Below are 57,671 nucleotides of genomic sequence, written 5' to 3'. Positions count from 1 at the left end.
AGACATTGACCAGCGTCACCTCGCCCTGCAGCAGGGAGGCATCCACCCGCCGATCGGCGTCCGCCAGGGTGGTGAGCTCGAAGTCGGGAAAAGGCTCGCCGAGCATCGCCGACTCACGCGTCGCCGGGTCCATTGCCAGGCCACGATACAGCAGCGCACTGAGCACGACGAATCCGAGCAACGGCAGCGAGAGCAGGAGGCGTCGTTTCATGCCGGGGTCTCCTCGGCACCATGATGTGCCGAGCGACGGCGACGGCGATAGCGGCGATCCACCACGGCCAGCAGGCCGCCCACTGCCATCAGCAGGGCCCCCAGCCACAGCCAGCGCACCAGCGGCTTGTACTGCAGCCGCAGGGCCCAGCTGCCATCTTCCAGTTCTTCGCCCATGGCCACGTACAGATCCCGCCAGAGCCCCGGGCGCAGGGCAACATCGGTCATCGGCATGCCGGTGGCCAGATACAGGCGTTTCTCCGGTGTCATCACGAACCCTTGCGACTGCCCCTGATGACGCACCTCGAGCCGCGCAGTGTCGGCGACGAAGTTGGCCCCGCGACGCTTGCCGAGCTCGGTCAGGGTGAAGGTGTAACCGGCCAGGGTCGCCGTGTCGCCCTCGGCCATGCGGACATTGCGTTCGATGGAGTAATTGGCCACCACACTGACACCGATGATGGTCACCGCCACGCCCAGATGGGCCACCAGCATGCCCCAGTAGGCCAGCGACAGGCGGCGCAGGCCGGCACGCCACGACGTCCCCTGCCGGATGCGCACGACGAGCCCTTTCAGCATCGGCAACAGGATCCACAGGGCAGCCGCCAGCCCCAGCGAGACACGCGGATTCCAGGCCCCGCGATAGATCAGCGGCACCAGGGCGGCGATGACCACGGCCAGGACGGCAGACGGCCAGCAGTGACGCCACAACGCCCGCGCCGGCGTGCGCTTCCACTGTGACACCGGGCCGAGCCCCATGAAGAGGCAAAGCAGCACCGTCAGCGGCACGAAGAGGCTGTTGAAATAGGGTGCGCCGACACTGATCTTGCCGAGCCCCAGGGCATCGAGCAGCAGCGGATAGATGGTGCCCAGCAGCACGCTGACCGTCATGATCACCAGCAGCAGGTTGTTGACCAGCAGCAGGGTATCCCGGGACAACCCGGTGAACCCCACTCGCTGCCCGACCCGCGGCGCCCGCAGGGCAAACAGCAACAGCGAGGCGCCCACGGTCAGGCCCAGCAGCATCAGGATGAAGACCCCTCGCGACGGGTCATTGGCGAAGGCATGCACCGACGTCAGCACGCCGGAACGGACCAGGAAGGTGCCCAGCAGCGAGAGCGAGAAGGTCGAGATGGCCAGCAGCAGCGTCCAGCTCTTGAAGGCGCCGCGCTTCTCGGTCACCGCCAGCGAGTGAATCAGCGCCGTACCGGCCAGCCAGGGCAGCAGCGACGCATTCTCCACCGGGTCCCAGAACCACCAGCCACCCCAGCCCAGCTCGTAGTAGGCCCACCAGCTGCCCAGGGCGATCCCCAGGGTCAGAAAGGCCCAGGCAATATTGGTCCAGGGGCGCACCCAGCGTGTCCAGGCGGCGTCCAGTCGCCCGCTCAGCAGGGCGGCAATGGCAAAGGCGAAGACCACCGAGAATCCCACATAGCCCATGTAGAGCATCGGCGGATGAATGATCAGGCCGACGTCCTGCAGCAGCGGATTCAGGTCCGAGCCGTCAGCGGGCACGTCCGGCAGTAGCCGCGCGAAGGGGTTGGACGTCAACAGCACGAAGGCCAGGAAACCACTGCTGACCAGGCCCATCACCCCCAGCACCCGCGCCAGAATGTCATGGGGCAGTGCCCGGGAAGCATGGCCTACGGCGAAGGTCCAGCCGGCCAGAATCAGGCTCCACAGCAGCATGGAACCTTCGTGATTGCCCCATACCGCGCTGAACTTGTAGTACCAGGGCAGCATCGAGTTCGAGTTGTTGGCAACCGTGGCCACACTGAAGTCATCCAGCATATAGCTGGCGGTCAGGCAGGCGTAGGCCAGCAGCACGAAGGCGAATTGCCCGCTGGCCATGGGCCGCGCATAGGCCATCCACAGCGGGTGTCGCGTGGCGGCGCCGACCAGCGGTACCGTGCCCTGGATCACGGCCATCAGCAGGGCAATGATCAGGGCGAAAAGGCCGACTTCCGGGATCATCTCGATCAGCATGGCGACTCCGTTCTACTCCTGGTCGGCACGCTGCCGGCTGTCCAGTCGCTGGCCCACCTCGGCAGCCTTGTCGCGATAGTCTTCCGGCGCATGGCCGGCTTCCTTCAGCGCCTCGGCCACTTCCGGCGGCATGTAGTTTTCATCGTGGCGGGCCAGTACCTCCTCGGCACGTACCCAGCCTCCCGGTTGCAGCTCGCCGAGCACGACCACCCCCTGCCCCTCGCGGAACAGGTCGGGCAGGATGCCGCTGTAGCGAACCTCGATGGATTCCACATGGTCGGTGACCGAGAAGCGTATATCCAGACTTTGCGGGTCACGCTCGACCGACCCCTCGGCGACCAGGCCGCCGGCACGTATTGGCCGGCCCAGCGGTGCCTCACCGGCCACTACCTGTACCGGGCTGAAGAAAAGGTTGATGTTGCTGCGCAGCGCATACAACATCAGCCCGGCGGCAATCGCAGCCAGGGCCAGCATCGCCAGGATGATCAGCAAGCGTTGCCTGCGGCGCGCCCTCATGGCGACCTCCCTTCCTGCGCCCGGCGCACCGGACGCTGCTCGCGTCGCGCCTGGCGTTGCAGCCTGCGCCACAGCTGCCGGCGTTCCAGGCGCACATGCAGGCCGACGCCCGCCAGCAGCAGCAGCGTGACACCATAGGCAGACCAGACATAAGCGGCATGGCCGCCCATGGCCAGAAAGGCATGCCAGGAATCGAAAGCCATCAGGGCCCCTCCCCGGTCAGCGCCTGGACCCAGCGCCGGGACGCTTCGCGACGCAGGATCTCGTGGCGGGTTCGCGTCAGGGTCACGGCCAGGAACAGACAGTAGAACCCCAGCACCATGACCAGCAGCGGCAGCCACATCTCGGCGGGCATGGCGGGACGCGAGGTCACGGAGAAGGTCGCCGGTTGATGCAGGGTATACCACCACTCCACCGAGTACTTGATGATCGGAATGTTGATCACCCCCACCAGGGTAAGCACCGACGCTGCCCGTGCCGCGCTCTGGCGGGTACCGAGCGCCCCGCGCAGCGCCAGGACGCCGATATACAGGAATAGCAGGATGAGCATCGAGGTCAGGCGGGCATCCCACTGCCACCAGGTACCCCAGGTCGGCACGCCCCAGACGGCACCAGAGAACAGCGCCAGAAAGGTCATGCCGGCGCCCAGCGGAGCCATCGCCGTGGCGGCCATGTCGGCCAGCTTGACCCGCCACACAAGAAACACCAGCCCGGCCAAGGCCATGGCCACATAGATCGACTGCGCCAGCAGGGCCGCGGGCACATGCACATAGATGATGCGGAAGCTGTTGCCCTGTTGATAGTCGGCCGGGGCGAAGCCCAGCCCCCAGATCATGCCGCCCCCGATCAGGCACGCCGCCAGCCCCCAGCACCAGGGCGACAGCCTTGCACTCAAGGCATAGAAGCCCTGCGGGGAAGCCAGCTTGTGAAGAAAGGCCCACATCAATGCGACGTTACCTCAAGCGTTGAGACTGATACGCAGCGCCGCCGCCGTGGCCCAGGGTGCCAGCGCCAGCGCCAGCGCCAGCAAGGCACCCAGCAGCGCCAGGTGTGGTGCCACGGGCGTGCCACCGATGGCCGCCTGAACCGCCCCGCTGCCGAAGATCAGCACCGGCACGTAAAGAGGCAGTACCAGCAGCGAGAGCAGGATGCCGCCACGTGCCACCCCGATGGTCAGTGCCGCCCCGATGGCACCGATCAGACTGAGCGCAGCACTGCCCAGGGCAAGCGAGGCCATCAGCATCGGGTAGCTCCCGGATGGCAACGCCAGCATGATCCCCAGGACCGGCGCCATCAGCGCCAGGGGCAACCCCGTCGATACCCAGTGTACCGCGACCCTGGCGAGTACCAGCAACGGCAGTGGCTGAGGCGCCAGCAACAACTGTTCGAGGCTGCCATCCTCGGCATCATCCCGGAACATGCCCTCCAGCGACAGCAGCGTCGCGAGCAGCGCCGCCACCCACAGCAGACCGGGGGCCAGGGTCGACAACACCGACGCCGCCGGCGAGATGCCCACGGGGAAAAGGGTAATCACCAGGGCGAAAAAGGCCAACGGATTGAGCCAGGCGCCCGGAGATCGCATCATCAGCAGCAGATCGCGGCGCATCATGGCGATCAGGGGCCTGTTCGCCCCCGAGGGCTCGGCGTATCGCTCAGGTCGTGACATCCACGCCCTCCTCGCCGAGATGCAAGCGATTCACCGGCACCTCGACCCGCAGCGGCTGATGCGTGGTCAGCACCACACTCCCGCCCTGTCCGACATGGGATGACAGCAGCGCTTCCAGCGTCTGGATGCCGTCCCGGTCCAGGGCGGTGAAAGGCTCGTCGAGCATCCACAGACGGCGGCGCACGAGCACCAGCCTCGCCAGGGCGACGCGGCGCTGTTGACCGGCCGACAACTGACCGACCGGCAGGTCCTCGAAGCCCGACAGCCCCAGCGTCGCCAGGGCCGCAACCCGTTCCGCCTCGCTGGACGGCTGGCCGGCCAGGGCAGCATGCCAGGCCAGGTTCTCCAGTGCGCTGAGCGCCGGCTTGAGGGCCGAGGCATGACCGATGTACAGCAGATGCGACAGGAAGTCCCGGCGGACGCGGCGCAATGGCTCACCCCGCCACAGCAGGGTGCCCTGATAGTCGAGGGACTGGGCCGACAGGAGCTTCAACAGTGTCGTCTTGCCGCTGCCGTTGGCGCCCTCGACACGCAGGATGTCACCGCCCTGGATCTCCAGATCGAGCGCACCGAACAACCAGCGGCCGTCTCGCTCACAGGCCAGATTTCGGGCTTGCAGCTGCAGGCTCAAGATAGGCTCCGGACAACAGGCATCAGGCCCGGCACGTTACACGCAAATCGTTCGCATCGCCAGTCGGGCCGGGCTCACGGAGCCCCGACGCGGCCGGCAACGCTTCAACGGCATGACCCTTGCCAGATGCGAATTGCCTGCTATCCTGACCAAGTACTGTATGAATAGACAGTCATTGCCAACAGGGAGACGTCACGCCATGCCCAGTTCTTCACCACAGTACCTGTTTCGTCAGCCCAACCTGCCGATTGCCGAGGCCTGGGCACCGCTGGACGCCGCCGACCTTGAGGAGCAGGTCGAGATCCCCCTGCTGGGGCGCGTATCGGCGGGCATGCCCATCGAAGCCTGCCTGGATGCAGACAGCATCGAGGTCCCCACGCGCATGGTTCGCCGCAACACCTATGCACTGCGAGTGAACGGCAACTCCATGGTCGATTGCAACATCTTCGATGGCGATGTCATTATCATCGAGCGCCGCGAGAGTGCCGAGAACGGCGAAACCGCGGTGGTGATGATCAATGATCAGGAGGTCACGCTGAAGAAGTTCTATATCGAGAAATCCGGCGTTCGCCTGCAGCCGGCCAATGAATCCATGGCGCCCATCTTCCTGCACAACAGTGATATCCAGGTACTGGGCATGGTCATGGGCGTGGTGCGCCAGCCGGACCTGGCCGCCTGATGCGCTACGCGATTCCCGACCTGGCCGAGGGCGAGTGGCGCGAGACCGAGCTCGAGATAGAACGCAGCCGCTTCCTCACCTGGACCGCCTGCCTCGCGGATACGGCTACCTTCGAGGCGCTGCTCGACGCCGCCAGGCGGGCCCATCCGAACGCCAGCCACCATTGTTCGGCCTTCATCGCCGGCCCGCCCGGGGAGCAGAACGCCATCGGCTTCTCCGATGACGGCGAGCCCGGCGGCACCGCCGGCCGCCCCATGTTTCAGGTGCTGGAAGGCGCCGACCTGGGCCGGGTCGGCTGCGTCGTGATCCGCTACTTCGGCGGCATCAAGCTGGGAACGGGCGGCCTGGCGCGCGCCTATGCCCAGGCCGTGAGCGACGCTCTGGCAAGCCTGCCGCGCCGCGAGGTCGTCGAGCGTACCCCGCTCGACGTCAGGGTCGACTTCGCCGGGGAAGCCATTGCCCGTACCTGGTGCAGCGAGCACGACATTCCCGTCGAAGCGGTCGACTACCAGGCCGATGGCGTGACCCTGACCCTGGGCTGGCCACTCGACAGCGACCAGGACCTCGACCCGTTGAATGCTCGGCTGAAGGGCCGCATGACCCTGCTCACGCCGAGCTGATCGCCCCAGCCCGCGGCTCCGGCTGTCACTCGACGGCAAGCGGCGGATCACGGAGCTCCCGGGGCCGCCCGGCCGGCTCCTCGCCCCGTGTCGCATGGCCGATGTAGCGCGCCCGCTTTTCCGGCTTCAGCCGGGTGACATCCACTTCCACCAGGCCATCGGTGCAGTACCCAAAGCCGGCATCCACGCCGAATGCCAGAAAGCGAGCCCCGCCGGGTTCGGCGACCTCGATGTACTGCTTGTACAGCGCCGGCACACCGGCCCCCATCGCCTGCAGGGCATGACGCAGGCGACGGAAGTCCTGCTGGGCATCATCACCGCTCAGCAGGCGCTCGACCTCCTGCTCGCCCGCCAGCGACAGTCGATAGGGCGCCCGCGGCCGAATCCCGGTGCTGCCATCACCATGATAGTGCTGGTAGTAGCCCACCAGCAGCTCGCGCGCCAGGGGCGGCATCAGGTTGGGAATGGTGACCGGCCCGAACAGCCAGCGCACCTCGGGATGCTCGCGCAGATAGGCCCCCAGTCCGACCCACAGGTATTCCAGGCTGCGCCGTCCCCAGTAGCGCGGCTGGACAAAGCTGCGCCCCAGCTCGACGCCATGGCGCCACCGCTCCCAGGGGGCCTGATCGAGCTGGAAGATCGTGGAAGTGTAGAGGCCGGCCACGCCGTGGCGATCGAGAATCGCGCCGACCTCTCCCAGGCGATAGGCGCCGGCGATTTCCAGATCCTGGTCATCCCACAGGATCAGGTGGCGATAGTAATGGTCGAAATCATCCAGGTCACGCTTGCTGCCGGAGCCCTCCCCCACGCGCCGGAAGGTGATCTCCCGCAGCCGGCCGAGCTCGCGCATTACCGCCGAGTCGGGGTGGCTGTCGAATAACAGGATCCGCTTGCCGTCCTGAGTGACCCCCAGGCGCCTGGCTTCGCGCAGTTCCTCGCGCAGACGCTGACGACTTTCGGGGCGCGCGATGCCGGTCTCGCTGACGAAGACGCCCTTGCGCCCCCGCCCCAGGCGATACACATGCTTGCGCAGCAGCTTCATCTTGACGGCGGTGGTCAGATCCTCGCGGTCGAAGCGTGCCAGCGGGATCAGGCCACCGACGCGCAGTGCCAGCTGGCGATCCCGCTGCCGAAACATCTCGCTGGGCAGCATCAGGGTGCCCAGTTGACTGTGGAGATGCGCCAGGCCGTAGAACCACGAGGAATTGCGGCCGTTGATATGCACCGGCAGGATCGGCGCATTGGTACGCCGTGCGGCGTGCAGAAACCCGGACAGCCACTTGCCATCGCGCACGCCGGCAGGGCCAGCTCGGGATACCTCGCCGGCCGGGAAGACGATCACCGCACGGTCATCTTCCAGGGCCTCGACCATGCGCCCCAGGCTGCGCCGATAGCCCTTGCGCGACAGGTTGTCCACCGGCAGGATCACGTCGCTCAAGGGACCGATCTGGCACAGCAGATCATTGGCCAGAATGCAGACATCGGGACGCAGCTCGGCGACCATCCGGATCAGTGCCAGACCATCCAGGGCCCCGAGGGGATGATTGGCTACGATGACCACCCGGCCGGTCGCGGGAATATTGTCGCGCTGCCGGGACGACAGGGTGTAGCCGAAGCGGAAATGATCGAAGACCTGGTCGATGAACTCCAGCCAGCCCAGCTCGCCATGGCGCGACAGGAAGTCGTTGACCTCGCGCTCATGCACCAGCCGTCGCAACCCGGCCACCAGTGGCCGGCGCATCCAGGCGGGCCAGGCCGCCACTCGGGAGGACTTGCTCAGCAGGGATTGTTCGATATCGATCATTCGAGACTCGCTCCAGCCGGGCGCCCGCGCGCCGATGACCACAGACTAGGAGCGAAAGATGACAGAACGATGGCGCGGCGCCACTCGGGCGCCGCGGAAGGGGTTCAGCGTCGAGCAGGCAGTGCCGTTCAGCCGAGATACTTGATCATTACCCCGGCCGCCACCGCCGAGCCGATGACACCCGCCACATTGGGCCCCATGGCGTGCATCAGCAGGAAGTTGTGCGGATTGGACTCGAGCCCCATCTTGTTGGAGACCCGGGCGGCCATGGGCACGGCCGAAACACCGGCGGAACCGATCAGCGGATTGATCGCCTGCTTGCTGACACCGTTGAGCAGCTTGGCCATGAGGATGCCGCAGGCGGTACCGATGGCGAAGGCGACCATGCCGAGTCCCAGGATCCCCAGGGTTTCCACGGCCAGGAAGCGGTCTGCCATCAACTTGGATCCCACCGAGAGTCCCAGGAAGATGGTCACGGTATTGATCAGGGCATTCTGCGCCGTGTCCGAGAGGCGCTCGACCACCCCGCATTCGCGCATCAGGTTGCCGAAACAGAACATGCCCAGCAGCGGCGCGGCGTCCGGCAGGAAGAGCACCACCAGCACCAGCAGCGCCAGCGGAAAGACGATCTTTTCCAGCTTGGAGACCGGGCGCAACTGGGTCATGGTGATCTCGCGCTCGCGCTGCGAGGTCAGGGCGCGCATGATCGGCGGCTGGATCAGCGGCACCAGCGCCATGTAGGAGTAGGAAGCCACCGCGATGGCGCCCAGCAGTTCGGGGGCCAGCAGGCTGGAGACATAGATCGAGGTCGGGCCGTCGGCGCCACCGATGATACCGATGGCCGCCGCCTGCTTGAGCGAGAAGTCGAACACTCCCATGGCCGAGAGTCCCACCGCCCCGAGCAGGGTGGCGAAGATGCCGAACTGCGCCGCGGCGCCCAGGAAGAGGGTGCGCGGATTGGCCAGCAGCGGACCGAAGTCGGTCATCGCCCCCACCCCCATGAAGATCACCAGGGGCGCCACGCCGGACGCAATGGCCACGCTGTAGAACTGATAGAGCATGCCCGGGGCAAAGCCGGCGGAGGCCGCCACGTCATTGGCGGCACGTACCAGATCCGGCGGGGTATTGCCATGCAGGGTTTCACTCACCAGATGCCGGCTGGCCTCGATGCTCGCCGACGGGTCCAGCGACACGTCCAGCGCCACCGCCATGCGCTCGAGCAACTGGGGGCCGGCTTGATGCGCGGCCTGCTCGGCGGCCGACAGGGCCAGCCCGGCTTCGGGAATATTGGCCAGAATGCCGCCGAAGCCGATCGGCACCAGCAGCAGCGGCTCGAATTTCTTGTTGATGGCCAGGTAGAGCAATGCCAGCCCCACCAGAATCATGACCGCCTGGCCGAGGTCCAGATTGTAGAGTCCCGAGCCATGCCACAGGGTCAGTAGTTTATCTGTCATTACCATGTCCTTGATGAAGGCGCCGAAAGAATGCCTGGCGGGACCGAGGCCCGCCACGGCGCTTTCCGCAGAGCACGTGCGACCGCCTAGAGGGCGATCAGCGTATCGCCGACGGCCACGCTATCCCCTTCGCTGACCCTGACCTCCGAGACGATGCCCGCACTGGCGGCCCGTACCTCGGTCTCCATCTTCATGGCCTCGAGGATGATCACGACATCGCCCTCGGCCACAGTGTCACCGGGCTTGACGTTGACCTTGAAGATGTTGCCGGCCAGGGGCGCGGCGATGGCCTCGCCCGTGGAGGTGACAGCAGGCGCGGCGCCGGCCTGGGGCGCCGTGCCCTGCTCCTGGACCCGGTCGATCTCTCCGCCCTCGGCGACCTCGACCACATAGCTCTTGCCATTGACCTTGACGGTGTAGGTCTCGGGCGCACCGGGCTCACCGGCGGGCGCAGTGACGGGCGCGGCCGTCGCCGATGCTTCCTCCGGGGCCTGTGGCGCCGGCTCGAAGGCACCCGGATCATCCCGGTTGGCCAGGTACTTCAGGCCGATCTGCGGGAAGAGCGCATAGGTGAGGACATCGTCGACCCGACACTGGCCTTCGGCCAGGCGCATGCCATCGGCCTCAGCCTTGTCCTCGAGCTCGCTGGACAGGCGCTCCATCTCCGGCGACAGGCGATCCGCCGGACGTTCGGTGATCGGTTCGGCCCCCTCGAGGACGCGGGCCTGGAGCTGGCTGTTGTAGTCGGCCGGCGCGGCTCCGTATTCGCCCTTGAGCAGCGCCTGGACCTCCTTGGAGATGGACTTGTAACGCTCGCCCATCATCACGTTCATCACCGCCTGGGTCCCGACGATCTGCGATGTCGGGGTAACCAGCGGGATGTAACCGAGGTCCTCGCGCACCCGCGGAATCTCCGCCAGCACGTCGTCCAGCTTGTCGCCGGCCCCCTGCTCCTTGAGCTGGCCTTCCATGTTGGTCAGCATGCCGCCCGGCACCTGAGCCACCAGGATGCGCGAATCGATGCCCTTGAGGGCGCCCTCGAATGACGCATACTTCTTGCGGACGGCGCGGAAGTAGCCGGCGATGTCCTCGAGCGCCTCGAGATCCAGGCCGGTATCCCGCTGCGTGCCCTTGAGCATGGCCACCAGCGATTCGGTGGGGCTGTGACCATAGGTCATCGACATCGACGAGATGGCGGTATCGACATTGTCGACGCCGGCCTCTACCGCCTTGAGCGCCGTGGCCGTGGACATCCCGGTGGTGGCATGGCAGTGCAGATGCACGGGGATGTCCAGCGTCTGCTTGAGGCGCGAAACCAGCTCATGGGCATCATAGGGCGTCAACAGGCCCGCCATGTCCTTGATGGCCAGCGAGTCGGCGCCCATGTCGGCAATGGTGCCGGCCAGCTCGACCCAGCTCTCCATGGTGTGCACCGGGCTCACCGTGTAGGAAATGGTGCCCTGGGCATGGCCGTCATTGGCACGCACGGCACGCAGCGCCCGCTCCAGATTGCGCGGGTCATTCATGGCGTCGAAGACGCGAAACACATCGACCCCGTTGGTCCTGGCGCGCTCGACGAAGCGATCGACCACATCATCGGCATAGTGACGGTAGCCCAGCAGGTTCTGCCCGCGCAGCAGCATCTGCTGGCGTGTATTGGGCATGGCCTCCTTCAATGCCCGAATGCGCTCCCAGGGGTCTTCACCGAGATAGCGAATGCAGGCATCGAAGGTCGCGCCGCCCCAGGACTCCAGTGACCAGAAGCCGATCCGATCGAGCTTTTCGGCAATCGGCAGCATATCGTCCAGACGCAGGCGCGTGGCAAACAGCGACTGATGCGCATCACGCAGCACCACATCCGTGATCCCGAGAGGGTTGGCATTCTCCGTCATGAGAGGTTTCCTTATCGTTGTAACCTGAATATCTTGTTATATAACTAGACGAGAGCGGATCCCGCGGCCGCCCATTCAGCGCCGATGGCGCTGGCGGTGCCGATGCACGGCGACACTGATGGCAGCCATGACGTCCTCATCGCGTGTCGGTGTCGAACGCCCGGCTACCGATGGCGGCCCGGGCGGCGCCGGCTCGGGAAAGTAACGGCCGATCACCCGCGACATCAGGGTGGTCGTGATGACCAGAACCGTCAGGAAGACGAACACGAAACCCATGCCGAGCCCCATCAGGGCCAGGCCCTCGTTCAACAACTGTGTATCCTGCATGCGATCTTCTCCTGCCGCGCCCGACAGCCGCCGGGCCGACGGGCGCGTGTATCTCGGGGCCGGGTGACCTGCCCGCTTCGTTATGCATTACAATGACGTCATGCCACACATTGACGTAGTTAATTTACAACATCAGGGTCGTATCGGCCTAGCCCCCATGGAAGGGGTCATCGATGCCGCGACTCGCGACCTCCTCACCCGCTCGCCCGGCATTGACTGGACCGTGACCGAATTCGTGCGCGTGGTGGACACCCGCCTGCCGCCGCGCGTCTTCCTGCGCCACTGCCCTGAGCTGGCCGATGGCAGGCCGCTCACGCCCGGCGGCGCACCCGTGCATCTGCAGCTGCTGGGCTCGGACCCCGCCGCGCTGGCCGCCAATGCGCGCCAGGCGTTGGCCCTGGGCACGACCAGCCTCGACCTCAATTTCGGCTGCCCCGCCAAACTGGTCAACCGGCACGACGGGGGCGCCTCCATGCTGCGCGACCCGGAGCGTCTTCGCGCCGCCGTCACCGCCGTTCATGACGCCGTGGGCGACACCATCCCGGTAACCGCCAAGGTCCGGCTCGGCTTCGCCGACCGGCGCCGGGCACTGGAGTGCGCCCATGCCGCCGAGGATGGCGGGGCGCAACAGCTAGTGGTCCATGCCCGAACCCGCAACGAGGGTTATCGTCCCCCGGCACACTGGGAATGGATCGGCCGCATGCGCGAGCGCCTGAGCATTCCGGTCGTGGCCAACGGTGATATCTGGAGCCTCGAGGATTACTGGAAGGCCCGCACCCTCTCGGGGTGCCGCGATGTCATGCTGGGACGCAGCGCCCTCGCCGATCCCGACCTGGCAGCGCGGATCCGCCATTGGCAACGCACCGGCGAACGGCTGCCGGCCACCCCCTGGTCGCGCAAGGCTGATACCCTGCTCGCCTATGCTGCATTGCAGCGTAGCACACTTTCCGCGCGGGTGGTGGTCGCTCGACTAAAGCAGTGGATGAACCACATGCGCGCCCATGATGCCGAGGCCGCGACCTGTTTCCAGGCCTTGCGTCGGGTCACTGAGCTGGAGGACTTCCTGGCAGGACTGCGTGATTCGCGGGGCGCCACCCGGCTGGCATCCACGGCCTGACCGCCGGACCCCGGACGCCAAACGCCCACAAAAAAAGAAGCGCTCACCGCTCGACACCCCCGATGACAGGGACTGGCGAGGCAGTGGCGCTTCAACGATCGCGGAATCCGGGCAATGATCGCGCGGATTCCGCCAATGGCAAGCTTGCCAAAAAGGAAGACCCGCCCTCGCGAAGAGGACGGGTCAATATCTGGCGCGCCCGGGAGGATTCGAACCTCCGACCACCTGATTCGTAGTCAGGTACTCTATCCAGCTGAGCTACGGGCGCTGGGGCACGAGGCATCACACGGCTCGAGTGATGGTCGGCGTGCAAGAAGGGGATTCAACAGACGGGACAAGCAGGACTCATCTCGCAAGTGGCGCGCCCGGGAGGATTCGAACCTCCGACCGCCTGATTCGTAGTCAGGTACTCTATCCAGCTGAGCTACGGGCGCTTACCTTCAGTGTGCCAAGTGTGGCGGAGAGGGAGGGATTCGAACCCTCGAAGGGGCTATTAACCCCTTACTCCCTTAGCAGGGGAGCGCCTTCAGCCACTCGGCCACCTCTCCCTCATCGGCACGGTGCGCATACTACCGATCACATAGCGCCTTGTCCAGTGCTCGGTGGATTTTTCTCGTTGAAATCCGGCATCAAGCGCTATCGGAATACGGCTCAAGGGGTCTCGTCATCGGGCTCGTCGTCGGTCTTCTCGCGCTGAATGCGCTGATAGATCTCTTCACGATGCACGGCGACATCCTTGGGCGCATTCACGCCGATGCGGACCTGGTTTCCTTTGACCCCGAGAACGGTGACGGTAATCTCGTCACCCACCATCAGGGTTTCGCCCACACGGCGGGTCAGGATGAGCATGACTGATCTCCTTTTCAGACTTTTGGCTTGCAGCTATGGGATGCATTCATCGGCCGAGAACGACACGACTAGCACCATAGCATCTAGACCATGGCACGTCGTCGCCCTCGAGCCAAGCGTACTGCCGGGACATGAGGCAGTACGCACGTAGGTGCACAGATGGCCGTGCCCGGATGCCTGATTACCAGCGTAGAAGTTGTCGCCGGAATCTGGCGTATTATTCTTGCTCGATGTCGGCCTTGTCGAGCCCGAACGCCTCGTGCAGCGCACGCACCGCCAGCTCCATGTGCTTCTCGTCGATGACCACCGAGATCTTGATCTCGGACGTGGACACCATACGGATATTGATGTTCTCCGCCGACAGCACACGGAACATCTTGGACGCCACGCCGGCATGGGAGCGCATCCCGACCCCGACCAGCGAGACCTTGGCGATATTGTCGTCGGCCTTGATCTCCCCTTCACCCAGCGACGGCAGCACCTGGTCCTTGAGGATGCCGAGTGTCTGCTTGTAATCGCCCTTGGCGACCGTGAAAGTGAAGTCGGTATAGCCACCCGATGGGGCAACGTTCTGCACGATCATGTCGATTTCGATGTTGGCATCGGCAATCGGCCCCAGAATCTTCGACGCCACGCCCGGCACGTCCGGCGTATTGAGCAGGGTCAGCTTGGCTTCATTGGCGGTAAAGGCAATACCGGAGATCAGCGGTTCTTCCATGGAATCCTCGTCTTTATCGGAGTCAGCGACGATCAGCGTGCCCGGGCCCTCTTCGAAGCTGGACAGCACACGCAGCGGGACATTGTATTTGCCGGCAAATTCGACGGCGCGAATCTGCAGGACCTTGGAGCCCAGGCTGGCCAGCTCGAGCATTTCCTCCACGGTGATGGCGTCCAGGCGCCGGGCCCGGGAGCAGACCCGCGGGTCCGTGGTATAGACGCCATCGACATCGGTGTAGATCTGGCACTCATCGGCATTCAGGGCGGCGGCCAGGGCAACGCCCGTGGTGTCGGACCCGCCACGCCCCAGGGTCGTGATGTTGCCTTCCTCGTCGACGCCCTGGAAACCGGCCACCACGGCCACCTGACCATCATTCAGGTCGGCACGCATGTCCTCGGTCTCGATGCGCTGGATTCGCGCCTTGGTGTGCGAGCTGTCGGTCAGGATGCCGACCTGGGAGCCGGTGTAGGAGGTGGCCGGCACGCCGAGCCTGTGCAGCGCCATGGCCAGCAGCGAGATGGTGACCTGCTCGCCGGTGGAGACCAGCATGTCCATCTCGCGTGGCGTCGGTTCGTCATTGATGTCGTTGGCCAGGCCGATCAGGCGATTCGTCTCACCGCTCATCGCCGATACCACGACCACCACCTGGTGTCCTTCATCGCGGTATCGCTTGACCTTCTCGGCCACGGCCTTGATGCGCTCGACCGAGCCCACCGAGGTACCGCCAAACTTCTGTACGTATAGTGCCATTTATCGTTGCCCCTCATCTGCGGGTTAACGTTCGAATGAAAGCGGACGCTCCGGATAAAGCCGGGGCCGAAGGTATTGCGCCTTCGGCCCCGGGGAGCGTCACTGGAGCTTGGAGTCGACCCAGTCCGGGACGCTGTCCAGCGCGCCCGGCAGTGCCGGTACATCGCTGCCGCCCGCCTGTGCCATGTCGGGGCGCCCACCGCCCTTGCCGCCCACCTGGGAGGCCACATGGTTGACCAGTTCGCCGGCCTGCAGCTGGCCGGTCAGGTCCGCGGTGACACCGGCGATCAGGCTGACCTTGCCGGAGGCCTCGTCACCGACGCCGAGAACCACCACGGCCGATCCCAGCTTGTTCTTCACCTGATCGAGCAGGCCGCGCAATTCCTTGCCGGACACTCCCTCGAGGCGCTTGGCCAACACCTTCACGCCCTGGATATCGCGGGCTTCGGCGAGCATGTCACTGCCGGCCGCGCTGGCCACCTTGGCCTTGAGGCGCTCGAGCTCCTTTTCGAGCTGGCGGTTGCTGTCGACCAGCGAGGTCACGCGCTCCTCGACCTGTTCCGGCTTGGCCTTGAGGCGTTCGCCGATCCGGGCCAGGCGTGCCTCCTGCTCACGGAAGTAGGCCAGCGCCGCCTCCCCGGTGATGGCCTCGATGCGACGTACGCCACTGGCAATACCGACTTCGGCGACGATGTGGCAGCAGCCGATGTCGCCGCTGCGCGCCACGTGCGTGCCGCCACACAGCTCGATGGAGAAGTCGTCGGCGCCGATGGTCAGGACACGCACGCTGTCGGCGTACTTGGCCTCGAACAGCGCCGCCGCTCCCTTGTCCTTGGCCTCGTCGAGGGTCATCTGCTCGATACGGGTGGGCGCATTGGCCAGTACCTGGTCATTGATCAGGCGCTCGACCTCGGCCAGCTGCTCCGCCGTCAGCGGTTCGAAGTGACTGAAGTCGAAACGCAGGCGTTCCGGCGTCACCAGCGAGCCCTTCTGCTGGACGTGGTCGCCGAGCACCATGCGCAGGGCCTGGTGCAGCAGGTGAGTCGCCGAGTGATTGCGCACCGTGGCGGCGCGCAGCTGCGGGTCGACACGCGGCGTCACGCTTGTTCCGACCCGCAGTTCGCCCTCGAGCAGCCGCCCATGGTGGAGGTGGTGTCCGCCCTGCTTCTGGGTATCCTCGACCAGGAAACGCCCGCCCTCGAGTTCCAGGTAGCCGGTGTCACCCACCTGGCCGCCGGACTCACCGTAGAAGGGCGTGCGCTCGAGCACCACGACACCGGCCTGCTCGGCCTCGAGACGCTCCAGGGGATTGCCCTGTGCGTCGACCAGGGCGACCACGCCGGCCGTGTCATCGAGGCGCTCATAGCCGGTGAACTCGGTCTCGCCGTCGAGTTCCAGCGCCGCCCCATAGTCGACGCCGAACTGACTGGCCGCGCGGGCACGCTGGCGCTGGGCTTCCAGCGCGCGTTCGAAGCCCGCCTCGTCCAGCGACACTCCTCGCTCGCGGCAGACATCCGCGGTGAGGTCGTAGGGAAAGCCGTAGGTGTCATAGAGCTTGAACACCGTCTCGCCGGCCAGCGTATCGCCTTCCAGGGCGTCCAGCGCCTCTCCCAGCATCCCCATGCCGTGTTCCAGGGTGCGGGCAAACTGTTCTTCCTCCTTGAGCAGGACACGCTCGATCTGGTCGCGGGCCTCGCGCAGCTCGGGATAGGCCGCGCCCATCTCTGCATCCAGCGCCGTCACCAGCTTGTGGAAGAAGTTGCCCTGGGCGCCCAGCTTGTGGCCATGCCGCACGGCGCGGCGAATGATCCGCCGCAGCACATAGCCGCGCCCCTCGTTGGACGGCATGACGCCATCGGCAATCAGGAAGGAGCAGGAACGGATATGATCGGCGATCACGCAGAGTGACGGCGCCATGATGTCGTCATGCCCGGTGGCCCCGGCGGCGGCCTGCAGCAGATTCTGGAAGAGATCGATCTCGTAGTTGGAGTGCACGCCTTGCATGACCGCCGCGATGCGCTCCAGCCCCATGCCGGTATCGATGGACGGCTTGGGCAGCGGGTTCATGTTGCCGCCGGCGTCGCGATCGAACTGCATGAACACCAGGTTCCAGATCTCGATGTAGCGATCCCCGTCCTCTTCCGGACTGCCGGGCGGGCCACCCCAGACCTCGGAGCCGTGATCGAAGAAGACCTCGGAGCTCGGCCCGCAGGGGCCCGTATCGCCCATCTGCCAGAAGTTGTCGTCCTCGAGTCGCGAGAAGCGCTCGGGGTCGATGCCGACTTCATCCTTCCAGATGCGCTCGGCTTCTTCATCGCTGACGTGCACCGTGACCCACAGTTTCTCGCGCGGCAGCCCCAGCACTTCGGTCAGAAAGCTCCAGGCGAACTGGATGGCATCACGCTTGAAATAATCGCCGAAGCTGAAGTTGCCCAGCATCTCGAAAAAGGTGTGGTGGCGCGCGGTGTAGCCGACGTTGTCCAGGTCATTGTGCTTGCCGCCGGCACGCACGCAACGCTGCGCCGATGTCGCGCGCACATAGGGACGCGGGTCGCGGCCCAGGAAGACGTCCTTGAACGGCACCATGCCGGCATTGGTGAACAGCAGGGTCGGGTCGTTGTCCGGCACTAGGGAGCTCGTCGGGACGATGGTATGCCCACGCTCCGCGAAGTAGCTCAGAAAGGCCTGTCTGATGTCTGCACTTTTCATGGAATATCCGTGACAATAAGCATGGTGGCCCGCCGGGCATGCTGCCCGGGGCACTGGAAAGCCAGATGAACATGCCCGTTGTTGTGCTGCTTTATAACGATGCAGAGAGGTGTCGGTCCGGGCGGCATCCGGCCCGCGGGAAGGCTCCGGGATGCGCCGGCTCCTGGCCCGGCACCTTGCGGCATGACGACCTTGCTTTCGTGGCAAAGGCGGCCATTATAGCGCAGTCATCCGTCAACGACAGGGTGGGAATGGCCGGTCAGGGTCAGATGTCGTCCCAGGCGTGCGTCATGGCGTGCCTGAGCTGATCGAAATCAAAACCGCGACCGGCCAGGAAGCGCTCCCGCCGCGCTCTGTCACGCGGGGAGTCGCCGGGGCCCGCAAAGCGTCGCGCCAACACCTGCGCCGCGAGCTCGAACCAGTCGACCTCGTCGGCCACTGCCTCGAAGGCCTCGCGCATGATGGCGTCATCGATGCCGCGCTGCCCGAGCTCGGCGCGCAGCTTGACGGGGCCCTGCCCGCGAGCCACGCGTGAACGCAGGAAGCTCTCGGCAAAGCGCCGGTCCGATTGAAGCCCCTGCTGCTCCAGCTCGTGCAGGCAGGACTCCACTTCGTCCGGCGCATGCCCCTTGGCCGAGAGGCGTTGCCGCAGCTCGCCCCGGGCATATTCGCGCCGCGCCAGCAAGCGGATGGCATCATCGCGCGGCGTGCTGTCGCTCGTCGCCTGCATGGCCTAGAGCAGACCATCCTCGCGCTCGTCGGCTTCTCCGGCCGGCGCTTCGTCTTCACTCTCTTCGTCGCGCGGCTCCGGGGCCGCCAGTAACTGGCCGCGGATCTGGCTCTCGATTTCTTCCATCACCGCCGGATTGTCCTCGAGGTACTGCGCCGCATTGGCCTTGCCCTGACCGATCTTGTTGCCCTGGTAGCTGTACCAGGCGCCGGCCTTGCTCACCAGGCCGCACTGCACGCCCAGGTCGACCACCTCGCCGGCATGGTAGATCCCCTTGCCATACAGAATCTGGAACTCGGCCTGACGGAAGGGCGGCGCCACCTTGTTCTTGACCACCTTGACGCGGGTCTCGTTGCCGGTGACTTCATCGCCCTGCTTCACCGAGCCGGTACGCCGAATGTCCAGGCGCACGCTGGAGTAGAATTTCAGGGCATTGCCGCCCGTGGTGGTCTCGGGGCTGCCGAACATCACGCCGATCTTCATGCGGATCTGGTTGACGAAGATCACCGAGCAGTTGGCGTTCTTCATGTGGCCGGTGACCTTGCGCAATGCCTGGGACATCAGGCGAGCCTGCAGGCCGACATGCGAATCGCCCATCTCCCCCTCGATCTCGGCGCGCGGCGTCAGCGCGGCCACCGAGTCGATGATGATCAGGTCGACGCCACCGGAGCGCACCAGCATGTCGCAGATCTCCAGCGCCTGCTCGCCGGTATCCGGCTGCGAGACCAGCAGATCGTCCAGGTTGACGCCGAGGCGCTCCGCATAACTCGGGTCCAGCGCATGCTCGGCATCGATGAAGGCGCAGGTCTTGCCCTGCTTCTGGGCCTCGGCGATGACCGACAGGGTCAGGGTGGTCTTGCCCGAGGACTCGGGGCCGAAGATCTCGACGACACGGCCATACGGCAGGCCGCCGATGCCCAGTGCGATATCCAGGCCCAGCGAGCCGGTGGATACCGAGGGCATCACTACACGCGGCGTGTCGCCCAGCCGCATCACGGTTCCCTTGCCGAACTGGCGCTCGATCTGCGATAGCGCGGCATCCAGCGCCTTGGAACGGTTCTCGTCCTGAGCCATGAAAGGCCTCCTAAGCGATAGCAGAATATCGGTGACAGCGGAACGGGGCCGCCCCTGTCACTGTATGATTGAACAGTATTATGGCGAAAAAAGCGGCGCTCGGCCAGCCCCGCAGCGGGACTCACTCATCCCCGGACAACCAGCGCACCAGCCCCGCCAGGGCTTCCTGTACCGCGGCCTGGCGTACCGCATCACGGTCTCCGGTCAGGTGCAGGCATTCCGCCACGCTCTGCCCCTGATGCCCCCACGCCAGCCAGACGGTGCCCACCGGCTTCTCCGGGCTGCCGCCACCGGGCCCGGCTACCCCACTGATGGCCACCGCCAGGTCGGCACCGCTGTCGGCACAGGCACCGGCGACCATGGCCTCGACCACCGCTCGACTGACCGCGCCGTGGGTGATCAGCAGCGACTCGTCGACGCCGAGCAGACGCATCTTGGCGGCATTCGAATAGGTCACGTAACCCGTCTCGAAGTAGTCGGAACTGCCGGCAATGGCCGTGATGGCACTGGCGACACCCCCGCCGGTACACGACTCCGCCGTGCTCAGCACCACCCGGCGCTGACGACACAGGGCCCCCAGGCGCTCGGCCAGGCTCACGATATCGAGGGGTTCCGAGCTTTCGGCATGCACCGCCATGATGTCTCCTCCGGTCGCTGACAGGGTGATGGGCAACAACGAAGCGCGCGAGGCCCTGACGCCACACTTCCTTGAGCGTAGAATACTGGCTTTGTCCGCGACATGCATGACGTACGCCACTGTCATTCATCGCCACATGCCACTGGCTAGCCAAGGAAGCCCATGTCAAAGGCCAGCACCTCTCACACCCCGATGATGACCCAGTATCTGAAGATCAAGCGCGAACACCCGAACGTGCTGCTCTTCTATCGTATGGGCGATTTCTACGAACTCTTCTATGACGATGCCAAGCGTGCCGCCGCCCTGCTGGACATCACCCTGACCCAGCGTGGCCAGTCCGCCGGACAGCCGATTCCCATGGCGGGCGTGCCCTACCACAGCGCCGAAGGTTACCTGGCTCGACTGGTCGCCGCCGGCGAGTCGGTGGCCATCTGCGAGCAGCTGGGCGACCCGAATACCGCCAAGGGGCCGGTGGAACGCCAGGTCGTGCGCATCGTCACCCCGGGGACCCTGTATGACGAGGCCCTGCTGGATGCCCGTCGCGACAACCTGGTGGTCGCCCTGAACGCCGCGGGAGAGCGCTGGGGGCTGGCCTGGCTGGAGCTCTCCAGTGGCCGCTTCAGCGTGCTCGAGGTCGACAGCGAGAGCGAGGCCCTGGCCGAGATCACGCGTCTCGACCCGGCGGAGCTGCTGGTCGCCGAGAGCCTGGCCCTGCCGCCGGAACTGGAAACCCATCAGGGCCTGCGCCGCGAGAACGACTGGCTGTTCGACCTGGAAAGCGCCACCCGCACCCTCTGTGACCAGTTTGCCGTTCAGGACCTCAAGGGTTTCGGCTGCGCCCACCTGGAAGCCGCCATCACCGCCGCCGGCGTGCTGGTCGACTATGCGCGCGATACGCAGCGGTCGCAATTGCCCCACGTCACCGCCATCGGCGTGGAGAACCGCGACGACGCCGTGGTGATCGACGCGGCCAGTCGCCGCAACCTGGAAATCGGCGTCAATCTCGGCGGCGGCCACGACAACACCCTGGCCAGCGTGCTCGATACCACCACCACCGCCATGGGCTCGCGCCTGCTCAAGCGGTGGCTGAACCGCCCGCTGCGCGATCGTGCCCAGGTCGCCGGGCGCCAGGCGGCCGTTGCCGCACTGCTGGATGGCGATGCCCATGAGGCCCCGCGTGCCGCCCTCAAGGCCATCGGCGACGTGGAGCGCATCCTGGCCCGGGTGGCCCTCTACAGTGCGCGCCCACGCGACCTGGCCCGGCTGCGCGATGCCCTGAACGCCCTGCCCGAGCTCGAGGCCGGGCTCGCGCGCTTCGACGCGGGCACCGCGCTCGACGACCTCAAGCACCGTATTCACCCCTACCCGACGCTGGCCGATACCCTGAGTCGCGCCCTGGTCGACAACCCGCCGGTGGTCATCCGCGACGGCGGCGTCATCGCCGAAGGCTTCGACGCCGAGCTCGACGAGCATCGTGGACTGGCCGAACATGCCGGCGACTACCTGGTCGAGCTCGAAACCCGCGAGCGTGAGCGCACCGGCCTGCCCGGCCTCAAGGTCGGCTACAACCGGGTGCACGGCTACTTCATCGAGATCCCCCGCGCCCAGGCCCAGGACGCGCCGGTGGACTACATCCGCCGCCAGACACTCAAGAACGCCGAGCGCTTCATCATCCCCGAGCTCAAGGAGTTCGAGGACAAGGCCCTGTCCGCCAAGTCCCGCGCCCTGGCACGCGAGAAGCTGCTGTATGACAGCCTGCTGGACGACCTCAACGCCGAGCTGGCGACACTGCAGGCCACCGGCCAGGCGCTCGCCGCCCTCGACGTGCTGGCCACCCTGGCCGAGCGCGCCCGAGCCCTCGACTTCGTGCAGCCCGAGCTGGCCGAAGCCCCCGGGCTGGACATCCGGGGCGGCCGGCATCCGGTGGTCGAACAGGTCAGCGACGCGCCCTTCGTGCCCAACGACCTGCGCATGGACGACGAGCGGCGCATGCTGGTGATCACCGGCCCCAACATGGGCGGCAAGTCCACCTACATGCGTCAGGCGGCGCTGATCACCCTGCTCGCGCATACCGGCAGCTTCGTGCCCGCCGATGCCGCCTCGGTCGGGCCGGTGGACCGCATCTTCACTCGCATCGGCTCCTCGGATGACCTGGCCGGAGGGCGCTCGACCTTCATGGTCGAGATGACCGAGACCGCCAACATCCTGCACAATGCCACCGACCACAGCCTGGTGCTGATGGACGAGATTGGGCGTGGCACCAGCACCTTCGACGGCCTGTCGCTGGCCTGGGCCAGTGCCGAACAGCTGACCCGCAGCCGGGCCTTCACGCTCTTTGCCACCCACTACTTCGAGATGACGGCACTGGCCGAACAGGTCGAGGGCGTGGCCAACGTTCACCTGACCGCCACCGAGCACCAGGACGGCATCGTCTTCATGCATCGCGTGGAAGACGGGCCGGCCAGTCAGAGTTATGGCCTGCAGGTCGCCCAGCTGGCGGGCGTGCCCCAGGACGTCATCGCCCGCGCGCGCGACAAGCTGGCGCTGCTCGAGCAGCAGGAGATCGACCAGGGACAGCGCGGTCCGTCACTGCCGGAAGGCAGCGCGACGCGCCAGGCGCCTCAGCAGGCCGACCTCTTCGCCAGCGCTCCCCACCCGGTGGTCGAAAGCCTGAGCAACCTGGGCATCGACAACATGACACCGCGCGAGGCGCTGGAGTGGCTGTATCACTGGAAGGAAAGGCTCTAGTCGTCTTGCGATCGGCGCCGCGCCGCGACTAAAATGGGCCCAAAGCACCAACATATTATAAAATCGCTCTTTTTTATAACCAAACTTCATCACAAGTGACCGACTGGCCGCGACAATACCTCGGCCCGAGGAAGGGAGACAGACATGACATTCGTCGTCACCGAAAACTGCATCAAGTGCAAGTACACCGACTGTGTCGAGGTCTGCCCGGTGGACTGCTTCTACGAAGGACCCAACTTTCTGGTGATCCAACCCGACGAGTGCATCGACTGCGCCCTGTGCGAACCGGAGTGCCCCGCCGAGGCCATCTATTCGGAGGACGAGCTGCCCGAGGGTCAGGAGCAGTTCATCGAGATCAACGCCGAACTCTCCGAGACCTGGCCGAACATCACCGAGAAGCAGGATCCCCCGGAGGACGCCGAACAGTGGGACGGTCAGCCCGGCAAGCTGGAACACCTGGAACGTTGAACGCCTGGCCGACCAGGGCCCCGATACACAGGAGCGCCGGATGTCTCGCGACATTCGGCGCTCCTGTTTCCGGCCCTGCATGCCCGGTGGCCAGACATAAAAAAGGCGGCCCGCAGGCCGCCCGCTCCTAGCAAAGTCCTCGAGCGAATCCATTCGCCCACTTCCTGTGAGTGCTGTCCCTGCACGGAGGCGACCTCCTGTCACACCGTGCGCACTCGAGATGCATCCCGTAGCATCCTGCCGGAAGAGCTCCGCTCTCCCTTGTCCCGAGTACATTGTGGCATGTCTGGATGGCTTAACAAGCCGGCGGCTCGGCCGGAAACGGATACCATCAGGCTCGATCTCTCAGAAAAAATTCCCGAGAATCAAATGGATAAAAAAAGACCACTGCCCGAGGCAGCGGTCTTCCGAGGAGTTTTGTATCAGATCTCTTCGGCCATGCGTAGGATATCTCTTACATGGCAAAGCGCGGAAGGCGGCGAAACCGCCTCACTGCCCCTTGATCGCACGGCGCCCGGGATACTGGGCGCGCGACTCGAGATCGCGCTCGATGACCAGCAGGCGATTGTACTTGGCGACGCGGTCACTGCGACACAGCGAGCCTGTCTTGATCTGGCCGGCACTGGTGCCAACCGCCAGGTCGGCAATGGTGGTGTCCTCGGTCTCGCCGCTGCGATGCGAGATCACGGCAGTAAAGCCGGCATCCTGAGCCATGCGGATGGCGTCCAGGGTCTCGGACAGCGAGCCGATCTGGTTGAACTTGATCAGGATGGAATTGCCGATGTGCTCCTCGACACCGCGCTTGAGGATCCGCGTGTTGGTCACGAAGAGGTCGTCCCCGACCAGCTGCACCCTGTCACCCAGCTTGTCGGTGAGCGCCTTCCAGCCGTCCCAGTCGGACTCGTCCATGCCATCCTCGACGGACAGGATCGGGTACTGGTCGCAGAGCTCGGCCAGGTAGTCGACGAAGCCGGCGGCATCATAGGACTTGCCTTCACCGGACAGGGTGTACTGACCATCGCGATAGAATTCGCTCGAAGCGCAGTCCAGGGCCAGGGTGATATCGCGCCCCAGTTCGTAGCCGGCATCCGCCACGGCCTGCTTGATCACCGCCAGCGCCTCGGCATTGGAATCCAGGTTCGGGGCGAAGCCGCCCTCGTCGCCCACGGCGGTGGCCAGACCCCGCCCGGCCAGCACCTTCTTCAGGGCATGAAATACCTCGGCGCCCATGCGCAACGCTTCGCGGAAGCTCCCGGCGCCCACCGGCTGAATCATGAACTCCTGAATATCGACATTGTTGTCGGCATGCTCGCCGCCGTTGAGGATGTTCATCATCGGCACCGGCATCAGGTACTGCGCCGGCTGACCATAGAGCTCGGCGATATGCGCATAGAGCGGCATGTCGCGGGCACTGGCGGCGGCACGGGCAGCGGCCAGCGAGACCGCCAGGATGGCATTGGCGCCCAGGTTGCCCTTGTTGTCGGTGCCGTCGAGCTCGAGCATGGCGTTGTCAAGGGCACGCTGGTCCGTGGCGTCCATGCCGGTCAGGCGCTCGCGGATCGGGCCATTGACCGCGTCCACGGCCCTGGAGACGCCCTTGCCAAGATAGCGAGTCTTGTCACCATCACGCAGCTCAAGGGCTTCGCGCGAGCCGGTGGAGGCCCCGCTGGGCGCACAGGCATCGCCGCAGGCACCGGTGTCCAGACGCACCTCGGCATGCACGGTCGGGTTGCCACGTGAATCAAGCACCTCGAGGGCGCGAATATCGACGATCTTGGTCATGAGTCCTGTCATCCTTTTCGAGTCGGTCAGCGTTGAAGAAATCAGTCTATGCGCAGCGGGTCAAATCCCTTCACCAGGTCATCCAGCGCCTTGAGCTGCGTCAGGAAGGGCGCGAGCTGGTTCAACGGCAGGGCACAAGGCCCATCGCACTTGGCATTGGCGGGATCGGGGTGGGCCTCGAGGAAGAGCCCCGCCAGCCCCACTGCCACGCCGGCGCGTGCCAGCTCGGCGACCTGGGCACGGCGCCCGTCGGCGCTGTCGGCCCGCCCACCGGGACGCTGAAGGGCATGGGTGACATCGAACAGCAGCGGGTAGCCGGTCTGCTTCATGTCGCCGAAGCCAAGCATGTCGACCACCAGGTTGTTGTAGCCGAAGCTTGAACCCCGTTCGCATAGGATCAGGCGGTCGTTGCCGGCTTCCTCGCACTTGCGCAGGATGTGGCGCATTTCGTGCGGGGCGAGAAACTGCGGCTTCTTGATGTTGATCACCGCACCGGTCTCGGCCATGGCCACGACCAGGTCGGTCTGGCGGGCGAGAAAGGCCGGCAGCTGGATGACATCGGCGACCTCGGCCACCGGGGCCGCCTGCCAGGGCTCGTGCACATCGGTGATCACCGGAACCCCGAAACGCGACTTGACCTCGGCGAGCATCTCCATCCCCTTTTCCAGGCCCGGGCCGCGGTAGGAGTGGATGGAGCTGCGGTTGGCCTTGTCGTAGCTGGCCTTGAAGACATAGGGCATGCCGAGTTTCGCGGTGGCCTGGACATAGGCGTCGGCGACCTCGATGGCCATGTCGCGGGATTCCAGCACGTTCATGCCGCCGAACAGGGTCAGCGGCAGGGCGTTGCCGACCCGAAGGCCGGCAAATTCAATGAGGCGTTCGGGATCGGTCATCGGCCTTACTCCTGATGCGTGGAATGAGCGCGCATGCGCAGTGCCCTGTGCTCCAGTGCCGCCTTGACGAAGCCGGTGAACAGCGGATGGCCGTCGCGCGGTGTCGAGGTGAACTCCGGATGGAACTGGCAGGCCACATACCAGGGGTGGTCGGGGAGTTCGACCATCTCGACCAGGGAGCCATCGACACTCTTGCCCGAGACCACCAGGCCGGCCTCTTCCAGGCCCTCGACGAACTGGTTGTTGACCTCGAAACGATGACGGTGACGCTCGACGATCTCGTCATCCCCGTAGGCCTCGCGGGCGCGGGTATTCGGCGCCAGGCGACAGACCTGGCCGCCGAGGCGCATGGTCCCGCCGAGGTCGGAGGCTTCGTCGCGCAGCTCGATCTTGCCTTCCGGGCTGATCCATTCGGTGATCAGGCCGACCACCGGGTGCTGGGTGTCGCGCGTGAACTCGGTGGAGTTGGCATCGTCCCAGCCGGCCATGTGGCGGGCGAACTCGATGACGGCGACCTGCATGCCGAGACAGATGCCCAGGAAGGGAATATTGTTCTCGCGGGCGAAGCGGGCCGTGGCGACCTTGCCCTCGACGCCGCGTTCGCCGAACCCGCCGGGTACCAGGATGGCATCCTTGCCGGCCAGGCGCTCGGGGCCGTGACGCTCGATGTCCTCGGAGTCGATATGATCGATGTTGACCTTGATGCGCGACTGGATGCCGGCGTGGATCAGCGCCTCGTTCAGTGACTTGTAGGCATCCAGCAACTCCATGTACTTGCCGACCATGGCGATGTTGATCGACTTGAGCGGGTTGAGCTTGGCATCGAGCACGCGGATCCATTCGTCGAGCCTGGCCTCGCCGGGTTCGAGACGCAGCTTGTCGCAGACGATGTCGTCCAGGCCATGCTCGTGCAGCATCAGCGGGATGCGATAGATGGTATCGGCATCCTGCAGCGGCACCACGGCCCGTTCCTCGACGTTGGTGAACAGCGCGATCTTGCGGCGTTCGCTTTCCTCGAGCTCGACTTCGCTGCGACAGATCAGGATATCCGGCTGGATGCCGATGGAGCGCAGTTCCTTGACGCTGTGCTGGGTGGGCTTGGTCTTGGTCTCGCCCGCCGTCTGGATATAGGGCACCAGCGTCAGGTGCATGAAGATGGCCTTGCTGGCCCCCTGTTCGCTGCGAATCTGGCGAATCGATTCGAGGAACGGCAGCGATTCGATATCACCGACCGTGCCGCCGATCTCGACCAGCGCCACATCGAAGCCCTTGCCGCCTTCGTAGACACGGCGCTTGATCTCGTCGGTGATGTGCGGGATGACCTGAACGGTGCCCCCCAGGTAGTCGCCGCGGCGTTCCTTGCGCAGCACGTGTTCGTAGACACGCCCGGTGGTGAAGTTGTTTGCCTGGGTCATCTTGGTGCGGATGAAGCGCTCGTAATGCCCCAGGTCGAGGTCGGTCTCGGCGCCATCCTCGGTGACGAAGACCTCACCATGCTGGAAGGGGCTCATGGTGCCGGGATCCACATTGATGTAGGGATCGAGCTTGAGCATGGTGACCTTGAGGCCGCGGGCCTCGAGAATCGCCGCCAGCGAAGCCGACGCGATGCCCTTGCCGAGTGAGGACACAACGCCGCCGGTCACGAAGATATATCGTGTCATGGAGAACCTGTCGAAACGTGATCGGTAGGCCCGGCAGAAAGCCGCGCCAGGATGGGACGACAGATTAGCAGATCCGGACCGCCCGCTCAATTTTGTCCTGCCGCGGCTTCCCGGTGGCAGTCCTACGCGGAGGCGCTGTAAACCCTTCCCTGGGCGCTACCTTTTCCATCCATGGAAAAGGACCTCCGCTCCGCACTGCCACCGGCGCCGTCTCACTATCAGTGCTTACACCGCAAACGTCGAGTGACAGACTGCGGCCCGGTGTTGGGGTTTCTTCCTTCTTCCTTCTTCCTTCTTCCTTCTTCCTTCTTCCTTCTTCCTTCTTCCCTCGCAGCTCTTCACTCGCAGCTCTTAGCTCGTCGCTCGTCGCTCGTCGCTCGTAGCTCGTCGCCAACAGCGCGTCACACATCCAGATAATCGAGAATGCCTTCGCCGGCCTGGCGTCCCTCGAACACCGCCGTTACCACCAGATCGGAGCCGCGCACCATGTCACCACCGGCGAAGATCTGCTCGTTGGTGGTCTGGAAGGCGTAGGCGCCTTCTTCCGGCGCCTTGACCCGGCCCCTGTCGTCGAGCTCGATGCCCACACTCTCGAACCAGGGAGGCGGATTCGGCTGGAAGCCGAAGGCGATGACCACGGCATCGGCGGGCACCACTTCCTCGGACCCGGGTACCACCTCGGGGCGTTGGCGGCCGTTCTCGTCGGGCTCGCCCAGACGGGTACGCACCACCTTGATGCCTTCGACACGCTCCTCGCCGACCACTGCGACCGGCTGGCGGTTGAACAGGAATTCGACGCCTTCCTCGCGGGCGTTGGCCACCTCCTTGCGTGACCCCGGCATGTTCTCTTCGTCACGCCGATAGGCGCAGGTCACCGCGGCGGCACCCTGGCGAATCGCCGTGCGGTTGCAGTCCATGGCGGTATCGCCGCCGCCCAGCACCACCACCCGCTGGCCGGCGAGGGAGACATAGTCGGCCGGGTCGGTCTCGAAGCCCAGGCAGTGATTGACGTTGGCGACCAGGTAGTCGAGCGCCTTGTGCACGCCGGGCAGGTCTTCCCCGGGGAAGCCGCCTTCCATGTACTTGTAGGTGCCCATGCCCAGAAAGACCGAATCGAACTCGTCGAGCAGCTCGTCGAAGGCCAGGTCCTTGCCGACATCGACGCCGAGGCGGAACTCCACGCCCATTTCCTCGAAGACCGCACGGCGACGCTCCATGACCGTCTTCTCGAGCTTGAACTCGGGGATGCCGAAGGTCAGCAGGCCGCCGATCTCGGGGTATTTGTCGTAGACCACGGCCTTGACGCCGCTGCGCACCAGGATGTCGGCGCAGCCGAGTCCGGCCGGGCCGGCCCCGATGATCGCCACGCGCTTGTCGGTCCAGGACACCTTGGACATGTCCGGGCGCCAGCCCATGGCGAAGGCGGTGTCGGTGATGTATTTCTCCACCGAGCCGATGGTCACCGCGCCGAAGCCGTCATTCAGCGTGCAGTCGCCCTCGCACAGGCGATCCTGCGGGCAGACGCGGCCGCAGACCTCCGGCAGCGAGTTGGTGCGATGCGACATCTCGGCGGCTTCCAGGATATTGCCCTCGCTGACCAGCTGCAGCCAGTTGGGAATATAGTTGTGCACCGGGCACTTCCACTCGCAGTAGGGATTGCCGCAGTGCAGGCAGCGATGCGCCTGGGCCGCGGCATCCTGCGGCTGATAGGGCTCGTAGATCTCGGCGAACTGCTTCGCTCGGGTGCGCGCCGGCTTCTTCTCGGGATCCTCGCGACCGACGTCGATGAACTGAAAGTCGTTGTGCAAACGGTTAGCCATGTTGTGTGCTCCTGGAGAACGAACCTGATCGATGCGCCGTCGTCATTCCGGTTGGCGCCGGGACTGATCCAGCAGGCTGGCGAGGCTCGCCGCCTTGGGCTTCACCAGCCAGAAATGGCGGATGTAGTCGCTGAAGTCCTCGAGCATGTCGCGCCCGCGCTGCGAGCCGGTTTCGGCGACGAACTCCTCGATGACTTCCCTCAGGTGTCGGCGATGGGCCTCCATGGCCTCGGTGTTGACCCGGTGAATCTCTACCAGTTCGTGGTTGTACTTGTCGACGAAGGTGCGGTCCGCGTCGTAGACATAAGCAAAGCCGCCGGTCATGCCGGCACCGAAGTTGATGCCGGTCTCGCCGAGCACCGCCACCACGCCGCCGGTCATGTACTCGCAGCAGTGGTCGCCGGCGCCCTCGATGACCGCATGGGCGCCCGAGTTGCGCACCCCGAAGCGCTCGCCGGCCGTGCCGGAGGCAAACAGCTTGCCGTCGGTGGCGCCATACAGGCAGGTATTACCGATGATGGCGGTCCTGTGGCTCTCGAAATGGCTCTCGCGGGGCGGCACGACCACCACACGCCCCCCATTCATGCCCTTGCCGACATAGTCGTTGGCATCGCCTTCCAGATAGAGATGGAGGCCACGGGCGTTCCAGACCCCGAAGCTCTGGCCGGCCACGCCGCGGAAACGCACCGTCACCGGTGCATCCTCCAGGCCGGCCTCGCCATAGCGCTTGGCGATGGCGCCGGACGCCAGGGCACCCACGCTGCGGTCGCAATTGGTGATCGCGAAGTCGAACTCGCCGCCGGATTTGGTCTCGATGGCCGTCTTTAGCGCCGCCAGCACCTCCTGGTTCTTGGCCCCCGGATCGTGAGGCTCGTTGCGATTCACGCGACAGAACTGCGGCGCCTCGGCCGGCACGAAGTCATTGGTCATCAGCGGCGACAGGTCCAGCCCGCGCTGCGACGCCGTGGTGCCTTCCAGGATCTCGAGCAGATCGGTACGCCCGATCAGGTCGGTCAGCTGGCGAACCCCCAGCATGGCCATGAGCTCGCGCACTTCCTCGGCGATGAAACGGAAATAGTGCTTGACCATGTCCACCGTGCCGCGGAAGTGCTCGTCGCGCAGCGCCTGATGCTGGGTGGCAACACCGGTGGCGCAGTTGTTGAGGTGACAGATACGCAGGTACTTGCAGCCAAGCGCCACCATCGGGGCCGTGCCGAAGCCGAAGCTCTCGGCGCCCAGAATGGCCGCCTTGATCACGTCCAGACCGGTCTTCAGGCCGCCATCGGTCTGCAGACGAATCTTGTCGCGCAGGCCGTTGACGCGCAGTGCCTGGTGCACCTCGGGCAGGCCGAGCTCCCAGGGGCTGCCGGCATGCTTGATCGACGTCAGCGGACTGGCCGCCGTGCCGCCATCATAGCCGGACACCGTGATCAGGTCGGCATAGGCCTTGGCGACACCGGTGGCGATGGTGCCGATGCCGGGCTCCGAGACAAGCTTCACCGAGACCTGGGCCTCCGGGTTGACCTGTTTGAGGTCGAAGATCAGCTGGGACAGGTCCTCGATGGAATAGATGTCATGGTGCGGCGGCGGCGAAATCAGCGTCACGCCGGGCACCGCATAACGCAGGCGCGCAATCAGGCCGTTGACCTTGCCGCCGGGCAGCTGACCACCCTCGCCGGGCTTGGCGCCCTGGGCCACCTTGATCTGCAGGACCTCGGCATTGGCCAGATAGGCCGGCGTGACGCCGAAACGCCCGGAGGCGATCTGCTTGATCTTGGAACTGCGAATGGTGCCGTAGCGCACCGGGTCCTCGCCGCCTTCACCGGAGTTGGAGCGCCCGCCCGTCTCGTTCATGGCCTGGGCCAGGGCCTCGTGGGCCTCGGGCGACAGGGCACCGAGCGACATGCCGGCACTGTCGAAACGCGGCAGCAGATCCGCGACGGGTTCGACCTCCTCCAGCGGCAAGGCCGCCTCCGCGGGCTTGAGCTTGAGCAGGTCGCGGATGGTCGCCGGGTCGCGTTCGTTGACCAGCGAAGCAAACTTCTTCCACTTGGCGTAATCGCCTTCCTGCACGGCTTCCTGCAGGGCCTTGATCACGTCCGGGTTGTAGGCATGGTATTCGTGGCCATGCACATACTTCATCAGGCCACCCTGGGCGATATGCTTGCGCGGCTTCCAGGCATCCTTGGCCAGCAGCTCCTGCTGGAGCTGCAGCTCGGCGAAGCCGGTGCCCTCGATGCGTGACGCCATGCCGTCGAAGCACAGCTCCATGACCTCGGAGGCCAGACCCACCGCCTCGAACAGCTGGGAGCCGCGATACGAGGCCAGGGTCGAGATGCCCATCTTGGAGAGGATCTTGAACAGGCCCTTCTGCAGACCCTTGCGATAGTTCTCGCGGGCATCCGCCGGATTGCCGACCAGCTCGCCGGTGCGATGCATGTCGGCCATGACCTGATAGGCCAGCCAGGGGTAGACCGCTGTGGCGCCCACGCCGAACAGCACGGCCATCTGATGGGCGTCACGGGCATAGCCGGTCTCGACGATCAGGTTGACCCGCGGGCGCAGCGCGGTCTTGTTCAGGTGGTGGTGCACGGCCCCGACGGCCAGCGCCGCCTGGATCGGCAGCTGCCCCTTCTCGAGCTCGGCATCCGACAGCACCAACAATACCCGGTCGCCGCGTGCGGCTTCTTCCGCCTCGGCACACAGCGCCTGCAGCGCCGCCTTGAGCCCGGTGGTCTGGGGATCATAGGCCAACGACAGGGTCTGGCTGGCAAAGGCCGGATCCTCGTGCGTCACCAGGGCCGTATACTTGCGCGGCGACAGCACCGGCGTGGTCAGGATCAGGCGGTGGGCATGCTCCGGGGTCGACTTGAAGACATTGCGCTCGGCACCGATGCAGCTTTCCAGCGACATCACGATGGCCTCGCGCAACGGATCAATGGCCGGATTGGTGACCTGAGCGAACTTCTGGCGGAAGTAGTCGGTCAGCAAGCGCTGCTTGCGGGAGAGCACCGCCATGGGGGTGTCGTCACCCATCGAACCGACGCCTTCCTGGCCGCTCTCGGCCAGCGGCCGCAGCACCTGATCGCGCTCCTCGAAGCTGACCTGAAACATCTTCTGCTGCACCGCCAGGCTGTCGGCATCCATGTTCTGGAAGCGGGCCAGCTCGGTGAGCGCCGACTCCAGATAATTGGCTTCCTGCTTGAGCCAGCGCTTGTAGGGATAGGCCGACTTGAGTCGCTCGTCGATATCGCGGGTGTGCAGCACCTCGCCGGTCTCGGTATCCACCGCCAGCACCTGGCCGGGACCGACCCTGCCCTTGGCGACCACGTCCTCGGGCCGGTAATCATAGGTGCCGATTTCCGAGGCCAGGGTGATATAACCATTGCGGGTGATGACCCAGCGCGCCGGCCGCAGGCCGTTGCGGTCGAGCATGCACAGCGCCTGGCGACCATCGGTCATGACCACGCCCGCTGGCCCGTCCCAGGGCTCGGCATGCATGGAGTTGTATTCATAGAAGGCGCGCAGGTCGCCGTCCATCATCTCGACGTTCTGCCAGGCCGGAGGCACCATCATGCGCACCGCCCGGTGCAGGTCCATGCCGCCGGTGAGCAGAACCTCCAGCATGTTGTCCATGCTCGACGAATCCGAGCCAGTGGTATTGACGATCTCGTCGAGCTCGGCGATGTCGGGCAGACGCTCGCTGGTGAAGTTTTCCTTGCGCGAATTGGCCCAGCCGCGGTTGGCCTGGATGGTGTTGATCTCGCCATTGTGCGCCAGCAGGCGAAACGGCTGAGCCAGCGGCCAGCGCGGCGCCGTATTGGTGGAAAAGCGCTGATGGAAGACGCAGATCGCCGTTTCCAGGCGCTCGTCTCCCAGGTCGCGATAGAAGGCCGGCAGGTCCACCGGCATGACCAGCCCCTTGTAGGACACGACCCTGGGTGACAGCGAGCTGACATAGAAATCGGTCTCGGCGGCCAGGGCCTGCTCGGCATGGCGACGCCCCATGAACAGCTCGACATCGAAGGTCGTGTCATCGACGTCGCCCGGCTCGACGAAGACTTGACGAATCCGCGGCAGGCACTCCAGGGCCATGGGGCCACAGACGCTCGGGTCCACCGGCATCTCGCGCCAGCCCAACACCTTCAGGCCGCGCCGGGTGAGCTCGCCTTCCAGGGTCTCGCGGCAATGGGCTTCACGCGCATCATCATCCGGCAGGAACACCGCGCCCACGGCATAGCGCTCGCCCAGCTCGACGCCCAGCGCCTCGCGGGCCACGTCGCGCATGAAGGCATCGGGCATCTTCAGCAACAGGCCGCAGCCATCCCCGGTCTTGCCATCGGCGGCGATGCCGCCGCGGTGGGTCATGCAGGTCAGTGACTCGATGGCCGTCTTCAGCAGGTCATGGCTTGCCTGCCCTTCCATGTGGGCGATCAAGCCGAACCCGCAATTGTCACGGAATTCGTCGGGCTGGTGGAGACCTCGGTTCATGGACGTGCCTCAGCTAGGTAGGTATTTTATACAATAGTATTGCGTGTTATAGTTTATGGTTTTTCTTTTTATAAAGGCTTGAAAAACAGCCTGTCTATTGCGCGGTAAAAGGCAATCCAGAATAGCCACCCCTCGCCAGCAGCGCAACGCCTGGCAGCTTCCATCTCGCTTTTTTGTCCAGAAAATCCGCGACTTGCACTCCGTCTCGATAAAAAACCCCCTGCAACTCAACGGCTTGCAAAGCACCCGCGGCGGCTGCCACTGCGCCATGTTAAACATACGACTTTAGTCGAATGCCGCCTATTTTCCCCATGCCGATATGGCATAACACATGCAGATTGCCGCAAGCAGAACACTGACCTGCCCCCAGACGACGACGCCCGCGTTCGAAACGCGGGCGTCATGCAGGCAGGGGATTGGCGTCAGCAGTCAGGCACGCGGGAATTCCTCGAGCAATGACACCAGCATCTCGGGTGGTGTCGCGTCGTGAACACAAGCATCGCCGAGGCACCCCAGCAGGATCAGGCGCAGTCGCCCGTCGAGGTTCTTCTTGTCCAGGCGCATCAGCGACAGGAAGTCCTCGGCCCGCATGTCGCCCGGCGCCGCCAACGGCAGGGCGGCGGCCGCCAGGAGGTTGCGGACACGGGCCACATCGGATGCTTCGAGCCAGCCCAGCCGATGGGAAAGCTCGGCGGCCATCTGCATGCCGGCACCCACGGCCTCGCCATGCAGCCAGTGACCATAACCCTGATGGGTTTCAATGGCATGACCGAAGGTGTGCCCCAGGTTCAACAATGCCCGCACCCCCTGTTCGGTTTCATCCTCGGCGACGATCTCGGCCTTGATGCTGCAGCTTCGCTCGATGGCCGTGGTCAGTGCCGCCGCATCGAGGTCACGCAACATCGCCATGCTGGCTTCCAGCCAGGCCAGAAAGTCGACATCACGAATCAGGCCATACTTGATGACTTCGGCGAGCCCCGCGGACAGTTCACGCGGTGGCAGTGTGGCCAGGGTATGCGTATCGACCAGCACAGCCCGGGGCTGCCAGAAGGCGCCGATCATGTTCTTGCCGCGCGGGTGATTGACGCCTGTCTTGCCGCCAACCGAAGAATCCACCTGGGCCAGCAGGGTCGTCGGCACCTGGATGAAGGCCACGCCGCGCTGATAGCTGGCGGCGGCATAGCCGGCCATGTCGCCAATCACCCCGCCCCCCAGGGCTATCAGGGTACAGCGCCGATTGAACCCCGCCGCCAGCAGCGCATCCCAGATCCGCTCGACGTTTGCCAGGTTCTTGGTCGCCTCGCCATCCGGCAGGATGACCTCGCGCACGTCCAGGTCGTCGGGCAGCCCCTGCTTCAGGGTCTCGAGATACAGGGGCGCCACGCTGTCATTGGTCACCACCATCACCTGGCGCCCGGCCAGGTGCGGCGTCAGCCACTGTGGGTCGCCCAGCAGGCCGGGGCCGATATGGATCGGGTAACTGCGGTCGCCCAGCGAGACCCCCAGGGTCTTCAGGGCGGCATCGGGTTCGTTCATGGCATCAGGCCTTGCAGTGAAGTGGATCGGTCAGGCTCTGCACACGGCGCAGGATGTCGCCCACCACGGCGCGGGGGCCGCGCCGGTCGGTGCGCACCACGATGTCCGACGTCGCCCGGTAGAGCGGGTCCCGCTCCCCGAACATGCGCTCGAGCACCTGGCGGCGGTCATCGCGCTGCAGCAAGGGGCGATTGCGGTCCTTGGCGGTGCGCCGCAGCTGTTGGCTGACCGTGGTATACAGATAGATGACGGTGCCACTGTCGCGCAGCACCCGGCGATTTTCCTCACGCAGGACGGCGCCTCCCCCCGTGGCAATGACCATCTCCTCGCGCCCCGCGAGCTCACGGATCATATGGGCCTCGCGATCGCGAAAACCGGCCTCGCCTTCCACATCGAAGATCCATGGAATATCGGCACCGCAGCGAGACTGGATCTCGTGATCGCTGTCCACGAAATCGCGCGCGAGCTCGGCCGCCAGCAGGCGACCGATGGTGCTTTTTCCGGCGCCCATGGGGCCGACGAGGATGAGGTTGGGTAGTGCTGACATTAATGAGCCGCCAAATTTTCGACCAGTATTCGAGGCGTGATGAATACCAGCAACTCTACCTTATCGCTGCTGTTCTCGGTATAGCGAAATAGGTGGCCCAGCCACGGAAGGTCGCCCAGCAGGGGCGTCTTGAACAACTGACTGACCTCTCGGGTAGTCAGAATGCCGCCCAGTACCACGGTCTGGCCGTCGTCCACCAGCACCCGGGTGGCAATCTGGTTGGTGTCGATGGCCGGCGCTCCGCCGAAGGTTTCCTGGGCCACGGTATCGTTGTTGATGGAAAGCGACATGATGATGCGATCATCCGGTGTGATCCGCGGGGTCACTTCCAGCGACAGCACCGCTTCCTTGAACTCCACATTGGTCGCCCCACTGGAGGTCGCTTCCTGATAGGGAATCTCGGTGCCCTGCTTGATCAGGGCCTGGCGCTGATTGGCCGTGATCACGCTGGGCTGGGAGATGATGCGGCTCCTGCCTTCGCTCTCCAGGGCACGCAACTCCAGGTCGAGGAGCACATCATCAGCGAGATAGCCAAAGGCAAAGCGGGTCCCCGGCGCCTCGGCGCTGCCCAGATCCACCGCCAGCCCACCATTCTCGGCGATACCACTCGAGGCTCCACTGGCATTGAGGCCGCTCGACTGGCCCTGCTCAGCGGCGGAGATGCCCCAGGAAACGCCCAATTCGCGGGCCACACTGTCGCGGGCAATCACGATACGCGCCTCGATACGCACCTGGCGTACCGCGACATCGAGCTGCGCGATGATCTGCCCGACCGCTGCGATCCGCTCGGCCGTGTCCTGTACCAGCAGGCTGTTGGTGCGCTCATCCACGGCGACTCGGCCACGCTCGGTAAGTAATCCGACACCATTTTCGCCACGCAACATGGAAGCCAGTTCAGCGGCCCGGGCATACTTGATGCGCCATCGCTCGGTGGTCAGCGGCGCCGCTGGCAGACTGGTCGCCTCGGCCGGCGTCCGAGCCATTGTCTCGCGCGGCGCTACCATGATCACGTTGCCCCGGCGACGACTGGCCAACCCATGACTCTCGAGAATCAGCGCCAGCGCCTGTTGCCAGGGAACATCCTCGAGATTCAAGGTCACCCGACCGGTGACGTTGTCACTGGCCACCAGATTGAGGTCGGTCACATCGGCGATGGTGGCCAGCGCCGTGCGCACCGACACGTCCCGCAGGTTCAACGAGATGGGCGGCACCTCCTCGCCCGGGTCGCCCGACGAGGCCCCCTGCCCCGATACCGAACCGCTCCCGACCAGGCAGGCCACCCCCACCAGCACCAACCGCCACCCACTGCGCATGTCCCCAGCCTCCTTGCTATCGGCAGACGCCTCAATCATCCAGCGTCAGTTGCACTTCCCGTGTCCCGGCTTCGCCTGCCGTATCAGTGCCGCGTCCCGCCATCAGGCGTACCCGAGCCGCTTCGACCACCAGGACACGCCCCCCGCCGAGCGAGTCGCCGGCACGCACCAGTTGCACCCGCCCGTCGGGTGGCTTGACCAGGGCCCAGGCCTCGCCGCCAACCCGCAGGGTGCCGACCAGGCGCAGTTCGTCCAGCACCACGGTCGTGGTATTGGGCTCCGCCGGCGACCCTGCGCTCGGCGGCACCTGAGGCGGCCCGATTCCAAAGGGGCTGCGTGCTCGGGCATGGCGATAAGCCGGCAACTCGGACGGCACCCAGGTCATGACCCCCTGACCAGGCGGCACAGTGGCGTCGGCACGCCACTCCAGCAAGCGCTGTTCGAGATCTTCCAGCCGAGCTTCTTCGCAGCCTGCCAGCAGCCCGGTCAGCCCCAGCAGCGCAAGACAGCCGCGCCAGGTCTTCATTCGTCACCCTCCTCACCCGACGCGGCGAACTGATAGGCGCGCGCCTGCAGCGAGAGCCTCACCCCGGCATCGCCCTCGACCATGCGCAGTTCGTGCCAGGTCACCAGGCGCTCGAGCGTCGAGATATCCGACACGAAGTGGCCCAGGTCATGAAAGGCCCCGGCGATTTCCAGGGAAACGGGGTGCACGGCCAGTGGTGGTCGCTGGATCACGGGCTGCAGCTCAACGGTGGTGAGCTCCACGCCTCGTCGCTGCGCCGCCCTGCCGATCGCATCAATCAGCGCGGCCATCTCGGCCGAGGCGGGAAAGGCCCCGGCAAGCCAGGACAAGGCCTCCTGATGCCGTGCCAGTTGCTCACGCCGCTGCGGCAGGCTCGCCACCCGACTCAGCTGACGACGATAGCGACTCAGCAACTCGACCTCCTCGCGTTGCGCCATGGCGAGGGCCTGCATGCCGGGTCGCACCAGGTAATGCAAGCTGAGCGACGCCAGGGCAACGACCAGCAACAGACAACACAGCCACTGCACCAGCGGCGGCCAGTGCGCCGAATCGCGCAGATCCAGCTCCCGCCACTCCACTCGCGCCAGGCGCTGCCTGATGGCCACCCCTTTCATGAGCGAGCCTCCACAAGCACGACGCTGAACTGAAAACGCCAACCGGATGCCTGCGGCGCCACCAACGACAGCGAAGGCGCGCGGAAGACTGACGATGCCCGCAGCGATTGCAATTGCGCCGCGATATGCTGATGACTGGCCGCCACGCCCTTGAGTATCAGCCTGTCCTCGCGCTGTTCGAGCCGCGTGTAGGTCACGCCTTCCATCAGGGTGGTGGCCAGGCCGTTGAACAGAGCCAGCCCTCGGCCGCGCTGTCCCAGACGCGCCCGCAGCGCGACGAGACGCTGATCCAGTACGTCGCGACGCGCCTGCACCTCCGCGAGTGCCTGCAGCGACGGCTGCAGGGCCTGCATATGGCGTGCGATCATGGCCAGACGCTTTTCTTGGGCGTCCAGGCGCGCCGCATAATGGGTATCCAGGGCGTATCCCAGGGCCAGCCCGAGCAGCACCGAGCCCAGCAGCATGCCGCGCCAGCGCCGACACCGCGCCTCACGCCGGACATCGCGCCAGGGCAGGAGGTTGATCTCGATGGTCATGCCCGCCCCCGCATCGCCAGCCCGCACGCCGTCAGCAACCCCGGAGCCATGCCGGCGAGTGCGGCCTCATCCACATCCGGAGGCCAGCCAACATCGTGCAATGGGTCGGCCAGGGCGAGCCGCATGCCGGTTGCCTCGGCCAGTCGCTCGACCAGCCCGGGCAGCACGCTGGCGCCACCGGCCAGCCACAAGTGATTGACCTCCCGACGCTGGCCGGCGGTATGGTAGAGCTGCAGGGCTCTGTCGATCTGCTGGGCCAGGTCCTCGACGAAGGGCACCAACAGCCGGCCATGATCATCGTCGGACAGAATCCCGTGGGGGCCCGAAGCGGCCTCGGGCGCAACGCCCCCGCCGTGGACCTGTACTTCCTCGAGCAGCGCCCGGCTCCCCAGCGTCATCTCGTGCCGATAGAGGGTGCGTCCGTGCTGCAGCACCTGGAAGCTGCTGAGCTCACTGCCGATGTCGACCAGCGCCGCTGGCTCCCCGGCATCGTCCGGCGCCCCTGTTCGGCCCATGACCCTTGCCATCGAGCGCTCGACGGCAAAGGTCTCAACATCCACCGCGACCGGCTTCAGGCCGGCACGACGCAGCAGTTGCGCACGCTGCTCGACGGCCTCACGGCGACAAGCCACCAGCAGAACGGCCTGCTGTTCAGGGTCATCGGCGGACGCGCCCAGAAGCTGGAAATCGAAGGACACTTCACTGAACGGAAAGGGGATGTGCTGGTCGGATTCGAGTTGCAGGTGCGCCTCGAGCTCGTCTTCCGTCAAACCGACGGGAAACGACAGCGACTTGATGATGGCGGCTTCAGCCGGCACCGCAACACTGGCACACTGGGCACGGGTTCCGGCTTGCCGCCTGACCCGCTGGAGGGCCTCGACGACGCCATCCGTATCGTGGATGCGCCCGTCACTGACGGCGCCGCGGGGCAGCGCCGCTACGCCATGACCGCACAACCGCATTGCGCCGCGCGCCATGCGAAGTTCGACGAGCTTGACGGCCGACACGCCTATATCGACGCCGAGCATTCCCTTGCTGGCTGATCCGAGTCGCAACATGGCAGCCACCTCCAACCAGTGCAGACATTCAGCGCTTCCGTGCGCTGCGACGAATCGCCTCAGCGGTCCGTAATTCGAGGGTAGCCATAAATGACAAATTTCACACAAACCGACTGTCGCCAAAGATCCACGCTGGTGGTCACCGGGGCGTATTCCTATAATGGCCGTCGAACCGCTCGGCCTCTGGGCGCACCTCGCTACGACGTCCTCGTTCTCAGCACGGATACCGCGTTTTCATGAAGTTTCTCAGAACCCTGATTTTTTCAGCATTCTGGCTGCTGGTTTCTCTCACCACCGCCACGTTGCTGGCCGTGGCCGGTGCAGCGCTCTATTTTGCGCCCGGCCTGCCCGACGTACGGCAGTTGGAGGACGTTGAGCTACAGACCCCGCTGCGGATCTATACCCGGGATGGTCAGCTCATCAAAGAGTATGGAGCCGAGCGGCGCATGCCGGTGGAGTTCGACGAGATACCGCAAGGCATGGTCCAGGCACTGCTGGCCGCCGAGGATGCCAGCTACTTCGATCACCAGGGCGTGGCTCCCAAGGGCCTGGCGCGCGCCGCCGTCGAATTGATTGCCAGTGGCGGTAACATCCAGTCGGGGGGCTCGACCATCACCATGCAGGTCGCCCGCAACTACCTGCTGACGCTGGATCGCACCTATATCCGCAAGGTGCGCGAGATCCTGCTGTCGCTCGAGATGGAGCAGATCCTCAGCAAGAAGGACATCCTTGAGCTCTACGTCAACAAGATCTACCTGGGCAACGGCGCCTACGGAATTGCGGCAGCAGCGAAGGCCTACTACGACCGCCCGCTGAATGAGTTGACCCTGTCCGAGCAGGCCATGATCGCCGGCCTGCCCAAGGCCCCCTCCGCCTTCAACCCCTTGGCCAATGCCGAACGCGCCCTGATCCGTCGCAACTGGATCCTCTTCCGCATGCGGGACCTGGGTTACATCGACCAGCAGGCATATCAGCAGGCCGTGCAGGCGCCGGTTACCGCACGCCGCCACGTGACCAAGGCCGAAGTCCAGGCCCAATATGTGGCCGAGATGGCGCGCCAGTTCGCCGTGGAGCGCTTTGAGGACAAGGCCTATACCGGCGGGTATCGCATCACCACCACCATCGACAGCGAGCTTCAGCCACTAGCGCGCCAGGCCCTGGCCAACGGTCTGATTGCCTACGACACTCGTCACGGTTGGCGTGGGCCGGAAGAGACCGATATCCCGCGCAGCCTGGCCGAAGCCCAGGAGCGCACCGAACGTCAGGGCCTCGAGGAAGAGCTCTCCGAGTCCCCGGAGGTCATGGAAACCGCGCGTCAGGCCGCCGAGCGCAGCCAGACCACGGTCGAAGGCATCGAGGGAGACGTCAGCAACTGGCTGCAGGTGCTCGAGCGTACCCCCGAGCTCGGCCCACTCAAGCCGGCCATCGTGATCGAGAGTCAAGACCGCGAAATGCGCGTGCTGACCACTGGCCGAGAGATCAAGACGATCGCCTGGGACGGGCTGAAATGGGCCCGCCCCTATCACAGTCCGCGCAGCCGAGGCGCCACACCGAACAGTGCCGCCGACATCGCTGCACCGGGGTCGCTGGTACGTATCCTGCAACGCGAAGACGGTAGCTGGCGACTTTCCCAGAAGCCCGATATCCAGGGATCACTGGTGGCAATGGACCCAAGGACCGGCGCCATACTCGCTCTGCAGGGCGGCTTCGACTTCGACGCCAGCAAGTTCAACCGTTCCATCCAGGCGCGCCGTCAGGCCGGCTCGATCTTCAAGCCCTTCATCTATCTCGCCGGTCTCGAGAGCGGCGAGGTCAACCCGGCAACCGTCATCAATGACGCCCCCGTAGTCATGCAGGATGGCAGCGGCGAGATGTGGCGTCCCAACAACGCCAGCGGCGACTTCCGGGGCCCCACCCGACTGCGCGTCGGTCTGGCCCACTCGCGCAACCTGGTGACGATTCGCCTGCTGCAGTCCCTCGGCTTGAACAGTACCCTGAACTTTCTCGACCAGTTCGGTTTCAAGCCGCAGCGCCTCCCCAATGGCCTCTCGCTGGCACTGGGCAGTGCCAGCCTGACGCCACTGGAAATGACTCGCGCCTATGCCACTCTCGCCAATGGCGGTTTCCGCGTTCAGCCCTGGTTCATCCAGAAAGTGACCCGCGGCGAACACGACACCCTGGTGGAGAAGGCCAACCCCAAAGTGGCGTGTCGCGAATGCACTGCCGGCCAGGAGACCACCGAGATCAACGGAGAAACCTATCGCGTTGCGCCACGCATCGCCGACCCGGCGTCCATGTATATTCTGCGCGACATGCTTCGTGAAGTCGTCGAGAGTGGCACCGCCCGAGGCGCCCTGGTCCTCGATCGCAAGGACATCGTCGGCAAGACGGGGACCACCAACGATCAGCGCGATGCCTGGTTTGCCGGCTTCAACATGGGGCTCGCCGCCACCGTCTGGGTCGGCAAGGACGACAACTCGCCCACCGCCGAGTATGGCTCCCAGGCCGCCCTGCCCATCTGGGTGGACTTCATGGGCCAGGCCCTGGAAGGACACCCGGAGCGCCTGCCCGAGCGTCCTGACGATGTAGTCGAACGCCGGATCGACCCGGAAACCGGTCGCCTGCTGGGCGATAATCAGGCCGGCGGCATCACGGAAATCTTCCGTGCCGACTATCTGCCGAGCCAGCAACCACGACGCGTCGATGAGGCAATCGAGCAGGAAAGTGGCTCCCAGGGTACCGGGACCTATGAAGCCATCTTCTAGTACCGGGCCAGGGCGCTGACCCTGGCCGCTGATGACCAACCAGACAATGCCGCCAGCGGGTAAACCGTTGGCGGCATTGTCGTATTGGCCGGCGTCAGCGATCAGCTGGCGTAGACGTCTGCCACTGTCTTCAGCGGGTAATGCGACGGATAAGGCCGCCGCGCCACACCAGAATCCACGGCCGCCTGGGCGACCGCCGAGGAGACCCGCTCAAGCAGCCGCACGTCGATGGGGGTCGGGATGATGTAGTCACGCCCGAAGCTCATGGCCGGGCTATCATAGGCCTCCAGCACGGCCCGGGGCACCGGCTCGCGCGCCAGATCCTTGAGCGCATGCACGGCTGCCACCTTCATTTCCTCATTGATCCGCGTGGCCCGCACATCCAGTGCGCCACGGAAGATGAACGGAAAGCCCAGCACATTATTCACCTGGTTGGGGTAATCCGAACGGCCGGTGGCCATGATCACGTCGGGGCGTGCCGCATGCGCCAGGTCCGGGGCGATTTCCGGGTCCGGGTTGGTACAGGCGAAGACCACCGGATTGTCGGCCATGCGACGGATATGGTCCGCCGACATCAGGCCGGGGCCGGAGAGCCCGACGAAGACATCGGCACCCTCGATGGCATCGGTCAGGGTGCGCTTGTCGGTATCGACGGCGAACATGGCCTTGTACTGGTTGAGGTCTTCGCGTCCGGTATGGATCACTCCCTTGCGATCCAGCATGATCAGATTGTCGGAGCGTGCACCGCATGACACCAGCAGCTTCATGCAGGCAATCGCGGCCGCACCCGCGCCCAGGCAGACGATCCGCGCCTCTTCCAGCGACTTGTCGGCAATATCCAGGGCATTCAGCATGCCGGCCGCGGTAACAATGGCGGTGCCGTGCTGGTCATCATGAAAGACGGGGATATGGCATTGTTCGATCAGGGCGCGCTCGATCTCGAAACACTCTGGAGCCTTGATGTCCTCGAGGTTGATGCCGCCCCAGGTGTCGGCAATGCGCGCCACCGTGTCGATGAAGGCTTGCGGACTCTCGGCATTGACTTCGACGTCCGTGGCATTGATGCCGGCAAATCGCTTGAAGAGCACGCCCTTGCCTTCCATGACCGGCTTGCTGGCCAGCGGCCCCAGATTGCCGAGTCCGAGGATGGCGCTGCCGTCGGAGATCACCGCCACGAGATTTCCCTTGCCGGTATACAGATAGGCATTTTCCGAATCCTTGGCGATTTCGCGAACCGGCTCGGCTACCCCAGGGCTATAGGCCAGGGCGAGGTCCCGGGCCGTGGCGGTGGGCTTGGTCAGTTCCACCGACAGTTTCCCCGGGATGGGGTGGGCGTGATAGTCCAGCGCTGCCTGTCTCTTCGCATCTGTCATGCTATGGATCCGGTTGCCTTGCGGTAGGGCGGCAAAGGTTATAGAAAAACCCTCAGGGACTCAACTCGACCGGTTTTCACGCCATTTTAGCGATATTCACACTTATTTTATGACTTTTCTCGTAAAATAACCAAATTCCTTTCCCGTACCCCCGGTGCCCTGCGGCCGCTACGGTCACACACCCGCATTGCGGCGCCGTAAACAAAAGAACCCGCCTCGAAGGGCGGGTTCGTCGCGTCTCGACGGCATGCAGCCGTGAGGCGTGCCGGCAGCGGCGGTTCTCAGCGCTTCATCGCAGCGCCGAAACGCTTGTTGAAGCGCTCGACACGACCACCGGTGGTCGCTTGCTTCTGCTTGCCAGTATAGAAGGGGTGGCACTGAGAGCAGACGTCCAGGTTGATGTCCTGACCGGATGTGGTGCCAACGTCGAAGGTGGCGCCACAGGAACAGGTCGCGCTGACCGTCTTGTAATTCGGATGGATACCTTGTTTCATCTTGAGCCTCGCAAAGCTGTATGCCGCCACCTGATCCATTGCCAGGCACCGCATACGGGTTATCGGAACGTTCAACCGGCTGGCCGCGTCGATGACAGTCACGCGGCGGGCCGGTATTCTAGCAGAGCCGGCACCGGAGGCCAATTGCTCGACTCACCCCGCCCCACACCCAGCGTCCTGGGGGTCGCCATTCCCTCGCCGCTGCGCCGCCTGTTCGACTACCGGCCGGACGGCCCGGCGCCCGCCGACGGCTGGCAACCCGGGCTGCGTGTGCAGGTGTCCTTCGGCCGCCGCCAGGTCGTCGGCGTCGTCATCGAGTGTCGCGACACCAGTGACCTGCCGCTGGACAAGCTCAAGCCCATCGACGCCCGGCTGGATGATGCCCCGCTCCCCGCGGACTGGCTGTGGCTGTGCCGCTTCACCGCGCGCTATTACCAGCATGCCATCGGCGACACCCTGCAGAATGCCATGCCCGCCCTGCTGCGCCAGGGCCGTTCGCTGACACCACGCACCCGGGAACGCTGGACGGCCACCCATGCGGCCCGCGACGATGCCCCTCCGGAACTGTCGCGGGCCCCGCGCCAGGCGGCTCTGCTGAACATGCTGCAACAGCATGCCCACGGCCTGGTCACCCAGGCCGTGCTGGCCCAGTCGTTCACCCGGGAACAGCTCAAGGCGCTGGTCAACAAGGGGCTGATCGAACGCCACGAGGAGCCGATGACCGGCGGGCAACAGCCGCAGGGGGCGGTACTGGCCGAGCCCGCCCTGCCGCTGAACGGCGAGCAGGCTGCCGCCATGGCCAGGCTCCACGCCGGCCTCGATACCTTCCATCCCTGCCTGCTGCATGGCGTGACCGGCAGCGGCAAGACCGAGATCTATCTGCAACTGATCGAGGCGGTCATCACCCGGCAGCGCCAGGCACTGGTACTGGTCCCGGAGATCGGCCTGACACCCCAGACCCTGGAGCGCTTTCGCAAACGCTTCCAGTGCACCGTGGTCGCCCTGCATTCCGGGCTCACCGACAACGACCGCCTGGACGCCTGGGAGGCCGCCGCCAGCGGCCGCGCGCCCATTGTCATCGGCACGCGGTCGGCCATCTTCACGCCGCTCGCCCGCCCCGGGGCCATCATCGTCGACGAGGAACACGACGGCTCCTTCAAACAGCAGGAAGGCCTGCGCTACCACGCCCGCGACCTGGCCATCATCCGCGCCCAGCATCATGCCATTCCGGTCGTTCTGGGCAGCGCCACGCCCGCACTGGAAAGCCTGCAGCACGCCACTGCCGGGGATTATCACCACCTGCGCCTGACACAACGTGCCAGCCGGCATGCGCCGGCACGCCTCGAGCTGGTGGACCTGCGCGGCCGCACCCGCCAGGGCGGCCTGATCACGCCGGTCCTCGAGGCCATCACCACGACGCTGAACGCCGGCCATCAGGTGCTGGTCTTCATCAACCGCCGGGGCTTCGCGCCCACCCTGGCCTGTCACGCCTGCGGCTGGCTGGCCGAGTGCGATCACTGCGATGCCCACATGACACTGCATCGTCAGCCACCGCTGCTGGCCTGCCACCATTGTGACCACCGTCGCCCCCTGCCCGATGCCTGTCCCGACTGCGGCAGCGCCGACCTGCGTCCGCTGGGCAGCGGCACGGAACGTACCGAGGAGACCCTGGCCGAGCGTTTTCCCGACACTCCGGTACACCGCATCGACCGGGACAGCACGCGGCGCCGCGACGCCCTGGAACAGACCCTGACCGAGGTCAGGCGCGGCGAGCCCTGTCTGCTGGTCGGCACCCAGATGCTGGCCAAGGGGCACCACCTGCCACACGTCAACCTGGTGGTGGTGGTCAACGCCGATGCCGGCCTCTACGCCAGCGATTTCCGCGCCCTGGAGCACAGCGCCCAGCTGCTGGAACAGGTCGCCGGACGCGCCGGACGCTCCGCCCATCCGGGGCGTGTCCTGGTGCAGACCCTGCACCCGGATGACCCCAACCTGAGACTGCTGGCCGCACGCGGCTACGACGCCCTGGCCGAGCAATTGCTGGAGGAACGCCGCGCCGCCGGCCTGCCGCCCTTTCGCTTCCTCGCCCTGCTGCGCCTGGAGAGTCCCGCAGAGCAGGATGTCAGCAGCCTGGCCGAAAGCGCCGCCACCGCCACTCGTGCCTTCATCGAGCACAGCGAGCTGGACATCGAGTGCCTCGGCCCCGTCCCCGCGCCCATGGAACGCCGCCAGAACCGCTACCACATGCAGATCATGCTCGGCGCCGACAAACGCAGCCGCCTGCACGCCGCCTGCGCCCAGCTGATCGCCTGGATGGAAGCCGAACCCGGCGCACGCCGCGTCCGCTGGTCGCTCGACATCGACCCGCAGACGCTGAGCTGAAGGCTGGAAGAGAAAAGAAGGAAGAAGGAGGTGGCGCGCAGGAAAGTATGTTGGGCCCAGATACTAAAGTGCAGTTTCATGACTCAAGGCTCGGCGCGAGTTTCCATCCTTCCGACTTCCAGCCCGGCCGACAGGCCGGGCGCTCTTCCCTCTTCAAGCGGCGTAGCCGCGTCCTTGCCGACCGGGGTTTAAAGCCGCGCCACAATTGTCGATAATACGCGACCAACTGCCCATTGAAGGGCGAGCGCCGGGGGCGCCGGGTGGCGGTCCTGCCGGGCCGCGTCATCCGCCGCTCCCCACAAGCCCGCGCCACAGGACATCGACGACGCCCCATGAAAGACACCATCATCTCGCTACTGGAGAGCGCCCTGGCCGAGCTCCGGGACCAGGGGGTTCTTCCCGCCGAGCTGGCGCCGACCATCAAGGTCGAACCGGCCCGGGACAAGGCTCATGGCGACTACGCCACCAACCTGGCGCTGATGCTGGCCAAGCCGGCCGGCCTCAACCCGCGCGAACTGGCCGACAAGCTGGTAGCGGCACTGCCCGACAGCGAAGCTGTCAGCCGGGTCGAGATCGCCGGCCCCGGCTTCGTCAACTTCTTCGCCGCGACCGACGCCGCCGCCCAGGTGGTACGCCACATCCTCGACAGTGGCGATGCCTACGGCCGCAGCATGATCGGCCGCGGCCAGAAGGTCCAGGTGGAATTCGTCTCGGCCAACCCCACGGGCCCGCTGCATGTCGGCCATGGTCGTGGCGCCGCCATCGGCGACTGCCTGTGCCGGTTGATGGCCGCCTCGGGCTTCGAGGTCACTCGCGAGTTTTATTACAACGACGCCGGCGCGCAGATCGCCAACCTGGCGTTATCCGTGCAGACGCGCGCCCGGGGGCTGACCCCGGACGACGACGCCTGGCCCGAGGACGGCTATCGCGGTGGCTACATCGCGGATGTCGCCCGTAGCTACATGGCCGGCGAGACCGTGCATGCGGATGACCGCCATGTCACCGGCCGCGGCGACCCCGAGGACCTGGATGCCATACGCGACTTCGCCGTGGCCTATCTGCGTCGCGAGCAGGACCTGGACCTCCACGCCTTCGGCGTGAACTTCGATGTCTATTTCCTCGAGTCCTCGCTGTATGACGAAGGCAAGGTGGCCGCTACCGCCGCACGCCTGGCGGACAACGGCCACACCTACGAGCAGGATGGCGCCACCTGGCTGCGCACCACCGACTTCGGTGACGACAAGGACAGGGTGATGCGCAAGCAGGATGGTCACTACACCTATTTCCTGCCCGATGTCGCCTACCACCTGGACAAGTGGCAGCGTGGCTTCACGACCGTGATCAACGAGCAGGGCGCCGATCATCACTCCACCGTGACCCGCGTGCGTGCCGGCCTGCAGGCCCTCGAGGCCGGCATCCCCGCTGGCTGGCCGGACTATGTGCTGCACCAGATGGTGCTGGTCACCCGCTCCGGCGTCGAGGTCAAGCTGTCCAAGCGTGCCGGCAGCTATGTCACCCTGCGCGACCTGATCGACGAAGTGGGACGCGATGCGACGCGCTTCTTCCTGGCCGCGCGCCGCGCCGACTCTCAGCTGACCTTCGATATCGACCTGGCGCGCTCCCAGTCGAACGACAACCCGGTCTACTACGTGCAGTACGCCCATGCCCGTGTCTGCAGCATGCTGCGCAAGGCCGAGGCCGAATCACGCCCCTTCGACCACGACCAGGCCCTGGCCAACCTCGGTCAGCTCGATACCGAACAGGAAAAGACCCTGCTCAACCGGCTGTCGCGCTATCCGGAAGTCGTCGAACGTGCCGCCATCGCCCGGGAGCCTCAGCAGGTCGCACAGTACCTGCAGGACCTCGCTGCGGAATTCCACACCTGCTACAACGCCGTCAAGGTGATGGTCGACGACGCGGCCGCGCGCAATGCCCGCCTGGCGCTGGGCCTGGCGACCCGCCAGGTGCTGCGCAACGGCCTGGATATGCTGGGTGTCAGCGCCCCCGAGGAGATGTAAGCCATGGCCACCCGCAAGAAGGCGCCACCGCGCAAGCGCGGCGCCACCAACCAGCGCTCGAAGAGCAAGCAGGCAGCGCCACGGCGTGGTGTCCCCGGCTGGCTCTGGGGGCTATGCGGCCTGGTAGCCGGTTTCCTGATTTCGCAGCACCAGCACGGCACCGCCCCATGGCAGGACGCACCGGACTCGCCCGTGGCGACTGCCGTGCCCAAATCATCAGACCAGGCAACCTCGGCTCAGGCGACTCAGGCCTCGCCAGCCGAGGCTAAAAAATCTGACATGCCAACCTTCGAGTTCTACACCCTGCTGCCGGAATCCGAAGTCGTCGCACCGGGCGGCAACATGCCCGAGTCCACCGCCACGCCGCCCTCTCGCGATCAGGCTCAGGAAGGTGAGGACACTGACGGCGACGAGTCGGACACCAGCAGCGACGCGCCTGCTGACGACCCGATCGCTCAGGTCATCGCCGCCAACACCAACCAGTCCTCGGAGCCATCCTCCAGCCAGCCTCGAGTCGAGGAGGGAGGCCGCTACATGCTGCAGGCAGCCTCCTTCCGTTCGACGGCCGACGCCCGGCAACTGGCCAACCGCCTCAAGGATTTCGGCCTGCTGGCCAACATCACCGAGGTCAAGACCGGCGATGGCGCTACCTGGCACCGTGTTCAGGTTGGCCCCTACACCGACCGCAACGAACTCGTCCGCGCCCAGGACCTGATGGTCACCCAGGGCATCGAGCCGCTGCTCATCCAGTTGCAGAACTGATCACGGGGCGGCCCTGCCGCCCCGCAGCAGGCGGTTGAATTTCCCCCCGGCTGCCCGCACCTACCCGGATAACGCTAGTTCTCGGCGTCAGCCTGCTGACGCCGCCAGTCATCGGGAGCCATTCGCTTCCACAAGGAGTTCCCTCCATGACCACGATCGTTTCCGTGCGCCGCGGCGACCAGGTGGCTCTGGCCGGCGATGGCCAGGTCTCACTGGGTGATACCGTGATGAAAGGCAACGCCAGCAAGGTGCGTCGCCTCTACCGTGGCCAGGTACTGGCCGGATTTGCCGGCGGTACCGCCGACGCCTTCACGCTGTTCGAGCGCTTCGAGGCCCAGCTGGAGAAATACCAGGGCAACTTGGTGAAGTCGGCCGTCGAGCTGGCCAAGGACTGGCGCACCGACCGCGCCCTGCGTCGCCTGGAGGCCCTGCTGGCGGTGGCCGACAAGCATGCCTCGCTGATCATCACCGGCAATGGCGACGTCCTCGAACCCGAGCGCGGTATCATCGCCATCGGCTCCGGCGGCAACTATGCCCTGTCCTCGGCGCGTGCCCTGCTCGAGAATACCGACCTGTCGGCCCGCGAGGTCACCGAGAAGTCGCTGGAAATCGCCGGCGATATCTGTGTCTACACCAACCACCACGTCACGCTGGAAGAGCTCTGATCATGACTCAGATGACCCCCCGCGAAATCGTCCACGCCCTGGACCAGTACATCATCGGCCAGCAGGACGCCAAGCGTGCCGTGGCCAGCGCCCTGCGCAACCGCTGGCGCCGCATGCAGCTCGACGAGGAGCTGCGCCAGGAAGTCACGCCCAAGAACATCCTGATGATCGGCCCCACCGGTGTCGGCAAGACCGAGATCGCCCGCCGCTTGGCCAAGCTTTCCGGCGCGCCCTTCATCAAGATCGAGGCCACCAAGTTCACCGAAGTCGGCTATGTGGGCCGCGATGTCGAATCGATCATCCGCGACCTCACCGAAGCCGCCATCAAGCTGGTGCGCGAGCAGGCCAAGGACGAGGTGCGCCATCGTGCCGAGGATGCCGCCGAGGACCGCATCCTCGATGTGCTGCTGCCACCGCCGCGCGGCCAGGAAGATCAGCCGCGCACCGACAACGCCACCCGCCAGAGCTTCCGCAAGAAGCTGCGCGAGGGCGAGCTCGACGACAAGGAAATCGATGTCGAGGTCACGCCCCAGGGGCAGGGCATGGACATCATGACCCCGCCGGGCATGGAAGAAATGACCAGCCAGCTGCAGAGCATGTTCTCCAGCATGGGCAAGCAGAAGACCGAGACGCGTCGTGTCGCGGTCAAGGATGCCTTCTCGCTGCTGCGTGACGAGGAAGCCGCCAAGCTGGTCAACGAGGACGACATCAAGCAGCGCGCCATCGAGGCCGTCGAGCAGCATGGCATCGTCTTCCTCGACGAGCTCGACAAGGTCGCCAAGGGCAGCGGCCAGTCGAGCGGCGGCGAAGTCTCCCGCGAAGGCGTGCAGCGCGATCTGCTGCCGCTGATCGAGGGCTCCACGGTGTCGACCAAGCACGGCATGGTGAAGACCGACCACATCCTCTTCATCGCCTCCGGCGCCTTCCACCTGTCGCGCCCCTCGGACCTGATTCCGGAGCTGCAGGGTCGTCTGCCGATCCGCGTCGAGCTCAATGCCCTGACGCCGGATGACTTCAAGCGCATCCTCACCGAGCCCTCCGCGGCCCTGACGCGTCAGTACGAGGCCCTGCTCAAGACCGAAGGGCTGGACGTGACCTTCACCGAAGACGGCATCGAACGCATCGCCGAGATCGCCTTCAAGGTCAACGAAGGCACCGAGAACATCGGCGCCCGCCGGCTGCACACGGTCATGGAACGCCTGCTCGAGGAAGCCTCGTTCAAGGGCTCCGACATGGGCGACAGCCTGACCATCGACGCCGCCTACGTCGACTCCCAGCTCGGCGAACTCGCCGTCGACGAAGACCTGTCGCGGTATATTCTCTAAGACGCGGCGATGCCGCTTGAAGAAGGAAGAACGGCGCTTCGCGCCTTGAAGAGGGAAGAGGAATCTCGAACCAGGCTTCCCTCTTCTTTCTTCCCTCTTCCTTCTTTCCTCTCAACGGAGGTCCCCATGTCCGCTCCGATTCCGATCCAGGTGCATTACCACAAACAGGCGCGTGAGCTGGAGTTGATCTACGAGGACGAGGTCAGTTTCCGCTTGTCGGTGGAATATCTGCGCGTCTTCTCGCCCTCCGCCGAGGTGCGCGGGCACGGCGGCCCCGAGTCGGCGACCCTGCAGGTCGGCAAGAAGCATGTCGGCCTCACCAACATCTCCCAGGTCGGGCGTTATGCCATCAAGCTGCACTTCGATGACGGCCATGACAGCGGCATCTACAGCTGGGAATATCTGTATGATCTCATCCAGCGCCGCGAAAGCTACTGGAACGGTTATCTGAAGCAGCTGGAACAGGCGGGCGCATCGCGCGAGCCCCAGGGTATCGAGATCCGTCAGTTGTGACGGGCCGCGCCAGCGTCAAGACAAGAGCGGTCGCGGGGCGCTACAATGACCTGCCCGTGGGCGAGCCCCACGGGTATCGCGTTTTTTCAGTGCAGCTGACCCGGGAGCCCCGCGCATGACCAGCGACAAGCACACCACGCACTTCGGCTACCAGGAAGTCCCGGTCACCGAGAAGGCTTCCCGCGTGGCGGATGTCTTTGACTCGGTCGCCTCGCGCTACGATGTCATGAACGACCTGATGTCATTCGGCATTCATCGTGTCTGGAAGCGGCTGACCATCGAGCGCGCCGCGGTGCGCCCGGGCCACAGCGTGCTCGACATCGCCGGCGGCACCGGTGACCTGACCTACAAGTTCGCGCGTTTGGTGGGGCCAAGAGGCCGGGTGGTGCTGGCCGACATCAACGAGTCCATGCTGCGGGTCGGCCGTGACAAGCTGCTGGATCGTGGCGTCGGCGGCAACGTCGAGTATGTCCAGGCCAACGCCGAGACCCTGCCCTTTCCCGACAACAGCTTCGACTGCATTACCATCGCCTTCGGCCTGCGCAATGTCACCGATCAGAATGCCGCCCTGCGCTCCATGACCCGTGTGCTCAAACCCGGTGGCCGCCTGCTGGTGCTGGAGTTCTCCAAACCCCAGAGTGCCGCGCTCAATCGCGCCTATGACGAGTACTCCTTTCGACTGCTGCCGCGCATGGGCGAGTTCGTCGCCGGTGACGCCGACAGCTACCGCTACCTGGCCGAGTCGATTCGCATGCACCCCGACCAGCAGACCCTCAAGGGCATGATGGAAAACGCCGGTCTCGAGCGGGTCGAGTACACCAATCTGACCGGCGGCATCGTCGCCCTGCACCGCGGTATCAAGCTGTGAGGACGACATGACATCGACCCTCTTGCTGGCCGGCCTGGAACGCACCCTCAACGCCCTGCTCGCCCGGGACCCCGCCGCCCCATCGCGGCTCGCGAGCCTGAGCGGGCAGCGCGTACTGCTGCGCCTGGAGTCTCCCGCCCTGGCGCTCAGTCTGCACTTCCATGATCAGGGCATCGACCTGATGCGCCCCGATGACGCCGAAGAAGGAGACTTCGACGCCACGGTGGAGCTCGATGCCGAAACCCTCGGCGAACTCCTGGGCGGCGCCGACATCGAGCGCCTGATGTTTCAGGGCAAGCTGGCGGTGCGCGGCCGCGTTCACCTGCTGGAAGAGATGCGCGACCTCCTCGTGGATCTCGACCTGGACTGGGAAGGCGAAATGGCGCACTGGCTCGGCGATGTGCCGGCCCACAGCCTGGCCGAGGGCCTGCGCCATGTCGGCCGCTGGGGACTGCGCACCCAGCGCGAGCTGCGTGCGGATGTCGCCGAATACGTCTTCGAGGAAGCACGGTTGCTGCCGGGCCAGCACCAGTTCGAGGCCATGCGTGACCACCTGACCGAACTTGAGCTGGCTACCGACCGTCTCGAAGCCCGCCTGACTCGCCTGCGCCGCCGCCTGCTGGCGACGGAGGCCAGCGCATGATCCGGCGCCTGATGCGCATCGTCTGGGTGATCAGCCGCTATCGGCTGGACACCCTGGTGCCCATGGAGCGTCTGCCCTGGTGGTTGCGCGGGCTCTTCATGCTGTCGCCGCTGCGACTGATCAGCATTGGCCCGCGCCAGCGTGGCGAACGCCTGCGCCTGGCCCTGGAAACCCTGGGGCCCATCTACATCAAATTCGGCCAGGTGCTGTCGACGCGCCGCGACCTGCTGCCACCGGACATCGCCGATGAGCTGAAACGTCTACAGGACCAGGTCCCGCCCTTTCCCGGCGATCAGGCACGAGCGCTGGTCGAGGAAGAGCTGGAGATGTCGCTGGACGAAGCCTTCGCACGCTTCGCCGAAAAGCCGCTGGCTTCGGCCTCCATCGCCCAGGTACACGCCGCCACCCTGCACGGCGGCGAGGATGTGGTGGTCAAGATCATCCGCCCCGGCATCGAGGCCGTCATGCGTCAGGACATGGCGTTGCTTTACCGCCTCGCCGGCATCCTGGCCCATGTCCCGGAAGCCCGCCGGCTGCGACCCGTGGAGGTGGTGCGCGACTATGAGTCGACGCTCTTCGATGAGCTCGACCTGACCAAGGAAGCCGCAAACACCTCCCAGCTGCGGCGCAATTTCCAGCACTCACCGTTGCTCTATGTCCCCGCCACCTACTGGGATCTGACGCGCCACCGCGTCATGGTCCAGGAACGCATCCATGGCGTACCGGTGGCCGACACCGACACCCTCGCGGCGCAAGGCACAGACCTCAAGAAGCTCGCCGAGCGTGGGGTGGAGATCTTCTTCACCCAGGTCTTTCGTGACAACTTCTTCCATGCCGACATGCACCCGGGCAACATTTTCGTGTCCCGCGAGGCCCCCGCGGACCCGCAGTACATCGCCATCGACTGCGGCATTGTCGGCAGCCTGACCCGCGAGGATCAGGACTACCTGGCGCGCAACCTGCTGGCATTCTTCCATCAGGACTATTACGAAGTGGCGGCCCTGCACATCGAGTCCGGCTGGGTCGGCGAAGACACACGCGCCAACGAGTTCGCCGCCGCGGTGCGCACCGTCTGCGAGCCGATCCTCGAGAAGCCGCTCAAGGATATCTCCTTCGGCCAGGTGCTGCTGGGGCTCTTCCAGACCGCGCGACGCTTCAACATGGAGGTCCAGCCCCAGCTGGTATTGCTGCAGAAGACCCTGCTCAACATCGAGGGCCTGGGCCGCCAGCTCTACCCCGACCTGGACCTGTGGGCCACGGCCAAGCCCTTCCTGGAGCAGTGGATGCGCGAACGTGCCGGCGCCCGTGGCTTCTGGGAATCCCTCAAGCGCCAGGCGCCCGAGCTGTCACGACAGCTGCCGGAATTGCCGGTGCTGGCTCATCAGGCACTGGTACGCGCCGAGCATGGCCACCATCAACAACGCCGCCAGTCCGAGGCCATAGGCCGCATCCAGCGACGCCTGGATGTGCGGGCGCAACGCCAGCGGCGCCTGCGCCTGGGCGGACTCCTGGTGATCGGCGCCCTGGCCTGGCAGCCCCTGCTCGCATGGGCCAGCGAGCAGCCCTGGCCTGTACTCGGCGCCGCCCTTCTGGGCGGGCTGCTGCTGATCTGGAACTGACCCTCTGCAATGGAACCGTAACCCATGAGCGATACCCTGGAACACCTTCACGACGTACTTGAGCAGCGCCGTCAAGCCAACCCGGATGACTCCTATGTCGCGGCCTTGCATCACAAGGGTTTGAACAAGATACTCGAAAAGGTCGGTGAAGAAGCGACCGAAACACTGCTGGCCGCCAAGGACGCCGAGCACGGGGGGGAGACACAACGCCAGGCTTTGATCAATGAGACCGCCGACCTGTGGTTTCATAGTCTGGTCATGCTCTCGCACCTGGACCTGGACCATCATCAGGTGCTCGACGAGCTGGCCCGTCGTTTCGGTATCTCCGGGCACGACGAAAAGGCTGCGCGATAGACTCCATACGGAACTGTCACCAGCGTCTCGCACCATCGCTTCGCGGGTAGCGGAGCCAAAATCTGAGGAAGTTCCCATGTTAGGTGGTATCAGTATCTGGCAACTGCTGATCGTACTCGGCATCATCATCCTGATCTTCGGCACCAAGAAGCTGCGCAACGTCGGCGGCGACCTGGGCGGGGCACTGAAGGGCTTCAAGAAGGCCATGAACGAGGACGAAAAAAGCGACGAAAAGGCACAGGACGACCCGCAGGCGCACGTTCGCCATGACGACGAAGGCACCACCTACGACGTCAAGGCCGAGCGCAAGGCAGAAGAACAGGAAGAGCGCAAGTAAGCCGCCATGTTCGACATCGGCTTTCTCGAACTCCTCCTCCTCGGCGTCGTCGGTCTGCTGGTACTCGGCCCCGAGCGTCTGCCCCGGGCCGCCCGCACCGCCGGGCTGTGGGTCGGTCGCATCAAGCGCACCGTTGCCGACATGCAGCGCGAGATCAACTCGCAGCTCGAGGCCGAAGAACTGCGCCGCCAGCTCGACGAGCAGCAGAAACAACTCGACGAGGGCGTGAACAGCGTCAAGCGTGATGTCGAAGGCATGGCCGACACGGACCGCCCCGACGCCGAGCGCACCAAGCCGAACACCTCGACACCTGACAACACCACCTCTTCTGCGGCTGCCGACGACAAGGATGCCCCCTCGCGATGAGTCAACAGGAGCACAAGCACGCCCCGCTGATCGAGCACCTGGTCGAGCTGCGCTCGCGGCTGATGCGGGCCGTGGTGCTCATCCTGGTCATCTTCCTCGGGCTCTATGCCTTTGCCAACGATATCTACACCTTCGTCGCCGACCCGCTGATGGCCCTGCTGCCGGAAGGCTCGCAGATGATCGCCACCGAGGTGGCGTCGCCCTTTCTCGCTCCCTTCAAGCTGACCCTGATGGTGGCCTTCCTGATCGCGGTGCCCTTCGTGTTGCATCAGGCCTGGGCCTTTATCGCCCCGGGGCTCTACGCCAACGAGAAACATCTGGCACTGCCCCTGCTGGCCTCCAGCATCTTGCTGTTCTACACCGGCATCGCCTTTGCCTACTATGTGGTCTTTCCGCTGCTGTTCCAGTTCTTCACCCAGACCGGACCGGCCCAGGTGGCGGTGATGACCGACATCCAGCAGTACCTGAACTTCGTGCTCAAGCTGTTCTTCGCTTTCGGGATCGCCTTCGAGATTCCCGTCGCCACCTTCCTGCTGATTCTCTCCGGCGCCACCACGGTCCAGAGCCTGGCCAGCAAGCGGCCCTACATCATCCTCGGCTGTTTCATCATCGGCATGCTGCTGACTCCGCCCGACGTCGTCTCGCAGAGCCTGCTCGCCGTGCCCATGTACCTGCTCTACGAAGTCGGCCTGCTGCTCGGCCGACTCGTCAAGCGGAAGCGGGAAGATGGGGAGTAAAAGAGGGAAGAGGGAAGAGGGAAGAGGGAAGAGGGAAGAGGGAAGAGGGAAGAGGGAAGAGGGAAGAGGGAAGAGGGAAGAGCAGGCTAGC

General features: G+C 65.3%; 50 protein-coding genes and 3 tRNA genes (1 of these 53 running past the window's edge). 19 read left to right on the top strand and 34 right to left on the bottom strand.

Annotated features, from left to right (window positions below):
- The 7 genes in view from HHA01_RS00435 to ccmA are tightly spaced (at most 15 nt apart) and all read right to left on the bottom strand, a layout consistent with a single transcriptional unit that may run on beyond the window.
- Positions 1–211: the 5' portion of a DsbE family thiol:disulfide interchange protein gene (locus HHA01_RS00435; protein WP_141317130.1), read on the bottom strand. The gene continues 320 nt to the left of window position 1, outside the view; the window shows 211 of its 531 coding nt (coding positions 1–211); its start codon is at positions 209–211; its stop codon lies off the left edge, out of view.
- Entirely contained in the window at positions 208–2,193 is a 1,986-nt protein-coding gene (locus HHA01_RS00430; protein WP_141317129.1) for a heme lyase CcmF/NrfE family subunit, read from the bottom strand. The genes HHA01_RS00435 and HHA01_RS00430 overlap by 4 nt, the downstream gene beginning before the upstream one ends.
- 12 nt (positions 2,194–2,205) lie before the next feature.
- Positions 2,206–2,709, bottom strand: coding sequence for a cytochrome c maturation protein CcmE (gene ccmE, locus HHA01_RS00425; protein ID WP_141317128.1), 504 nt, complete (start codon positions 2,707–2,709; stop codon positions 2,206–2,208).
- Complete coding sequence (ccmD, locus tag HHA01_RS00420; RefSeq protein WP_141317127.1) at positions 2,706–2,912, bottom strand: heme exporter protein CcmD; 207 nt, start codon at positions 2,910–2,912, stop codon at positions 2,706–2,708. Before ccmD ends, ccmE begins: the two co-directional genes overlap by 4 nt.
- A complete protein-coding gene (locus HHA01_RS00415) occupies positions 2,912–3,652 on the bottom strand; it encodes a heme ABC transporter permease (RefSeq protein WP_141317126.1) in 741 nt (246 codons plus the stop codon). The genes ccmD and HHA01_RS00415 overlap by 1 nt, the downstream gene beginning before the upstream one ends.
- Before the next feature lie 15 nt (positions 3,653–3,667).
- Positions 3,668–4,375 carry a heme exporter protein CcmB gene (ccmB, locus tag HHA01_RS00410; RefSeq protein WP_141317125.1) on the bottom strand — a complete coding sequence of 236 codons (708 nt, stop codon included), beginning with the start codon at positions 4,373–4,375 and terminating at the stop codon, positions 3,668–3,670.
- Positions 4,362–5,006 (bottom strand): cytochrome c biogenesis heme-transporting ATPase CcmA, encoded by a 645-nt coding sequence (gene ccmA / locus HHA01_RS00405; RefSeq protein ID WP_141317124.1) that lies wholly within the window; start codon positions 5,004–5,006, stop codon positions 4,362–4,364. The genes ccmB and ccmA overlap by 14 nt, the downstream gene beginning before the upstream one ends.
- Before the next feature lie 199 nt (positions 5,007–5,205).
- Here ccmA and lexA point away from each other — a divergent pair, with 199 nt between their 5' ends.
- The gene (gene lexA, locus HHA01_RS00400) at positions 5,206–5,685 is read left to right on the top strand and encodes a transcriptional repressor LexA (RefSeq protein ID WP_141317123.1); all 480 of its coding nucleotides are present in this window, start codon (positions 5,206–5,208) and stop codon (positions 5,683–5,685) included.
- Positions 5,685–6,305 carry an IMPACT family protein gene (locus HHA01_RS00395; RefSeq protein WP_141317122.1) on the top strand — a complete coding sequence of 207 codons (621 nt, stop codon included), beginning with the start codon at positions 5,685–5,687 and terminating at the stop codon, positions 6,303–6,305. Before lexA ends, HHA01_RS00395 begins: the two co-directional genes overlap by 1 nt.
- 25 nt (positions 6,306–6,330) lie before the next feature.
- Here HHA01_RS00395 and olsF read toward each other — a convergent pair whose 3' ends face one another.
- From olsF to HHA01_RS00375, 4 genes are all read right to left on the bottom strand, one after another.
- Positions 6,331–8,109 carry a bifunctional ornithine lipid synthase OlsF gene (gene olsF, locus HHA01_RS00390; RefSeq protein WP_141317121.1) on the bottom strand — a complete coding sequence of 593 codons (1,779 nt, stop codon included), beginning with the start codon at positions 8,107–8,109 and terminating at the stop codon, positions 6,331–6,333.
- A 128-nt stretch (positions 8,110–8,237) separates the two neighbouring features.
- Positions 8,238–9,563, bottom strand: coding sequence for a sodium ion-translocating decarboxylase subunit beta (locus HHA01_RS00385; protein WP_141317120.1), 1,326 nt, complete (start codon positions 9,561–9,563; stop codon positions 8,238–8,240).
- A gap of 86 nt (positions 9,564–9,649) precedes the next feature.
- Positions 9,650–11,455: a sodium-extruding oxaloacetate decarboxylase subunit alpha gene (oadA, locus tag HHA01_RS00380; RefSeq protein ID WP_141317119.1), complete on the bottom strand. Its 1,806-nt coding sequence runs from the start codon at positions 11,453–11,455 to the stop codon at positions 9,650–9,652.
- Between the two features lie 75 nt (positions 11,456–11,530).
- Positions 11,531–11,782 (bottom strand): OadG family protein, encoded by a 252-nt coding sequence (locus HHA01_RS00375; RefSeq protein ID WP_141317118.1) that lies wholly within the window; start codon positions 11,780–11,782, stop codon positions 11,531–11,533.
- A gap of 157 nt (positions 11,783–11,939) precedes the next feature.
- Between HHA01_RS00375 and HHA01_RS00370 the strand changes: the two genes are divergently transcribed.
- A complete protein-coding gene (locus HHA01_RS00370) occupies positions 11,940–12,899 on the top strand; it encodes a tRNA dihydrouridine synthase (RefSeq protein ID WP_170214807.1) in 960 nt (319 codons plus the stop codon).
- A 191-nt stretch (positions 12,900–13,090) separates the two neighbouring features.
- Here HHA01_RS00370 and HHA01_RS00365 read toward each other — a convergent pair.
- The 9 genes from HHA01_RS00365 to HHA01_RS00325 all read right to left on the bottom strand — a co-directional run bounded on the left by HHA01_RS00365 (position 13,091) and on the right by HHA01_RS00325 (position 20,366).
- Positions 13,091–13,167: transfer RNA gene (locus HHA01_RS00365), tRNA-Arg, on the bottom strand.
- A gap of 89 nt (positions 13,168–13,256) precedes the next feature.
- Positions 13,257–13,333 (bottom strand) — tRNA-Arg (locus tag HHA01_RS00360).
- Between the two features lie 21 nt (positions 13,334–13,354).
- Positions 13,355–13,447 (bottom strand) — tRNA-Ser (locus tag HHA01_RS00355).
- 103 nt (positions 13,448–13,550) lie between these two features.
- Positions 13,551–13,748, bottom strand: a complete 198-nt coding sequence (gene csrA / locus HHA01_RS00350; protein ID WP_141317116.1) for a carbon storage regulator CsrA — start codon at positions 13,746–13,748, stop codon at positions 13,551–13,553.
- A 217-nt stretch (positions 13,749–13,965) separates the two neighbouring features.
- On the bottom strand, positions 13,966–15,216 hold the full coding sequence (locus HHA01_RS00345) for an aspartate kinase (protein WP_141317115.1): 1,251 nt from the start codon (positions 15,214–15,216) through the stop codon (positions 13,966–13,968).
- Between the two features lie 99 nt (positions 15,217–15,315).
- Positions 15,316–17,925: an alanine--tRNA ligase gene (gene alaS, locus HHA01_RS00340; RefSeq protein ID WP_141317114.1), complete on the bottom strand. Its 2,610-nt coding sequence runs from the start codon at positions 17,923–17,925 to the stop codon at positions 15,316–15,318.
- 265 nt (positions 17,926–18,190) lie between these two features.
- Positions 18,191–18,655 carry a regulatory protein RecX gene (locus HHA01_RS00335; RefSeq protein WP_141317113.1) on the bottom strand — a complete coding sequence of 155 codons (465 nt, stop codon included), beginning with the start codon at positions 18,653–18,655 and terminating at the stop codon, positions 18,191–18,193.
- 3 nt (positions 18,656–18,658) lie between these two features.
- Positions 18,659–19,729, bottom strand: coding sequence for a recombinase RecA (gene recA, locus HHA01_RS00330; RefSeq protein WP_141317112.1), 1,071 nt, complete (start codon positions 19,727–19,729; stop codon positions 18,659–18,661).
- A 121-nt stretch (positions 19,730–19,850) separates the two neighbouring features.
- On the bottom strand, positions 19,851–20,366 hold the full coding sequence (locus HHA01_RS00325; RefSeq protein ID WP_141317111.1) for a CinA family protein: 516 nt from the start codon (positions 20,364–20,366) through the stop codon (positions 19,851–19,853).
- A gap of 162 nt (positions 20,367–20,528) precedes the next feature.
- Here HHA01_RS00325 and mutS point away from each other — a divergent pair, with 162 nt between their 5' ends.
- Both mutS and fdxA read left to right on the top strand, forming a co-directional pair.
- The gene (mutS, locus tag HHA01_RS00320; protein WP_141317110.1) at positions 20,529–23,114 is read left to right on the top strand and encodes a DNA mismatch repair protein MutS; all 2,586 of its coding nucleotides are present in this window, start codon (positions 20,529–20,531) and stop codon (positions 23,112–23,114) included.
- Between the two features lie 144 nt (positions 23,115–23,258).
- A complete protein-coding gene (gene fdxA / locus HHA01_RS00315) occupies positions 23,259–23,582 on the top strand; it encodes a ferredoxin FdxA (RefSeq protein ID WP_141317109.1) in 324 nt (107 codons plus the stop codon).
- A 489-nt stretch (positions 23,583–24,071) separates the two neighbouring features.
- On the opposite strand, the gene eno is transcribed toward fdxA, so the two are convergent.
- From eno to pilM, 12 genes are all read right to left on the bottom strand, one after another.
- On the bottom strand, positions 24,072–25,364 hold the full coding sequence (gene eno / locus HHA01_RS00310; protein WP_141317108.1) for a phosphopyruvate hydratase: 1,293 nt from the start codon (positions 25,362–25,364) through the stop codon (positions 24,072–24,074).
- A 41-nt stretch (positions 25,365–25,405) separates the two neighbouring features.
- Positions 25,406–26,257, bottom strand: a complete 852-nt coding sequence (kdsA, locus tag HHA01_RS00305; protein ID WP_141317107.1) for a 3-deoxy-8-phosphooctulonate synthase — start codon at positions 26,255–26,257, stop codon at positions 25,406–25,408.
- A 5-nt stretch (positions 26,258–26,262) separates the two neighbouring features.
- A complete protein-coding gene (gene pyrG, locus HHA01_RS00300; protein WP_141317106.1) occupies positions 26,263–27,918 on the bottom strand; it encodes a CTP synthase in 1,656 nt (551 codons plus the stop codon).
- Positions 27,919–28,319: 401 nt separating this feature from the next.
- Entirely contained in the window at positions 28,320–29,738 is a 1,419-nt protein-coding gene (locus tag HHA01_RS00295; protein ID WP_141317105.1) for an FAD-dependent oxidoreductase, read from the bottom strand.
- Between the two features lie 42 nt (positions 29,739–29,780).
- Positions 29,781–34,229, bottom strand: a complete 4,449-nt coding sequence (gene gltB / locus HHA01_RS00290; RefSeq protein ID WP_141317104.1) for a glutamate synthase large subunit — start codon at positions 34,227–34,229, stop codon at positions 29,781–29,783.
- Positions 34,230–34,658: 429 nt separating this feature from the next.
- A complete protein-coding gene (aroB, locus tag HHA01_RS00285) occupies positions 34,659–35,765 on the bottom strand; it encodes a 3-dehydroquinate synthase (protein WP_141317103.1) in 1,107 nt (368 codons plus the stop codon).
- Between the two features lie 4 nt (positions 35,766–35,769).
- A complete protein-coding gene (gene aroK / locus HHA01_RS00280) occupies positions 35,770–36,312 on the bottom strand; it encodes a shikimate kinase AroK (RefSeq protein ID WP_141317102.1) in 543 nt (180 codons plus the stop codon).
- The gene (locus tag HHA01_RS00275; protein WP_307725333.1) at positions 36,312–37,625 is read right to left on the bottom strand and encodes a type IV pilus secretin PilQ; all 1,314 of its coding nucleotides are present in this window, start codon (positions 37,623–37,625) and stop codon (positions 36,312–36,314) included. The genes aroK and HHA01_RS00275 overlap by 1 nt, the downstream gene beginning before the upstream one ends.
- 31 nt (positions 37,626–37,656) lie before the next feature.
- The gene (locus HHA01_RS00270; protein ID WP_141317100.1) at positions 37,657–38,151 is read right to left on the bottom strand and encodes a pilus assembly protein PilP; all 495 of its coding nucleotides are present in this window, start codon (positions 38,149–38,151) and stop codon (positions 37,657–37,659) included.
- The gene (locus HHA01_RS00265; RefSeq protein WP_141317099.1) at positions 38,148–38,765 is read right to left on the bottom strand and encodes a type IV pilus inner membrane component PilO; all 618 of its coding nucleotides are present in this window, start codon (positions 38,763–38,765) and stop codon (positions 38,148–38,150) included. Before HHA01_RS00265 ends, HHA01_RS00270 begins: the two co-directional genes overlap by 4 nt.
- Positions 38,762–39,301 (bottom strand): PilN domain-containing protein, encoded by a 540-nt coding sequence (locus HHA01_RS00260; protein ID WP_141317098.1) that lies wholly within the window; start codon positions 39,299–39,301, stop codon positions 38,762–38,764. Before HHA01_RS00260 ends, HHA01_RS00265 begins: the two co-directional genes overlap by 4 nt.
- Entirely contained in the window at positions 39,298–40,359 is a 1,062-nt protein-coding gene (pilM, locus tag HHA01_RS00255) for a type IV pilus assembly protein PilM (protein WP_141317097.1), read from the bottom strand. Before pilM ends, HHA01_RS00260 begins: the two co-directional genes overlap by 4 nt.
- Positions 40,360–40,595: 236 nt before the next feature.
- Between pilM and HHA01_RS00250 the strand changes: the two genes are divergently transcribed.
- Positions 40,596–43,124 (top strand): penicillin-binding protein 1A, encoded by a 2,529-nt coding sequence (locus tag HHA01_RS00250; RefSeq protein ID WP_141317096.1) that lies wholly within the window; start codon positions 40,596–40,598, stop codon positions 43,122–43,124.
- Between the two features lie 101 nt (positions 43,125–43,225).
- On the opposite strand, the gene HHA01_RS00245 is transcribed toward HHA01_RS00250, so the two are convergent.
- Together HHA01_RS00245 and rpmE are read right to left on the bottom strand one after the other, a co-directional pair.
- Positions 43,226–44,497, bottom strand: coding sequence for a malic enzyme-like NAD(P)-binding protein (locus HHA01_RS00245; RefSeq protein WP_141317095.1), 1,272 nt, complete (start codon positions 44,495–44,497; stop codon positions 43,226–43,228).
- Between the two features lie 281 nt (positions 44,498–44,778).
- Positions 44,779–44,991 (bottom strand): 50S ribosomal protein L31, encoded by a 213-nt coding sequence (rpmE, locus tag HHA01_RS00240; RefSeq protein WP_141317094.1) that lies wholly within the window; start codon positions 44,989–44,991, stop codon positions 44,779–44,781.
- A 144-nt stretch (positions 44,992–45,135) separates the two neighbouring features.
- On the opposite strand from rpmE, the gene HHA01_RS00235 reads away from it, so the two are divergent.
- From HHA01_RS00235 to tatC, 13 genes are all read left to right on the top strand, one after another.
- Positions 45,136–47,373: a primosomal protein N' gene (locus HHA01_RS00235; protein WP_141317093.1), complete on the top strand. Its 2,238-nt coding sequence runs from the start codon at positions 45,136–45,138 to the stop codon at positions 47,371–47,373.
- Positions 47,374–47,705: 332 nt separating this feature from the next.
- Positions 47,706–49,391, top strand: coding sequence for an arginine--tRNA ligase (argS, locus tag HHA01_RS00230; protein WP_141317092.1), 1,686 nt, complete (start codon positions 47,706–47,708; stop codon positions 49,389–49,391).
- A gap of 3 nt (positions 49,392–49,394) precedes the next feature.
- Positions 49,395–50,153, top strand: a complete 759-nt coding sequence (locus tag HHA01_RS00225) for an SPOR domain-containing protein (RefSeq protein ID WP_141317091.1) — start codon at positions 49,395–49,397, stop codon at positions 50,151–50,153.
- 146 nt (positions 50,154–50,299) lie between these two features.
- Positions 50,300–50,818 (top strand): ATP-dependent protease subunit HslV, encoded by a 519-nt coding sequence (gene hslV / locus HHA01_RS00220; RefSeq protein ID WP_141317090.1) that lies wholly within the window; start codon positions 50,300–50,302, stop codon positions 50,816–50,818.
- Between the two features lie 2 nt (positions 50,819–50,820).
- Positions 50,821–52,143, top strand: coding sequence for an ATP-dependent protease ATPase subunit HslU (hslU, locus tag HHA01_RS00215; protein ID WP_141317089.1), 1,323 nt, complete (start codon positions 50,821–50,823; stop codon positions 52,141–52,143).
- Between the two features lie 126 nt (positions 52,144–52,269).
- Positions 52,270–52,656, top strand: a complete 387-nt coding sequence (locus HHA01_RS00210; RefSeq protein ID WP_141317088.1) for a gamma-butyrobetaine hydroxylase family protein — start codon at positions 52,270–52,272, stop codon at positions 52,654–52,656.
- A 115-nt stretch (positions 52,657–52,771) separates the two neighbouring features.
- Entirely contained in the window at positions 52,772–53,524 is a 753-nt protein-coding gene (ubiE, locus tag HHA01_RS00205) for a bifunctional demethylmenaquinone methyltransferase/2-methoxy-6-polyprenyl-1,4-benzoquinol methylase UbiE (RefSeq protein WP_141317087.1), read from the top strand.
- 7 nt (positions 53,525–53,531) lie between these two features.
- Positions 53,532–54,167, top strand: coding sequence for a ubiquinone biosynthesis accessory factor UbiJ (locus HHA01_RS00200; protein WP_141317086.1), 636 nt, complete (start codon positions 53,532–53,534; stop codon positions 54,165–54,167).
- Entirely contained in the window at positions 54,164–55,786 is a 1,623-nt protein-coding gene (gene ubiB / locus HHA01_RS00195; protein WP_141317085.1) for a ubiquinone biosynthesis regulatory protein kinase UbiB, read from the top strand. Before HHA01_RS00200 ends, ubiB begins: the two co-directional genes overlap by 4 nt.
- A 24-nt stretch (positions 55,787–55,810) precedes the next feature.
- A complete protein-coding gene (locus tag HHA01_RS00190) occupies positions 55,811–56,140 on the top strand; it encodes a phosphoribosyl-ATP diphosphatase (RefSeq protein ID WP_141317084.1) in 330 nt (109 codons plus the stop codon).
- A gap of 76 nt (positions 56,141–56,216) precedes the next feature.
- Positions 56,217–56,477, top strand: a complete 261-nt coding sequence (tatA, locus tag HHA01_RS00185; protein WP_141317083.1) for a Sec-independent protein translocase subunit TatA — start codon at positions 56,217–56,219, stop codon at positions 56,475–56,477.
- Positions 56,478–56,483: 6 nt separating this feature from the next.
- Positions 56,484–56,843, top strand: a complete 360-nt coding sequence (gene tatB, locus HHA01_RS00180) for a Sec-independent protein translocase protein TatB (protein ID WP_141317082.1) — start codon at positions 56,484–56,486, stop codon at positions 56,841–56,843.
- On the top strand, positions 56,840–57,580 hold the full coding sequence (gene tatC / locus HHA01_RS00175; RefSeq protein ID WP_141317081.1) for a twin-arginine translocase subunit TatC: 741 nt from the start codon (positions 56,840–56,842) through the stop codon (positions 57,578–57,580). The genes tatB and tatC overlap by 4 nt, the downstream gene beginning before the upstream one ends.
- Positions 57,581–57,671: the final 91 nt, after the last annotated feature.

This window comes from Halomonas halmophila, assembly GCF_006540005.1.
Taxonomy (GTDB): Bacteria; Pseudomonadota; Gammaproteobacteria; order Pseudomonadales; family Halomonadaceae; genus Halomonas; species Halomonas halmophila.
The sequence above is the reverse complement of the archived record's forward strand: the minus strand, read 5'-3'. Positions and strand labels throughout refer to the sequence as shown.

Bases quoted from the DNA above. Each gene is read 5' to 3' on its own strand.
- HHA01_RS00430 (WP_141317129.1), bottom strand. From the start codon at position 2,193: ATGCTGATCGAGATGATCCCGGAAGTCGGCCTTTTCGCCCTGATCATT.
- ccmE (WP_141317128.1), bottom strand. From the start codon at position 2,709: ATGAGGGCGCGCCGCAGGCAACGCTTGCTGATCATCCTGGCGATGCTG.
- ccmD (WP_141317127.1), bottom strand. From the start codon at position 2,912: ATGGCTTTCGATTCCTGGCATGCCTTTCTGGCCATGGGCGGCCATGCC.
- HHA01_RS00415 (WP_141317126.1), bottom strand. From the start codon at position 3,652: ATGTGGGCCTTTCTTCACAAGCTGGCTTCCCCGCAGGGCTTCTATGCC.
- ccmB (WP_141317125.1), bottom strand. From the start codon at position 4,375: ATGTCACGACCTGAGCGATACGCCGAGCCCTCGGGGGCGAACAGGCCC.
- lexA (WP_141317123.1), top strand. From the start codon at position 5,206: ATGCCCAGTTCTTCACCACAGTACCTGTTTCGTCAGCCCAACCTGCCG.
- HHA01_RS00395 (WP_141317122.1), top strand. From the start codon at position 5,685: ATGCGCTACGCGATTCCCGACCTGGCCGAGGGCGAGTGGCGCGAGACC.
- olsF (WP_141317121.1), bottom strand. From the start codon at position 8,109: ATGATCGATATCGAACAATCCCTGCTGAGCAAGTCCTCCCGAGTGGCG.
- HHA01_RS00385 (WP_141317120.1), bottom strand. From the start codon at position 9,563: ATGACAGATAAACTACTGACCCTGTGGCATGGCTCGGGACTCTACAAT.
- oadA (WP_141317119.1), bottom strand. From the start codon at position 11,455: ATGACGGAGAATGCCAACCCTCTCGGGATCACGGATGTGGTGCTGCGT.
- HHA01_RS00375 (WP_141317118.1), bottom strand. From the start codon at position 11,782: ATGCAGGATACACAGTTGTTGAACGAGGGCCTGGCCCTGATGGGGCTC.
- HHA01_RS00370 (WP_170214807.1), top strand. From the start codon at position 11,940: ATGGAAGGGGTCATCGATGCCGCGACTCGCGACCTCCTCACCCGCTCG.
- csrA (WP_141317116.1), bottom strand. From the start codon at position 13,748: ATGCTCATCCTGACCCGCCGTGTGGGCGAAACCCTGATGGTGGGTGAC.
- HHA01_RS00345 (WP_141317115.1), bottom strand. From the start codon at position 15,216: ATGGCACTATACGTACAGAAGTTTGGCGGTACCTCGGTGGGCTCGGTC.
- alaS (WP_141317114.1), bottom strand. From the start codon at position 17,925: ATGAAAAGTGCAGACATCAGACAGGCCTTTCTGAGCTACTTCGCGGAG.
- HHA01_RS00335 (WP_141317113.1), bottom strand. From the start codon at position 18,655: ATGCAGGCGACGAGCGACAGCACGCCGCGCGATGATGCCATCCGCTTG.
- recA (WP_141317112.1), bottom strand. From the start codon at position 19,729: ATGGCTCAGGACGAGAACCGTTCCAAGGCGCTGGATGCCGCGCTATCG.
- HHA01_RS00325 (WP_141317111.1), bottom strand. From the start codon at position 20,366: ATGGCGGTGCATGCCGAAAGCTCGGAACCCCTCGATATCGTGAGCCTG.
- mutS (WP_141317110.1), top strand. From the start codon at position 20,529: ATGTCAAAGGCCAGCACCTCTCACACCCCGATGATGACCCAGTATCTG.
- fdxA (WP_141317109.1), top strand. From the start codon at position 23,259: ATGACATTCGTCGTCACCGAAAACTGCATCAAGTGCAAGTACACCGAC.
- eno (WP_141317108.1), bottom strand. From the start codon at position 25,364: ATGACCAAGATCGTCGATATTCGCGCCCTCGAGGTGCTTGATTCACGT.
- kdsA (WP_141317107.1), bottom strand. From the start codon at position 26,257: ATGACCGATCCCGAACGCCTCATTGAATTTGCCGGCCTTCGGGTCGGC.
- pyrG (WP_141317106.1), bottom strand. From the start codon at position 27,918: ATGACACGATATATCTTCGTGACCGGCGGCGTTGTGTCCTCACTCGGC.
- HHA01_RS00295 (WP_141317105.1), bottom strand. From the start codon at position 29,738: ATGGCTAACCGTTTGCACAACGACTTTCAGTTCATCGACGTCGGTCGC.
- gltB (WP_141317104.1), bottom strand. From the start codon at position 34,229: ATGAACCGAGGTCTCCACCAGCCCGACGAATTCCGTGACAATTGCGGG.
- aroB (WP_141317103.1), bottom strand. From the start codon at position 35,765: ATGAACGAACCCGATGCCGCCCTGAAGACCCTGGGGGTCTCGCTGGGC.
- aroK (WP_141317102.1), bottom strand. From the start codon at position 36,312: ATGTCAGCACTACCCAACCTCATCCTCGTCGGCCCCATGGGCGCCGGA.
- HHA01_RS00275 (WP_307725333.1), bottom strand. From the start codon at position 37,625: ATGCGCAGTGGGTGGCGGTTGGTGCTGGTGGGGGTGGCCTGCCTGGTC.
- HHA01_RS00270 (WP_141317100.1), bottom strand. From the start codon at position 38,151: ATGAAGACCTGGCGCGGCTGTCTTGCGCTGCTGGGGCTGACCGGGCTG.
- HHA01_RS00265 (WP_141317099.1), bottom strand. From the start codon at position 38,765: ATGAAAGGGGTGGCCATCAGGCAGCGCCTGGCGCGAGTGGAGTGGCGG.
- HHA01_RS00260 (WP_141317098.1), bottom strand. From the start codon at position 39,301: ATGACCATCGAGATCAACCTCCTGCCCTGGCGCGATGTCCGGCGTGAG.
- pilM (WP_141317097.1), bottom strand. From the start codon at position 40,359: ATGTTGCGACTCGGATCAGCCAGCAAGGGAATGCTCGGCGTCGATATA.
- HHA01_RS00250 (WP_141317096.1), top strand. From the start codon at position 40,596: ATGAAGTTTCTCAGAACCCTGATTTTTTCAGCATTCTGGCTGCTGGTT.
- HHA01_RS00245 (WP_141317095.1), bottom strand. From the start codon at position 44,497: ATGACAGATGCGAAGAGACAGGCAGCGCTGGACTATCACGCCCACCCC.
- rpmE (WP_141317094.1), bottom strand. From the start codon at position 44,991: ATGAAACAAGGTATCCATCCGAATTACAAGACGGTCAGCGCGACCTGT.
- argS (WP_141317092.1), top strand. From the start codon at position 47,706: ATGAAAGACACCATCATCTCGCTACTGGAGAGCGCCCTGGCCGAGCTC.
- HHA01_RS00225 (WP_141317091.1), top strand. From the start codon at position 49,395: ATGGCCACCCGCAAGAAGGCGCCACCGCGCAAGCGCGGCGCCACCAAC.
- hslV (WP_141317090.1), top strand. From the start codon at position 50,300: ATGACCACGATCGTTTCCGTGCGCCGCGGCGACCAGGTGGCTCTGGCC.
- hslU (WP_141317089.1), top strand. From the start codon at position 50,821: ATGACTCAGATGACCCCCCGCGAAATCGTCCACGCCCTGGACCAGTAC.
- HHA01_RS00210 (WP_141317088.1), top strand. From the start codon at position 52,270: ATGTCCGCTCCGATTCCGATCCAGGTGCATTACCACAAACAGGCGCGT.
- ubiE (WP_141317087.1), top strand. From the start codon at position 52,772: ATGACCAGCGACAAGCACACCACGCACTTCGGCTACCAGGAAGTCCCG.
- HHA01_RS00200 (WP_141317086.1), top strand. From the start codon at position 53,532: ATGACATCGACCCTCTTGCTGGCCGGCCTGGAACGCACCCTCAACGCC.
- ubiB (WP_141317085.1), top strand. From the start codon at position 54,164: ATGATCCGGCGCCTGATGCGCATCGTCTGGGTGATCAGCCGCTATCGG.
- HHA01_RS00190 (WP_141317084.1), top strand. From the start codon at position 55,811: ATGAGCGATACCCTGGAACACCTTCACGACGTACTTGAGCAGCGCCGT.
- tatA (WP_141317083.1), top strand. From the start codon at position 56,217: ATGTTAGGTGGTATCAGTATCTGGCAACTGCTGATCGTACTCGGCATC.
- tatB (WP_141317082.1), top strand. From the start codon at position 56,484: ATGTTCGACATCGGCTTTCTCGAACTCCTCCTCCTCGGCGTCGTCGGT.
- tatC (WP_141317081.1), top strand. From the start codon at position 56,840: ATGAGTCAACAGGAGCACAAGCACGCCCCGCTGATCGAGCACCTGGTC.